This is a genomic window from Streptomyces sp. NPDC058758, from assembly GCF_042746075.1.
Lineage (GTDB): Bacteria > Actinomycetota > Actinomycetes > Streptomycetales > Streptomycetaceae > Streptomyces.
Genome location: NZ_JBHYPS010000038.1, coordinates 1 through 56,328, shown reverse-complemented (window position 1 = coordinate 56,328; position 56,328 = coordinate 1). Strand labels below are relative to the sequence as shown.

The 56,328-nt window shown below is 73.4% G+C and carries 50 protein-coding genes and 1 pseudogene (1 of these 51 only partly in view); 27 read left to right on the top strand and 24 right to left on the bottom strand.

Annotated elements, in window-relative coordinates; translation table 11 throughout:
• Window positions 1–117 carry the beginning of an NAD-dependent epimerase/dehydratase family protein gene (locus ACFW6A_RS31870; protein ID WP_351852983.1) on the bottom strand. It extends 846 nt beyond the left edge of the window, so 117 of the gene's 963 nt are visible here — the first part of the coding sequence; it begins with the start codon at window positions 115–117; its stop codon lies off the left edge, out of view.
• A 98-nt stretch (window positions 118–215) separates the two neighbouring features.
• On the opposite strand from ACFW6A_RS31870, the gene ACFW6A_RS31865 reads away from it, so the two are divergent.
• The 5 genes from ACFW6A_RS31865 to ACFW6A_RS31845 all read left to right on the top strand — a co-directional run bounded on the left by ACFW6A_RS31865 (window position 216) and on the right by ACFW6A_RS31845 (window position 5,170).
• On the top strand, window positions 216–1,124 hold the full coding sequence (locus ACFW6A_RS31865) for a LysR family transcriptional regulator (protein WP_386644738.1): 909 nt from the start codon (window positions 216–218) through the stop codon (window positions 1,122–1,124).
• Between the two features lie 119 nt (window positions 1,125–1,243).
• Window positions 1,244–2,095: a helix-turn-helix domain-containing protein gene (locus ACFW6A_RS31860; protein WP_386644735.1), complete on the top strand. Its 852-nt coding sequence runs from the start codon at window positions 1,244–1,246 to the stop codon at window positions 2,093–2,095.
• Window positions 2,096–2,224: 129 nt separating this feature from the next.
• Window positions 2,225–3,157, top strand: a complete 933-nt coding sequence (locus ACFW6A_RS31855; RefSeq protein WP_386644732.1) for an MBL fold metallo-hydrolase — start codon at window positions 2,225–2,227, stop codon at window positions 3,155–3,157.
• 723 nt (window positions 3,158–3,880) lie between these two features.
• Window positions 3,881–4,435, top strand: a complete 555-nt coding sequence (locus ACFW6A_RS31850; RefSeq protein ID WP_386644729.1) for a tellurite resistance TerB family protein — start codon at window positions 3,881–3,883, stop codon at window positions 4,433–4,435.
• A 228-nt stretch (window positions 4,436–4,663) separates the two neighbouring features.
• Window positions 4,664–5,170 (top strand): hypothetical protein, encoded by a 507-nt coding sequence (locus tag ACFW6A_RS31845; protein WP_351852968.1) that lies wholly within the window; start codon window positions 4,664–4,666, stop codon window positions 5,168–5,170.
• Between the two features lie 105 nt (window positions 5,171–5,275).
• On the opposite strand, the gene ACFW6A_RS31840 is transcribed toward ACFW6A_RS31845, so the two are convergent.
• Complete coding sequence (locus ACFW6A_RS31840) at window positions 5,276–7,363, bottom strand: SpoIIE family protein phosphatase (protein WP_351852966.1); 2,088 nt, start codon at window positions 7,361–7,363, stop codon at window positions 5,276–5,278.
• Window positions 7,364–7,569: 206 nt separating this feature from the next.
• Window positions 7,570–9,333 (bottom strand): hypothetical protein, encoded by a 1,764-nt coding sequence (locus ACFW6A_RS31835; protein ID WP_386644726.1) that lies wholly within the window; start codon window positions 9,331–9,333, stop codon window positions 7,570–7,572.
• A 575-nt stretch (window positions 9,334–9,908) separates the two neighbouring features.
• On the opposite strand from ACFW6A_RS31835, the gene ACFW6A_RS31830 reads away from it, so the two are divergent.
• The 4 genes from ACFW6A_RS31830 to ACFW6A_RS31815 all read left to right on the top strand — a co-directional run bounded on the left by ACFW6A_RS31830 (window position 9,909) and on the right by ACFW6A_RS31815 (window position 12,698).
• Entirely contained in the window at window positions 9,909–10,484 is a 576-nt protein-coding gene (locus tag ACFW6A_RS31830) for a hypothetical protein (RefSeq protein WP_351852961.1), read from the top strand.
• A 300-nt stretch (window positions 10,485–10,784) separates the two neighbouring features.
• Window positions 10,785–11,183: a hypothetical protein gene (locus ACFW6A_RS31825; protein WP_351852958.1), complete on the top strand. Its 399-nt coding sequence runs from the start codon at window positions 10,785–10,787 to the stop codon at window positions 11,181–11,183.
• A gap of 86 nt (window positions 11,184–11,269) precedes the next feature.
• Window positions 11,270–11,821, top strand: coding sequence for a DinB family protein (locus ACFW6A_RS31820; RefSeq protein ID WP_386644723.1), 552 nt, complete (start codon window positions 11,270–11,272; stop codon window positions 11,819–11,821).
• Between the two features lie 373 nt (window positions 11,822–12,194).
• The gene (locus tag ACFW6A_RS31815) at window positions 12,195–12,698 is read left to right on the top strand and encodes a GNAT family N-acetyltransferase (RefSeq protein WP_386644720.1); all 504 of its coding nucleotides are present in this window, start codon (window positions 12,195–12,197) and stop codon (window positions 12,696–12,698) included.
• Window positions 12,699–12,968: 270 nt separating this feature from the next.
• On the opposite strand, the gene ACFW6A_RS31810 is transcribed toward ACFW6A_RS31815, so the two are convergent.
• The 3 genes from ACFW6A_RS31810 to ACFW6A_RS31800 form a co-directional block, all read right to left on the bottom strand.
• Window positions 12,969–14,378: an FAD-dependent oxidoreductase gene (locus ACFW6A_RS31810; RefSeq protein WP_351850086.1), complete on the bottom strand. Its 1,410-nt coding sequence runs from the start codon at window positions 14,376–14,378 to the stop codon at window positions 12,969–12,971.
• A 30-nt stretch (window positions 14,379–14,408) separates the two neighbouring features.
• On the bottom strand, window positions 14,409–15,578 hold the full coding sequence (locus ACFW6A_RS31805; protein ID WP_386644717.1) for a polysaccharide pyruvyl transferase family protein: 1,170 nt from the start codon (window positions 15,576–15,578) through the stop codon (window positions 14,409–14,411).
• A 404-nt stretch (window positions 15,579–15,982) separates the two neighbouring features.
• Complete coding sequence (locus ACFW6A_RS31800; RefSeq protein WP_386644714.1) at window positions 15,983–16,741, bottom strand: bleomycin resistance protein; 759 nt, start codon at window positions 16,739–16,741, stop codon at window positions 15,983–15,985.
• 232 nt (window positions 16,742–16,973) lie between these two features.
• Between ACFW6A_RS31800 and ACFW6A_RS31795 the strand changes: the two genes are divergently transcribed.
• From ACFW6A_RS31795 to ACFW6A_RS31785, 3 genes are read left to right on the top strand one after another with little or no spacing between them, the layout of a single operon-like run.
• Window positions 16,974–17,693, top strand: a complete 720-nt coding sequence (locus ACFW6A_RS31795) for a hypothetical protein (RefSeq protein WP_386644789.1) — start codon at window positions 16,974–16,976, stop codon at window positions 17,691–17,693.
• A gap of 60 nt (window positions 17,694–17,753) precedes the next feature.
• Window positions 17,754–18,086: a metalloregulator ArsR/SmtB family transcription factor gene (locus ACFW6A_RS31790; RefSeq protein WP_351850082.1), complete on the top strand. Its 333-nt coding sequence runs from the start codon at window positions 17,754–17,756 to the stop codon at window positions 18,084–18,086.
• Window positions 18,083–18,808 (top strand): DUF2071 domain-containing protein, encoded by a 726-nt coding sequence (locus ACFW6A_RS31785; protein ID WP_386644710.1) that lies wholly within the window; start codon window positions 18,083–18,085, stop codon window positions 18,806–18,808. The genes ACFW6A_RS31790 and ACFW6A_RS31785 overlap by 4 nt, the downstream gene beginning before the upstream one ends.
• A 105-nt stretch (window positions 18,809–18,913) precedes the next feature.
• Here ACFW6A_RS31785 and ACFW6A_RS31780 read toward each other — a convergent pair whose 3' ends face one another.
• Window positions 18,914–19,537 (bottom strand): hypothetical protein, encoded by a 624-nt coding sequence (locus ACFW6A_RS31780; protein WP_386644707.1) that lies wholly within the window; start codon window positions 19,535–19,537, stop codon window positions 18,914–18,916.
• 222 nt (window positions 19,538–19,759) lie between these two features.
• Between ACFW6A_RS31780 and ACFW6A_RS31775 the strand changes: the two genes are divergently transcribed.
• The 4 genes from ACFW6A_RS31775 to ACFW6A_RS31760 all read left to right on the top strand — a co-directional run bounded on the left by ACFW6A_RS31775 (window position 19,760) and on the right by ACFW6A_RS31760 (window position 22,551).
• Window positions 19,760–20,608, top strand: a complete 849-nt coding sequence (locus ACFW6A_RS31775) for an NAD(P)H-binding protein (RefSeq protein WP_351850079.1) — start codon at window positions 19,760–19,762, stop codon at window positions 20,606–20,608.
• A gap of 49 nt (window positions 20,609–20,657) precedes the next feature.
• Entirely contained in the window at window positions 20,658–21,221 is a 564-nt protein-coding gene (locus tag ACFW6A_RS31770; protein WP_386644704.1) for a hypothetical protein, read from the top strand.
• Between the two features lie 234 nt (window positions 21,222–21,455).
• Window positions 21,456–21,845 (top strand): hypothetical protein, encoded by a 390-nt coding sequence (locus tag ACFW6A_RS31765; protein ID WP_386644701.1) that lies wholly within the window; start codon window positions 21,456–21,458, stop codon window positions 21,843–21,845.
• A gap of 181 nt (window positions 21,846–22,026) precedes the next feature.
• Window positions 22,027–22,551, top strand: a complete 525-nt coding sequence (locus ACFW6A_RS31760; RefSeq protein ID WP_386644698.1) for a DUF1877 domain-containing protein — start codon at window positions 22,027–22,029, stop codon at window positions 22,549–22,551.
• 86 nt (window positions 22,552–22,637) lie between these two features.
• Here ACFW6A_RS31760 and ACFW6A_RS31755 read toward each other — a convergent pair whose 3' ends face one another.
• Window positions 22,638–25,325 carry an ATP-binding protein gene (locus ACFW6A_RS31755; RefSeq protein ID WP_386644695.1) on the bottom strand — a complete coding sequence of 896 codons (2,688 nt, stop codon included), beginning with the start codon at window positions 25,323–25,325 and terminating at the stop codon, window positions 22,638–22,640.
• Between the two features lie 345 nt (window positions 25,326–25,670).
• Between ACFW6A_RS31755 and ACFW6A_RS31750 the strand changes: the two genes are divergently transcribed.
• Window positions 25,671–26,156: a hypothetical protein gene (locus ACFW6A_RS31750; protein ID WP_351850072.1), complete on the top strand. Its 486-nt coding sequence runs from the start codon at window positions 25,671–25,673 to the stop codon at window positions 26,154–26,156.
• A gap of 127 nt (window positions 26,157–26,283) precedes the next feature.
• The gene (locus ACFW6A_RS31745) at window positions 26,284–26,520 is read left to right on the top strand and encodes an ATP-binding protein (RefSeq protein ID WP_386644692.1); all 237 of its coding nucleotides are present in this window, start codon (window positions 26,284–26,286) and stop codon (window positions 26,518–26,520) included.
• 24 nt (window positions 26,521–26,544) lie between these two features.
• On the opposite strand, the gene ACFW6A_RS31740 is transcribed toward ACFW6A_RS31745, so the two are convergent.
• From ACFW6A_RS31740 to ACFW6A_RS31695, 10 genes are read right to left on the bottom strand one after another with little or no spacing between them, the layout of a single operon-like run.
• Window positions 26,545–28,089 (bottom strand): ABC transporter ATP-binding protein, encoded by a 1,545-nt coding sequence (locus ACFW6A_RS31740; RefSeq protein WP_386644689.1) that lies wholly within the window; start codon window positions 28,087–28,089, stop codon window positions 26,545–26,547.
• Complete coding sequence (locus tag ACFW6A_RS31735) at window positions 28,086–28,871, bottom strand: ABC transporter permease (protein ID WP_386644686.1); 786 nt, start codon at window positions 28,869–28,871, stop codon at window positions 28,086–28,088. Before ACFW6A_RS31735 ends, ACFW6A_RS31740 begins: the two co-directional genes overlap by 4 nt.
• Window positions 28,868–29,821 (bottom strand): ABC transporter permease, encoded by a 954-nt coding sequence (locus ACFW6A_RS31730; RefSeq protein WP_386644683.1) that lies wholly within the window; start codon window positions 29,819–29,821, stop codon window positions 28,868–28,870. Before ACFW6A_RS31730 ends, ACFW6A_RS31735 begins: the two co-directional genes overlap by 4 nt.
• Window positions 29,818–31,416, bottom strand: coding sequence for an ABC transporter substrate-binding protein (locus ACFW6A_RS31725; RefSeq protein ID WP_386644680.1), 1,599 nt, complete (start codon window positions 31,414–31,416; stop codon window positions 29,818–29,820). Before ACFW6A_RS31725 ends, ACFW6A_RS31730 begins: the two co-directional genes overlap by 4 nt.
• Window positions 31,417–31,460: 44 nt before the next feature.
• The gene (locus ACFW6A_RS31720) at window positions 31,461–32,285 is read right to left on the bottom strand and encodes a class I SAM-dependent methyltransferase (protein WP_386644677.1); all 825 of its coding nucleotides are present in this window, start codon (window positions 32,283–32,285) and stop codon (window positions 31,461–31,463) included.
• Window positions 32,282–33,541: an MFS transporter gene (locus tag ACFW6A_RS31715; protein WP_386644674.1), complete on the bottom strand. Its 1,260-nt coding sequence runs from the start codon at window positions 33,539–33,541 to the stop codon at window positions 32,282–32,284. The genes ACFW6A_RS31720 and ACFW6A_RS31715 overlap by 4 nt, the downstream gene beginning before the upstream one ends.
• On the bottom strand, window positions 33,538–34,641 hold the full coding sequence (locus ACFW6A_RS31710; RefSeq protein ID WP_386644671.1) for an enolase C-terminal domain-like protein: 1,104 nt from the start codon (window positions 34,639–34,641) through the stop codon (window positions 33,538–33,540). Before ACFW6A_RS31710 ends, ACFW6A_RS31715 begins: the two co-directional genes overlap by 4 nt.
• A complete protein-coding gene (locus tag ACFW6A_RS31705) occupies window positions 34,638–35,729 on the bottom strand; it encodes a pyridoxal-phosphate dependent enzyme (RefSeq protein WP_351850064.1) in 1,092 nt (363 codons plus the stop codon). Before ACFW6A_RS31705 ends, ACFW6A_RS31710 begins: the two co-directional genes overlap by 4 nt.
• Complete coding sequence (locus ACFW6A_RS31700) at window positions 35,726–36,559, bottom strand: Rossmann-like domain-containing protein (protein WP_351850062.1); 834 nt, start codon at window positions 36,557–36,559, stop codon at window positions 35,726–35,728. Before ACFW6A_RS31700 ends, ACFW6A_RS31705 begins: the two co-directional genes overlap by 4 nt.
• The gene (locus ACFW6A_RS31695; protein WP_386644668.1) at window positions 36,556–37,812 is read right to left on the bottom strand and encodes an ATP-grasp domain-containing protein; all 1,257 of its coding nucleotides are present in this window, start codon (window positions 37,810–37,812) and stop codon (window positions 36,556–36,558) included. Before ACFW6A_RS31695 ends, ACFW6A_RS31700 begins: the two co-directional genes overlap by 4 nt.
• A gap of 212 nt (window positions 37,813–38,024) precedes the next feature.
• Here ACFW6A_RS31695 and ACFW6A_RS31690 point away from each other — a divergent pair, with 212 nt between their 5' ends.
• On the top strand, window positions 38,025–38,573 hold the full coding sequence (locus ACFW6A_RS31690) for a GNAT family N-acetyltransferase (protein WP_386644664.1): 549 nt from the start codon (window positions 38,025–38,027) through the stop codon (window positions 38,571–38,573).
• A 172-nt stretch (window positions 38,574–38,745) separates the two neighbouring features.
• On the opposite strand, the gene ACFW6A_RS31685 is transcribed toward ACFW6A_RS31690, so the two are convergent.
• A complete protein-coding gene (locus ACFW6A_RS31685) occupies window positions 38,746–39,210 on the bottom strand; it encodes a hypothetical protein (RefSeq protein WP_386644661.1) in 465 nt (154 codons plus the stop codon).
• 23 nt (window positions 39,211–39,233) lie between these two features.
• Window positions 39,234–39,506, bottom strand: coding sequence for a hypothetical protein (locus tag ACFW6A_RS31680; protein WP_386486713.1), 273 nt, complete (start codon window positions 39,504–39,506; stop codon window positions 39,234–39,236).
• Between the two features lie 20 nt (window positions 39,507–39,526).
• Between ACFW6A_RS31680 and ACFW6A_RS31675 the strand changes: the two genes are divergently transcribed.
• Complete coding sequence (locus ACFW6A_RS31675) at window positions 39,527–40,516, top strand: alpha/beta fold hydrolase (RefSeq protein WP_386644658.1); 990 nt, start codon at window positions 39,527–39,529, stop codon at window positions 40,514–40,516.
• Between the two features lie 96 nt (window positions 40,517–40,612).
• Here ACFW6A_RS31675 and ACFW6A_RS31670 read toward each other — a convergent pair whose 3' ends face one another.
• Both ACFW6A_RS31670 and ACFW6A_RS31665 read right to left on the bottom strand, forming a co-directional pair.
• Window positions 40,613–41,077, bottom strand: a complete 465-nt coding sequence (locus ACFW6A_RS31670) for a hypothetical protein (protein WP_386486707.1) — start codon at window positions 41,075–41,077, stop codon at window positions 40,613–40,615.
• Between the two features lie 235 nt (window positions 41,078–41,312).
• Window positions 41,313–42,299 (bottom strand): alpha/beta hydrolase family protein, encoded by a 987-nt coding sequence (locus tag ACFW6A_RS31665; protein WP_386644655.1) that lies wholly within the window; start codon window positions 42,297–42,299, stop codon window positions 41,313–41,315.
• Between the two features lie 140 nt (window positions 42,300–42,439).
• Between ACFW6A_RS31665 and ACFW6A_RS31660 the strand changes: the two genes are divergently transcribed.
• Complete coding sequence (locus ACFW6A_RS31660; RefSeq protein WP_351850051.1) at window positions 42,440–43,036, top strand: TetR/AcrR family transcriptional regulator; 597 nt, start codon at window positions 42,440–42,442, stop codon at window positions 43,034–43,036.
• A gap of 122 nt (window positions 43,037–43,158) precedes the next feature.
• Window positions 43,159–43,968: a DUF1963 domain-containing protein gene (locus ACFW6A_RS31655; protein WP_386644652.1), complete on the top strand. Its 810-nt coding sequence runs from the start codon at window positions 43,159–43,161 to the stop codon at window positions 43,966–43,968.
• Between the two features lie 169 nt (window positions 43,969–44,137).
• On the opposite strand, the gene ACFW6A_RS31650 is transcribed toward ACFW6A_RS31655, so the two are convergent.
• Window positions 44,138–45,016 carry an alpha/beta fold hydrolase gene (locus ACFW6A_RS31650; protein ID WP_386644649.1) on the bottom strand — a complete coding sequence of 293 codons (879 nt, stop codon included), beginning with the start codon at window positions 45,014–45,016 and terminating at the stop codon, window positions 44,138–44,140.
• A gap of 137 nt (window positions 45,017–45,153) precedes the next feature.
• Here ACFW6A_RS31650 and ACFW6A_RS31645 point away from each other — a divergent pair, with 137 nt between their 5' ends.
• The 3 genes and pseudogenes from ACFW6A_RS31645 to ACFW6A_RS31635 all read left to right on the top strand — a co-directional run bounded on the left by ACFW6A_RS31645 (window position 45,154) and on the right by ACFW6A_RS31635 (window position 48,634).
• Window positions 45,154–47,091: a BTAD domain-containing putative transcriptional regulator gene (locus ACFW6A_RS31645; RefSeq protein ID WP_386644646.1), complete on the top strand. Its 1,938-nt coding sequence runs from the start codon at window positions 45,154–45,156 to the stop codon at window positions 47,089–47,091.
• 129 nt (window positions 47,092–47,220) lie between these two features.
• Window positions 47,221–47,595: pseudogene (locus ACFW6A_RS31640) on the top strand (NUDIX domain-containing protein); the annotation flags it as partial.
• Between the two features lie 592 nt (window positions 47,596–48,187).
• Complete coding sequence (locus ACFW6A_RS31635; protein WP_386485483.1) at window positions 48,188–48,634, top strand: Lrp/AsnC family transcriptional regulator; 447 nt, start codon at window positions 48,188–48,190, stop codon at window positions 48,632–48,634.
• Window positions 48,635–48,776: 142 nt separating this feature from the next.
• Here the strand turns inward: ACFW6A_RS31635 and ACFW6A_RS31630 are convergent, their stop codons facing one another.
• Window positions 48,777–51,509 carry a LuxR C-terminal-related transcriptional regulator gene (locus tag ACFW6A_RS31630; RefSeq protein ID WP_386644644.1) on the bottom strand — a complete coding sequence of 911 codons (2,733 nt, stop codon included), beginning with the start codon at window positions 51,507–51,509 and terminating at the stop codon, window positions 48,777–48,779.
• A gap of 178 nt (window positions 51,510–51,687) precedes the next feature.
• On the opposite strand from ACFW6A_RS31630, the gene ACFW6A_RS31625 reads away from it, so the two are divergent.
• Window positions 51,688–53,862, top strand: a complete 2,175-nt coding sequence (locus ACFW6A_RS31625) for a M4 family metallopeptidase (protein WP_386644641.1) — start codon at window positions 51,688–51,690, stop codon at window positions 53,860–53,862.
• Between the two features lie 173 nt (window positions 53,863–54,035).
• On the top strand, window positions 54,036–55,322 hold the full coding sequence (locus ACFW6A_RS31620) for a phytase (RefSeq protein ID WP_386644638.1): 1,287 nt from the start codon (window positions 54,036–54,038) through the stop codon (window positions 55,320–55,322).
• Window positions 55,323–56,328: the final 1,006 nt, after the last annotated feature.

Sequence of the window (56,328 nt, the reverse complement as noted above, 5' to 3'; positions counted from 1 at the left end):
AGGCGGCGGGGCGGAGCCCCGGTTGAGCACGGTGACCTGATGGTTCGCGGCCTGCAGGCGTTCCACCAGGAGCCTTCCGAAGTACCGGCTTCCGCCGATGACGCAGATCCTTTGCATGCCCCCACCCTGGATCCGTATCGTCGCCAGCAGAAGTGCCCACTTGCTGCATGCGTATGAAGAAAAACTGTTGAAGGAAGACCGTCGAAGGAAGACTGTTGATCGATGTACAGCGGCTCCGCGTCCTGAGGGCGGTGGCGGAGCACGGCAGCTTCAACCGGGCGGCCGCGTTCCTCCGCCTCACCCCCTCGGCCGTCTCCCAGCAGGTGGCCGCCCTGGAGCGCAGCCTCGGCGCCCAGGTCGTCGCGCGCAGCACCCGGGGCGTCACCCTCACCGAGGCGGGCCGGATCATGGTGGGCGCCGCCGAATCCGTCGCCGCGGAGCTCGCACACGCCCGGCAGCAGGTCTCCGCGCTCAGCACCGGCCGCACCCGGCTCACCGTCGCCACCTTCACCAGCGGCGGCAGGCTCCTCCTGCCCGCCGCTCTCGCCCGGCTCACGGCAGCCCATCCCCACACCTCGCTCCACGTCAGGGAGGCCGAACCCGAGGACGCCCTTCCGCTCGTCCGCCAAGGCGCCGTGGACCTCGCCCTCGCCTACCGCTTCGACGGCCCGCTCCCCGTCGGAGCCGCTCCCGGCGGCCGCCTGGAGTGGACCCCGCTCCTGGACGACCCCCTGCGCATCGTCCTGCCGCGGGACCACCGACTCGCCCGCCGCGACGCGCTCGACCTCACCGACCTGGCAGCCGAACCCTGGGTGCTCGGCTGCCTGAAGACCGAGGCGTACCTGCGCCGCTTCGCCGAGCGCGCCGGCTTCACCCCGGACATCCGGGGCACCACCACCGACTACTTCTTCGCCCGCTCCCTCGTGACCGCCGGCATGGGGATCTCCCTCATCCCCTCCATCGCGCTCACCCCCGAGATCCCGGGACTGACCGCCGTCCCGATCAAGCCGCCGGGACCGATCCGGCACATCGGCGCCGCCACCATCGGCGGCCGTGACCGACCGCACGTCACCACGCTCCTTCACACCCTGCGCGAGCAGGCACGACGGCACCACGCGCATTGACCCGCCACCAGCCCGCCGAAGTCGGGGCGCGGGGACCGAGGTTCGAGACGTGCGGCCGGAGGCGTGCGGCGTGCGTCCCGCGGAGCGCTCGTCTGCGGTCGCGGTACTAGGCTGCGGTCATGCCCGTGTCACGCCGCACCGTGCTGCGGACGGACGGCCTGCTGCTGGCCGACGTGAGCTGCGACTGCCCTCCTCGGGGCTGGACCGAGACGCGGCCGGCGCCCGTGTTCGGCTTCGTCCTGGTCCGCCGGGGCATGGTGCACGGCCGTGTCGACGGCCGGGAGCAGGTGCTGGACCCGGCGAGCGTGTACGTGGAACGGCCGGGCAGCGAGCAGCAGTTCAGCCATCCCCACGGCGGCGACGTCTACACCGAGATCGTGCTGGCGGAACCGGTGCTCGCGGGCCTGCTGGGCGGCGATCCGGCCGTGCCCCAGGGGCTGGTCTTCACGACGCCCGACGTCGCCCTCGCCCACCGGGTGCTGCTCGGCCGGGGCCGGGCCGACGGCGACGCCTTCGAACTCGCAGAGCGGGTCACCGCGCTGGCCGCCCTGCTGCTGGGCCGGCTGGCCCCCGACCGCGTCGAGGCGGGCCGCCCCGGGTCCGCCGCCGCCCGGCGCCGGACGGTGGACGAAGCGCGTACCGTCCTCAACGACGACCCGCTGCGCGGCCTGGAGGAGGTGAGCCGGCTGGTGGGGTGCTCGCCGCACCACCTCAGCCGGATCTTCGCGACCGCCACCGGCATGTCCCTGACCCGTTACCGCAACGGCCTGCGGGTGACCCGGGCGCTGGAGCGCCTGGCCGACGGGGAGCGGGACCTGGCGGGCCTCGCGCACGAACTGGGCTTCACCGACCAGGCGCACCTGACCCATGTCGTACGGGACCTGGCCGGGCTCCCGCCGGGACGACTGCGCGCCCTCCTGAACCCCCCGCCCCCGACCGGGGAGCGCGCCGCCCCCTCGGCGGGGAAGTGAAGCGGCCGGCTCACCGACGAGGACCGAGCAAGGATCTACAAGACCGCCCGCCCCCGCTCCCGGCACGCTCGGCACAGCGCCCCGCACGGGGGTCGGGGCGCTTCCCGGACCGGTACGGAAAGGTTGGCGATGATCGGGAACACGACCTGGAACACGACGGAGCCCGCACGGCGCACCCTGCTGCGGGGAACGGCGGCCGGCCTCGCCTCCGGCCTGCTGGGCCCGGCCGGGGCCGCCGCCGCGGCCGCTCCGCACCGCACCGGGGTGGTGGCCCGGCGCGCCGGGAGGTACGAGGTGCTGGCGCTCCTCGACGCCCGGGGCACGTTCCCCGGCACGCGAGAGGACCAGTTCGGCGGTGCCACCGAGGAGGCCTGGCGGCGCGCCGACCGGATCGACCCGCGGGCGGCGGGGCCGGACGGGACCTGGCGGCTGAGCTTCTGGTGCTACGCCGTACGCCGCCCCGGCGGACGCGTCACCCTCGTGGACACCGGAGTGGGACCGGCCGGCAGTCCTGCGTCCGGATGGGCGCCCGTTCCCGGCCGTCTGCCCCGCGTCCTCGCCGACGCGGGCGTCGGGGCGGACGACGTCGACACGGTGGTCCTGACCCACCTGCACGAGGACCACTACGGCTGGGCGGTCGACCCCGACGGCACACCGCTCTTCCCCGACGCCCGGCACGTCGTACAGCGCACGGAGACCGCCTCGCTCACCCCCGCCGACAGCGCGCTGTCGTACGTCGTGACGCCGCTGCGCGCCGCGGGGCTGCTCGACGAGGCCGACGGCCCCGTCCGGCTGGCCGGCGGCGGGCTGCGTGCCCTGCCGACTCCGGGACACACCGCCGGCCACCAGTCCGTCCTGGTCGACGGCGGCCGACGGCGGATCTACATCACCGGCGACGTCCTGGTGCACGCGGTACAGCTCGCCGACCCGTCGGTGGCCTACCGCTTCGAACGCGACGAACCCACCGCCCGGGCCACCCGCACCGCCCTGCTCTCCCGCGCCCGTGCCGAGCACGCACTCCTGGCCACCGCCCACCTCAACGAGCCCTTCACCCGGACCTGATCGGATACACCGGCGCACGAGCGCTGCGCGCGACCACCCAGAGGAAGACCGCGCCGGGGACGAGGCGTTCACCGGACTCCGAGCACCTCGACGCGCGCATGCGCATGCGCATGACGGCCCGGCCCGACCCCGCCGGTCGCCGTCGAGAGGATCGCCAGGCACTCCCCGCGCACGGAGGAACGGTCCCGCGTACCGTTGCGGCACCCAACCCGGCGACTCCCCGGAAGATCCTTGCCCGACGACGGACAACGTCGGAGAAACCGCTGGGCAGCGCTCTCGCCACGACCCGTCCCCGGACGGGCGCGAGGGGCCTCGGTCCTCAGCGCGGGCAACCCGCGACGGGCAGAAGGGAACGCGGGTGGCCCTCCTGCGATGTGCCCGGCCCCTGTCCGGCCGCGGTGGGGCCCACTGCGTCATCAGCGACCACCAGGGGGAAGCCGAGGTCACGGCCTCCCGCATCACCACCGCCCCCGAGGACCTCCTGACGGCGGTCACGCGTCTGATCGCCGGCGAGACCGAATGCCGAGCGCAGTTCGAGGCCGAGCCCACCGCCTTCCGCACTGCTCCACGAGCCGGACGCCCGCTCCGAGCCGGTGTGAGGCGCCACGGGAACCGCCCCGCACGCACCGGCGGAACTTCACCGGGTGCGGAAGGCGTTGGCAGGGTGGTGCGCGACGACGCGTGCCCGACGACGAAGGCACGGCGGAAACCGGGGTGGCACGAGTGGCGATGTGGGATCGGATCAAGGACCAGACGACCAGGGGTCTGCGGCAGGCCCAAGGAGTACGCGGCGGTTCCGGCGCCCACGGACCGTCCGGCGCACGGTCCGGCGGCGGTTCCAGGGCCGAGCTCGTGAGCGCGCTGAAACTGCAGCTCACGTCGCTGAAGACGGAGCTGAAGAGCGGTGCCTTCCGGGACGCCGGCATGGCCATGTGCGCGCTGGTGGCCGTCGCCGACGGACGGGTGGACCCGTCCGAGCGTCAGCACGTCGAATCGCTCATCCTCACCAACGACGTCCTCCAGAACTTCCCCGCCGACCAGCTCCGCCAGCGCTTCAACAAGCACGTCGACCAGCTCTCGGCCGGTTTCGTCCTGGGCAAGGCGACGGTGCTCCAGGAAGTCGCCAAGGTGGCGAAGAAGCCCGCCGAGGCGCGGGCCGTCATCCAGATCGGCATCGTGGTGGCGGGCGCGGACGGCTTCATCGAGCCGGCCGAGAAACAGATCATCCGCGAGGCGTGTGCCGCGCTCGGCCTGTCGGCGGCGGAGTTCGGCATCTGACCCGCTCGCCACGGCACCCGCCGGGCCGTCGCGGCTGTTCACCACGGCCTGTCCTCCGTGAGGGCAGAAGACGAGAGGGCGTTCCGTCCGTTCCGGCGAAAGTCGCCCGGGGCGGGCTGGCGTCGGGTAGAACTGCCGGTCAGGAAGGCTGCTCCCCGTACACGGGGGGTGCCGGAGGCCACCGCCACCGGCCGGTACGCCTCATGGGATGACGAACGGAGTCGGGGAATGGGCGACGCGCACGAAGCAGAGGTGAAGCGGAAGCTGGGCATCTCGAACTGGCGGAACCTGTCCAAGGACAAGGTGCTCCGGTTCGCCGCGGCGATGCCCGAGATGGCCACCGAGGTGCGGCTCAAGCTCGTCGAGCAGTTCCCTGCCTTCAAGGACCTGGCGAAGGCCGATGTCGCAGCGGTGGCAGAAGCCCACAAGTCGACCCTCGCCGCCAACGAGAACAGCCAGAACCACTTCTCCAAGGCCTCGCAGGACCAGCGGGACGCCCTGCGGGCCGACCTCGACCGGGACGACCTCAGCTGGGAACAGCGGGAGGCCCTCCACGACCGCTTGGACCGGAACGTGCGGCAGGCGGCCGAGAAGGACAGCGAGAACAAGCAGTTCCTGGGGGCCGGGATGAAGGTGGTGGCGGCCGCCGGCGCAGCCGCCCTCGGGCTGGGTGTGGTGTTCGTCGGCGGCAAGATCGCCGGAGCGGCCGAGGGCGGGTCCGACGGGTCCCAGTGACCGGAGGTCCGTAGAGGGTCCCGGCCGGGAGGGGAGAGGACGTGCCGGCCGCCGAGGAGCTGCCGAAGGCGGCGTCCGCGTACGGCGACCGGGCCACGTCCGGCGTCACGGCTGGACCTCGGCCAGCAGGACGGCGACGTCGTCGGGGTCGCCGGGGCGGCGCATGGTCTCCACCAGGCGCGAGCAGGCGGAGTCGAGGGGTGACCCGATGGAGCTCCAGGCGTCCAGCAGGGTGGCGAGACGGTCGTCGATGGAGTCGTGACGGGTCTCCACGAGACCGTCGGTGTAGAGCAGGAGCTGGTCACCCGGCTCCAGGAGGACGGTCACGGCTTCGAAGCCGACCCCTCCGACGCCCAGGGGCGCGCCGGAGGGCAGGTGAAGGAGCCGGGGGGAGCGTTCGGCGCGGGTGAGGACGGGCGGGAGGTGCCCGGCGTTGGCGATGCGGCACCGTCCGGTGCGGGGGTCGTACACCGCGTAGAGGCAGGTGGCGATGTAGTGCTCCAGGCCGCGTGTGAGGCGGTCGAGGTGGCGCAGGATCTCGTCGGGCGGCAGGTCGAGGCCGGCGTAGGCACGGGCGGCGGTGCACAGCTGCCCCATGGCGGCGGCGGCGTCGATCCCGTTGCCCATGACGTCACCGATGACCAGGGCGGTCTTGTCGTCGACCAGCGGGATGACGTCGTACCAGTCGCCTCCCACTTCGTTGGCCGCCTGCGCCGGCTGGTAGAGGGAGGCGGTCCTCAGGCCCGGACGCCGCGGCGGGGAGGGAGGCAGCAGGCTCCGCTGAAGGGTCTCGGCGGCCGTGCGCACGTTCTGGTGCCATCGGGCGTTGGCTATGGAGACGGCGGCCCGGCCCGCCAGCTCGCGGGCGAGCAGGACGTCGTCCGTGTCGAACGGTTCCGGGCTGTCCACCCTCAGGAGGTCGAAAGCGCCGAGGACCTCGTCGTCGGCGATCAGGGGAACGGCGAGATAGGAGTGCGCCCCGGCGCGCGAGAGGGCGGAGGCGGCCTGCGGGTCACGGGCGATGCGCCGGAGGTCCCGTTCGTCGCAGTGGGGCACCAGAACCGGCAGCCCGGTGCGCACGCACCGGGTGATCAGGCGGTCCGGCGCGTAGGCGGCGATCTCCCCGACCGGGTCGGCGGCGCCGGTGAGGTCGTGGGGGGACGCGGAGGCCACGGCCAGGGCCCGGAACAGCTCGGGGCCGTTCGTATCGGCCGTCGGCGGGCGGGAGGACATGACGGCGTCCAGGATGTCGACCGCCGCCACGTCGGCGAGGCCGGGCACCGCGACGTCGACGAGCTCCCGCGCGGTCTGCTCCACGCCGAGGGTCGTGCCCACGCGGGCGGAGGCGTCCGCGATGAGGGCCAGCCTTCGCCGGGCCCGTTCCGCCTCCGCGGCCGCCAGGTGCCGCTCGGTGACGTCGACGACCGAGGACGCCACCCCCACCACCCGCCCGCCGGGCCCCTGGACCCGGTAGTAGGAAAGGGACCAGGCACGGTCGTGATCGGGATCGGCCCTCGTGCGGCTGACGACGTACTGGTCGATCAGGGGCGTGCCCGTGGCGAGCACCTGCCGCAGAGCCGTTTCGACCAGCTCCACCCCCTTGTAGGGGTGGATGTCGCGGGGACGGCGGCCGATGTGCTCGGCCGCCGGAACCCCGTTGATCCTCTCCAGGGCTCCGTTGACCAGCCGGTAGCGAAGATCGGTGTCCAGCAGGGCGAATCCCACCGGAGCCTGCGACACCAGTTGCTCCGACAGCGCCAGCCGCTCCTCGACCCGGTGGAGCGTCGTCTGGTCGACCGCGATTCCCAGCGCGTACACGTCGCCGAGGTCGTCCAGCAGCCGCACGTTGCGGAACTCCACCGGCCGCGTCGCTCCGCTCCGGTGCCGCACGGGAAACACCCCGGACCAGCTCTTCCCGGACTCCATCACCCCGGCGAACAGGTCCATCGCCCGCTGCCGGTCCTTCTCCCCGAGCAGCAGCCGCGCCGCGTACTGCCCCAGCGCCTCCTCGGCGGTGTACCCGAACGTGTCGGTCGCCTGCGGACTCCAGAACACGATCCGACCGCCCGTGTCCACCACGACCGCGGCGACGTTCAGGAAGTCCAGCAGACTCCCCGCGGTCTCCCAGCCCGCACCGGCCCCCGCCTCTTCGGTATCGGAGCCCTCGGTGTCAGCCGGTGCATCGTGAGCCATCGGCCTCGCTCCCTCCGCCTGCCGGCCGGCGAGCACGTAGCCGCCGCGGAACACTTCCCTCCATGCTGCGCCCCAAGCGGGGCTCCGAGCATCCCGGCGCCCGCCGCACACCCCTGCCGCCCCGCTTCCCGCGCTCTCGGGCCGCCGCGGAACGCCCGATGCCCGTCCGTGCCCGCGCCACCGGTCGGGGAGGAGGGCCGGACCGGTCAGATCACGGTCGGTTCCGTCGTGGAGCGGGTCCGGGGGGACGGCGGAGAAGAGGGCGGGTCCGCCGGGTGTGCGGGGTGGCCCGGCGCGCCCGGGTGGGCGAGGTGGCGCAGCAGCTTCCGCAGCGCGACGCGGGCCTGGGGGGCGTCCAGGCGGGCGTCGAGACGGGCCAGCGCGCGGCGGGCCCGGTGGCGTGCGCGGCCGGTGCGTCCGGCGTGGTGGTCCGCGAGGGCGTGGGCGTAGTGGGCGAGGGCGGTGGTCCAGGCGTCGTGGCCTCCGGTGGGCTGGGCCAGCGCCCGGCGCGCGGTGCGCACGGCGAGAGCGGGAGCGGTGGTCGCCTGGACGACGGCCAGGGCGGCGAGGCTGGTGGCCGGTCCGGGGCCGCCGGGAGCGCCGGAGGGGATGGTGTCGGCGGCGTGCCGGTAGTACGCGGCGGCCGCGGTCAGGTCGCGCCGTTTCCAGGCGAGCGTTCCGTACGCGTGGGCGATGCGGCCGACGAGAGCGTCGTGACCGGACAGCACGGCCGCGGGCCAGGCGCGCCCCAGGAGCCGCTGGGCCCCGGCGGGGTCCTCGCCTGCGACGAGCCAGCCCGCCAGCCACTGCCCGCGGGCCGCCGGCTCACTGCCCGCGGGCAGCAGGGGAAGCAGCGCGAGCAGCCGGCGGGCACCTTCCCGGCCGCGGTTGTGCGCCGCCCACCAGAACCACAGGTGCAGGAGCGCTTCCACCGCGGTCTCGGCGTGGGCGGGGTCTTCGACGGCCCGGTCGAAGAAGCCGGCCAGGTCGGCGGTCTCGGCGCGGACGAGGACCACCGCCTGCTGCTGCAGCCCGGTGTTCCACAGGATCTCCGCGACCGCGGCCGTGCTCCGGCAGTGCCGGGCGTGCCGCGTTCCGGCCGCGGCCGTTTCTTCCGCCGCCACGAGACGCTCACCGCCGAACGCGCGGGCGGCGCGGGCCATCACATGACGCGGCTCGGACGCCGCCTCGATCCCGTCGTGGGCGCGCAGGACGCCGACGGACGTCAGAACGGCGAGCGCCGGAGGGATCTCGGCGGGGGAGAGGTCGGCGCCTTCGCAGACGAAGACGGCCGCCGACTCGGTGAAGGCGCCCGTGAACACGCTCAGGCGCCGCCACACCTTTCGCACGGGCTCGTCGCACGAGGCGTGCACCGACGCGATCGACGCCCCGCCCGGCCGCAGGCGCCCGACCGCCCGGCCGGGCGCCGGATCCGCCGGCCGGCACCGCCCCCTCTGGAGGCGGACGGCGAGCTCGCCGACGCCGGGGTACGGCGACGGGGCGGCGGCCAACCGCAGCACGTGCTCGCCGGCGAGGCCCAGCGGCTGACGCGCGGTGACCAGGATCCGCAGGTCCGGCCGACCGGCCAGCAGCGACCGCACCAGCCCCGGGCAGTCGCCGAGGACCGGATCGACATCGTCCAGGACCAGCAGCAGCCCGCCGGCCGGCAGAGCCCGTACGACGGCCGCGAGGTCCGGACTCGCGGTGAAACCGTGCGGGCCCGTCACCGCGTTCAGGGCCCGGGCGACCTGCCTTTCCAGCGTCCACGGGCCGACAGAGCCGCGCACGCGGACCATTGCCTGCCACGGACCGCCGGAAGGACGGGCGGCCGCCTCCAGAGCCAGCCGGCTCTTGCCGACCCCGGCGCCGCCCGTCACGGTGACGAGCCGGTGCCCGCTCAGCGCGGCCCTCAGCGTGGCGAGCTCGGCATCACGCCCGATCGGCCCGGAGCGTCCGCGAGGGGGCTCCACGCCACGGGACCTGTCGCTCTGGCCTGCAGCCCGCACGTCTGTCACTCTCCTTCGTCGGATGATCTTGGACGACCTTCACCGTCTGACGCCGTACGCCGTACGCCGGTCCGGACGGGCTCCCTGAGCGGAGATCCGCAGACCCCCGGCGAGTCCGCAGACGCCCCGGCAAATCCGCAGGTCGGCACAGCAAAAACGTCACTGCCCACCAACCTTCCGAACCGGCGCGAGGTAGCGACGCGGCCTCGTACATCACCCGTCCCGGTGAAGCGGCGACCGTCCGGCCGCCGAGGCCGCAACCGGACCGCGCCCCGCAGGCCGCCCCGGCCATGCTCCCGACAGCGCTCCCAACACCGCCCCCGGCAACGCTCCCGACCACGGTCCTCGCCGCTCCAGCGGCAGCCCCGACAGGGTGCTCTCGCCACCAAACGCCCAGGGAGGCCCGTCACCCTTCCGGGCGGCTCACGCCCGCAGGCGAACCGTTTCGCCGCCTGCGGGGGATAACCTCGTCGGCCGGGAGCCGGGACGTGTTCCCGGTAGAACCTTGCCTGCCTGCCAGCCACTCGGGGGAGCTGACCATGTCGACGGTGACGAACGGCCGTGACGACGAAGAGGGCTGTGGATTACCGGCGCGGCCCCGCGCACTCGTCCACACCCGCCAGGAACGCGAACTGGCCGCCGCCACCTGGCTGCTGCTCGCCGCCGCGGACGACCGTACGGCCAGACGGGAATGGGCGGTCTACGGCGTGGCCCTCCTGCGCTGCGGGGTCCTGTTCTCCGCGGTGCGCATGCCGGCGGCCGTCGTTCACCGGGCCGCCGGCACGGAAGACCGCCGGGAGGTCACGGCCTTCCTGAAGGAGGCGCTGGCCGGCGGCCCGGTCTTCTACGACGAGGGCGGACGCCAGTTCTACGCGCTGACGCCGGTGAGCACCGCGCGTATGTGGAACCTTCCGGAAGCGGAGTGCCTGGGACACGACACCCTGCTCGGCGTGCCGGCGACCGACCTGACCGAACGCGACCCGCGCTGCGCGGCGTTCTGGATCGTGCCTATGGAAGGCCCCGCGTCGCTGTGCATGCCCGGAGAGGTGGCCCACCTCGTACTCTCGGCGAGACCCCGCACCAAACAGGGCCCTGGAACAGAGCCGAAGCGGTGACCCGACCTTCCTCCTGGTCACACCTGTGTCCGCCCGTGGTCCTTCCTGCCCCGGGACGACGGGGACGAAGCCCCCGGCGAAGCCGCGGCCTGAGCGCGTGAGCGCATGGAGGAGGGCCGCCGCGCCCTCGGAGGTCCGACAGCACCCGTCCACGTTCAGAAGCACGAGAAACTCCTGGCAGACACGGGTGCTCTCGGTCGAGCCCCGCCCGCCAGGGGTTTCGCCGTGGCGCATCCGGGTGCACGGCGGCCCGGAACAACGCCCTGGCCGAACTTCACTCGTCGCCCCTACGATCCCGACATGACGAATACGGCGGGGCGTGTCGCTCTCGGTGTGGTGGCTTCCAGCGCGTTCTTCTGGGCAGTCGCGGGGGCCGTCGACCTGGGACTGGAACGAACCCGTAAGGGCTACGCCCTTCCTGACGGCGGAGAGTGGTACACCTTCGCCCTGTTCGCCGGATTCATCGTGGCCTACTTCAGCGTGGCCTCCCTCACCGATACGCCCGCCGCCCGGCACGCGGCCCTGGTCCCGGCCGCCGGTGCCTGCTTCGGCGTCGTCTCCTGCCTGCTCATGGGCCAGCAGACCCGGCACTGGGTCGGCGCCGCCGCCCTGGCACTGATCGGGTCCGCCCTGCCCCTCGTCGGCCACCTGCACAACCGCGCACGGCGTGTCCGGCTCGGCGCGGACGCACCCGCCTAAGGGCTGTCCGGCGGTTCTCGAGCGGGCGATTCGTCGCGGTCCACCCGTCGGCTCCGCGTCGGTGTCCTTCGCCAAGGTCTGCGGCCATGACCGAAAGCAAGATCGAAACCTGGCCGGAGCCTCCCCTCGCCGGCACCGAAGTCGCAGCGATCCTCGGCGCCCTCGAACGCCAGCGGGCCACCGTTGCCTGGAAGTGCTCCGGGTTGGACGCCGCCGGTCTGCGTGCCACGCTCGGCACGTCCGCCGTCACCCTGGGCGGCCTCCTCAAGCATCTGGCCCACGTAGAGGACAGCCACTTCGCCCGGTTGTGGCTCGGCTCCCCCGTCGGCGCTCCCTGGGACGGCGTCGACTGGGACGGCACTCCCGACTGGGACTACCGCTCCGCCGCCGAGGACACCCCCGAGCAGTTGCGCGCGCTCTGGCAGGAATCGGTCGCCCGTTCACGTGCCGTCGTCGAGGAGGCGCTCAGTACGGGCGGCCTGGACCAACTCGGCGCCCACACCACCCGCAGCGGCGAACGCCCCAACCTCCGCCGCATTCTGCTCGACCTCGTCGAGGAGTACGCCCGTCACGCCGGTCGCGCCGACCTCATCCGCGAATCCGTCGACGGACTCACGGGCGAGGACCCGCCGAGGTGAACCGAACTGGGGCGTTCGCAGATCTGGCCGTCGTGGCCGTCGTAGCCGGTGGGCCGGCCGCCCGACCGGCCCGCGAGCCGAGGAACGGCACGACGCCGGAGCCGTACGGCGCCTGGCCGGCCGGGAAACACGCCCTCGCCGGCAAAGGACGTCGCCCCCCCCGCCCGAACAGCTCCGCGCCCGACTCCCCGACACGCGTACGGCCACGGTGAGGACGGGAACGTGTCGCCGCACCTCGCCGGCCACGTTCGGGTTCCCGCCGGTGTCCCCGGCGTGGGGGCGCGAGCCCCGCCCGGCACGAGAGCAGGGCCTGGCGGTGCGCGGGGAAAAACTCAGGGGAGCGGACGGTCGCGCGCTGCTACGGTCGGGCCCCATGAGCTGGCTTCCCGACGACTTCGTCCACCCCGTCCTGGTCCCGCTGCCGGGCGGTGGCCATCACCTGCGGCCGATCCGGGAGGCGGACACCCCGCTCGACTATCCGGCCGTGATGGGTTCGCGCGAGCGGCTGTGGACCATCTTCGGCCCGGCCTGGGGCTGGCCCGCGGCCACCATGACCTACGAGGCGGACCGGGCCGACCTGTTGCGGCACGAGAAGGAGATCGCCGCGCACCAGTCCTTCAACTACGCGCTGTTCGACGCGGAGGAGACGGCTCTGCTCGGCTGCGTCTACATCGACCCGCCGGAGAAGGCCGGCGCGGACGGCGAGATCTCCTGGTGGGTGGTGGACGAACTGGTGGGCGGCACGGTCGAGCAGGCGCTCGACGCGCTGGTGCCGCAGTGGATCGCCGCCGACTGGCCGTTCGAGCAGCCGCGCTTCCTCGGCCGCGAGATCTCCTGGTCGGCCTGGCTCGCCCTGCCGGAGCATCCCGGCACGTAAGAACTTCCGGTCCTGAGCGGTGGCGGCCGACCGCGGATTCCCGGTCGGATGATCCTGTCGGGGCCGGAGCGGGAAGACGGGGCCTTCTGAACGGCTCGTGGACGTCGAACCCACAGAGCACCAGACGCGCCCCCTGCGCCGTACCCTTCCGTGCCGATCGCCGGGCCGGGCGGGTCGGGCGGGCCGGGCGGCCGGGGCGCGCCGACGGGCTGGGCGGCCGGCGGGTGGCCGCCCGGGCCGGCCGGTCCTGTCCGCACCCGACGGAACGCCTCAGCGCAAGCTGGCGCCTTGTGCGCGCAGCTCCTGCTGGACGGCTCGGACGGCTACGTCGCGGGGGAGCGTGCCCTGGGCGGAGGCGAGGGCCGCGCAGACGCCGGCGGCCTGGCCGGTGGCCATGGATATGGGCATCACGCGGTACGAGGAGTGGGCCACGTGGTCGCCGGAGATGCACCGGCCGGCGACCAGGACCCGGTCCACGCCCCGGGGCGTGAGGCAGCGCAGCGGGATGTCGTACGACGCTCCGCGCGGCAGCCGCCGCAGCGTGGTGCCGCGACCGCTCGGGTTGTGGATGTCGACCGGGTAGGCGCCCCGGGCGATGGCGTCGTCGAACGTGCGGGCGCCGAGCACGTCCTCGCCCGTGAGCTCGTACGCGCCGGCGATGCGGCGTGTTTCGCGTACTCCGACCTGCACGCCGCTCTGCGCGACGTACGACCGCGCGAAGCCGGGTACGCGGCTGCGCAGGAAGCGGGAGATCTGCTCCATCTGGCGGTGGGCGGCGAACTCGGCACGGGTGAGGTCCCACACGCTGGTCCCCAGGACTTCGGTGACGCGGGTGGAGTTGACCGCGACCTCGCCGTCGTTGGGGGTGGCGAAGAAGAGGATGTCCTCGCGGGGCAGGTCCAGTTCACCGGCGTCGGTGGCGGCGCGGACGAGGTCCCACAGCCCGTGCACCCCTTTCCACTGGTCGGGGTGGGAGCGGGCGTATCCGGCGAACTCCTCCTGGTCGAACCGCACGATCCGGAACATCAGCGTCATGGGTTGTGTCCAGCCGTCCTCGGGGCGGCCGATCTCGTAGGCCGCTCCGGCCGCGGCGGCGAGATCGCCGTCGCCGGTGCAGTCGACGATCACGTCGGCGTCGATGACGACCGGACCCGATTTCGTCTCGAACACCGCGCGGACGCGTTCGGGAAGGGGGACGACGCCCGAGGCGAAGGCGTGCAGCAGGGTGCGCACCTCGTGCTTCTCCAGCAGGTCGTAGAGGACGATCTTGAACAGTTCGGCGTCGAACGGCACCGTGTAGCCGGTCTCGACCGACGGACGGATCGCCGCTCCGGCGCGGACCAGCTGGTCGAGCAGCGTCCACAGGACACCTCCCACGACGGGTTCGCCCTCGCCGTGGTCGGGCGGCAGCAGGCGGGTGGCGTCTCCCGCGACCGCCTGTTTGACCTCGTTGTGGAAGCTCATCAGGGGCATCACGAGGGCGGCGGTGGCGTTGCCGCCGAGGAATCCGTACCTCTCCACGAGGACGACCTCGGCACCCGCGTCGGCGGCTCCGATCGCCGCCCCTATGCCGGCCGGGCCGCCGCCGACCACCAGCACCTGGGTGCTGCCCCCGTGCAGGGCCTGCCGTGCGGGCAGCTCCACGTGCCGGGGGACGCGGGGCGGCATCAGATGGGTCATGGGTCCTCCCGGGGCCGCGACGGCCGGCGGTCAGCCGACAGGAGCGGGGGTCGTCGGCAGGCCGGTCGGCGCCGGCGGTGGGGCGATGGCCTCCAGATAGCTCAGGAAGTGCTCGGCCGTCCGGTCGGCCCGCGTCCGCATGGCCGTCACCCGGGCAGCCGTCTCGGCCCGACGTGCGGAACGCTCGTCCCAGAGCCGGTCCACCTCGGCCAGCAGCAGGCCGACGTTCTCCCTCGCCACCCCGCGCAGGGCGGGCGCGCCGATCTGCTGCGCGAAGTCGAAGACCTTCCCCGCGTACGGCAGGGGCAGCAGGGGAACGCCGGCGAGGGCGGCGAAGATGAGGAAGTGCAGCCGCATCCCGATGGCCAGGTCCAGCCGCTTGACGATGTCGAGGACCTGCTGGGGACGGGAGGCGCCGCGCAGCACCGTGCACGCGCCGGGATCGGCCATGTGGGACGCCACGGCATGCGCGTGGCGGATGTCGTCGCGCTCCATCGGCACGAACACGACGTGGGCGTCCAGCCGGTTTACGAGGAAGTCGCCGACGTGGGCGAGGAGCTGGTGGTAGCCGAGCTCGTCGAGGTCCGAGGCCGCCCGCCCGGGCTCGCGCACGCTCATCCCCACCAGCCGCACCCCGCGCGGCACGGCCTCCGACCTCAGCAGCTCCTCCCCGCCGTCACCGGGCCGCAGCAGCAGGGCGGGGTCGGCGGTCACCGTGATGGGCCGCTCCAGACCCGCGTCCTCCAGGACGAGCTTCGACTCCTCGTCGCGGACCGTCACCGCCGCCGCGTCGGTGAGGGTCGAGCGGACCCAGTCGCAGTCGACCTCGTCGGTGAGCGGCTCGGCGCCCACGCCGTAGGTGAACACGGGTACGCCGTGCCCCTGGGCCGTGCGCACCAGCCTCAGGTACCGGCGGGCCTCCGTGTCGTAGAGGATCCCCCCGCCGCCGAGGAGCAGGACGTCCAGCCGGCGCAGGTGCTCCGACGTACGCTCCCGGCTCACGCCCTCCCAGCCGATCACCTCGACGTCCGGGCGGACGCCGCGGCTGTACTCCGGATCGCGGGAGAACACCACGATGCGGGCGTCCGGCCGCGCTCCCTGCACCCGGTCCAGCACGGCGGTGAGAATGGCCTCGTCGCCCACGTTCTTGCCGCCGTACGACCCCAGCACCCCTACGGTCACGCCCTTGCTGTCGCCCATGGTCACCTCTCGCGTACTCCGGCGAGCGCGGCTACTGCCTCCTACCAGTTCACCCCATGACGGGATTCACGCATCTCGGGACCGGGCGCACCGGCGTACGGACACCTGCACGGCACGACACGGCACGCAAGCGGAGGCCCGTGTCAAACGGGGCCCGGCCGAAACGGCGCCCGACGAAGCACGCGCCGGGCCCCCGGGGGCCGGCGAGCCAGGCCTGGACGGCGTCCGCGGCACGGCTTCAGGCGGCGAGGGCGGCCCCGGGGTGACGGACGTCGTCCCCGCTCGTACCGCCCGGCCCTCGCCTCCCACGCCCCGGTACCGGCAGACACCGCCCCATATCTGCCCGGACCGGCCGTACCGGTCCGGCGCCGCCCTTCGGGCTGCCTCCGCCCGCGCCGCCGATCTCACCTCACCTCGCCCCGGCCCGCCCCACCGTCGTGGCCACGCGGTACGGCAAGCTCGCGGTCCAGCAGCTGCGTGAGGCGCTCGAGGTCGTCGCGTGCGGACTCCTGTTCCTCCGCGGTGAGGCGGACCGCCGCGGCCGCGGCGAGCGCGGACGAGGCGGCCTCTTCCTCGCCGAGGCGATCGGCGAGGTCCGCACGCAGCACGAGCAGACGCAGCAGCTGCACGGGCGTGGGCCGCTCGTCCCGCGGGCGCAGGGCCCGGTCGATGATCCTCGCGGCGCCCGCCGGGTCTTCCTTGGAGTCCGCGAGGAGGGCTGCGTGGTGCAGGGCCCGGGCGAAGGGCTCCTCGGGGGCGGGCCGGTGATGCTGGTCGTCGCCCATCGGCTGCCCGACGCGGATGCAGTTGCCGCCCGGATCGCTCATGAGGAACTGCCGCACGCCGTGCGACGTGTCCTTCAGCGGCCCGATGCGCGGCAGCCCGCGGTTCGGCACCCTCCCGTACGCCGCCTTCAGGCTGGCCCGGAAGCTCGCGTGGAGCCCGTCGACGTCATCGGTCTGGACGAGGCACGTACTGAACGACTCGGTCGGTTCATACCGCTTCATCCCGAAGAAGTGGAGCTGTATGCCGCCGCGCTGGACGACCGCGTACGGATTGGGGCTTCTCTGTTCGAAGGTCACCTCGAACCCGAGGGCTGTGTAGAAGTCGAGGACGGGCCGGAGGGTCCGGCACGGCAGGATCGGAACGGTCTTCTCACCCATGCCCCCACTCTAGTCAAAGTTGAATAGTAAGGCAGAGGGTGTGCCGGTGATCCGCTCGAAGCTCCTCGCGCGTTCGCGGCCCCGTCGTCCGCCGGGACGCGACGGCTTCAATCGCCGAGGCGCTCACGAGAGCTTCATGGCAAGATCCGCTTCCGCGACAAGCCGGGGCGGCCGGGGCGCCTGGCCGCCATGTCCCTCACCTCATGCCGGAGGCGGCGCAGTGACCGAGCCCATGACCTACGAGGCGTTTGTCGACCTCGCCGTCGCCGATCCGGCTGTTGTCGGCCTCGTCCTCAAGGGATCCCGGGCGCACGAGGGCATGGCCACCGAGCACTCCGACCACGATCTTTACGTGGTGCTCGCGGACGGCGCGAGGACGGACCTCGTCCACTTCGCCGGGCACCGCAGCCCGGAACTCGACCTCGTCGTCCTCTCCCTGGAGGAGTTCCGCGCCGTCGGCATGCCCGGTTTCGAAAGGTATGCGCTTTCGCGCTCGCGGATCGTACTGGACCGGCTCGACGGGGCCATCGCGCAGATCCTGGCCGCCAAGGCGACACTGGACGCAGAACAGGCGTTCCGGGACGCGGCCGAGTGGCTGGACGCCTACGCCAACTCCCTCTACCGCTCGGTCAAGAACGCCCGTGACGGACATGCCCTCGCGGCCCGGCTCGACGCCGCCGACAGCGTCGGCTTCTTGCTGGAGCTGCTCTTCGCCCTGGACCGCCGCCCCCGCCCTTACAACAAGTACCTGGAGTGGGAGCTCGCCCGCTTCCCGCTGCCCGGCTGGGACACGTGGCAGCTGCTGGACGCCGTGGGTCGCATCTCGGCGACGGGCGACGCATCCGCGCAGCGCCGTCTCTTCGCTCGCGTCGAGACGGCGGCCCGACGGGCCGGACACGGCGCGGTGCTGGACGCGTGGGGCGGAGATCTCCACCTGATGCGCCCGGAGTAGGGGAAGAGCGGCCCTCGCTCCCCCTTGTTAGATACTTAGCTAAGGTGCTAAATATCGAGCATGACAGAAGCTCAGGATGAGGCGGGAGCCTTTCGCGCCCTCGCCGATCCGACGAGGCGACAGATCCTCGAAGACCTCAGAGGCGGCGAGCTCGCGGCCGGCGAGATCGCGGCCAGGTTCGCGATCAGCGCGCCCTCCATCTCGCGACACCTCGGCGTGCTCAAGGGAGCCGGACTGGTCACCGAGCGGCGGGAGGGCAACCGGATCCTCTACGCGCTGGCCCAGGACCGCCTGGCCATCAGCATCGGCCGGTTCCTCAGCGCCGTCTGCCCCGAGCAGATCGTGCTCCGCCACACCACCTGGCGCCCCGGGGCGCAGAACGAGGGATCATGAGGCAGCCGCGACTGTCCAGCGTCATCGAACGACGGCTCCTGGTGAACTACCGAGTCGCCCCGGACGCCGCGGCACGCCTGCTCCCCAGGCCGCTGCGTCCGCAGCTCGTGCACGGCCACGCGGTCGCGGGCATCTGCCTGCTGCGCCTGGGAAGCGTCCGGCCTGCCTGGGCGCCCAAGGCGTTCGGCCTGCGGAGCGAGAACGCGGCACATCGAATCGCCGTCGAGTGGGACGGACCGGACGGCGTCGAGACCGGCGTCTACATCCCGCGGCGCGACACCGCCTCGCGGATCAACGCCTGGGCCGGAGGCCGCCTCTTCCCCGGCGAACACGGCCGGGCCGACTTCGACGTGCACGAGACCCCCGGCCAGGTGCACGTCGCGCTGGCGACCTGGGACGGCGACGCCCGAGTGGACGTCACCATCGAGCCGTCCGACGAGCTGCGGGACAGCGAACTCTTCGCTGATCTCGCCGAGGCTTCCCGTTTCTTCCAGCGCGGGACAAAGGGGTTCTCGGCCACCGGCTCCGGCCGTCACCTGGACGGCATGGAACTGCGGACCGACGCCTGGCGCGTGGAGGCCGGCCGGATCCGCTCCGCCGCGTCGTCCTTCTTCGACGACCCCGACTGCTTCCCGCCGGGAAGCGCGACCCTGGACTGCGCTCTGCTCATGCGCGACGTCCCCGTCAGCTGGCGGCCGCTCCCGGCCATGGCTTCCGAGTAGGCGCGTCCGACTCGCCGACCGAAGCGCTCTCGGCGGGCCGTTCTCCCCCTGAACAACCGCCGTTCGGCAGCCTGCGGACGGCCCGGCCGACCGGGAATCGCCCCCTCAGTATCCCCAGCCGGCGTAGACGGTGACGTTCTCGCCGGTCTCCCTGGCTCCGACGCACACGTCCCGCCAGTCGAGCAGCCAGCCGCTGGAGCGGCACTTCTCCCGCTGGAGGCCCAGTGCGCGGATGATCTCCGGCCGGGACAGGCCGTCCTCGCTGATGACCGTCGCGGCGCGCCAGCAGCCGCCGGAACCGCAGCCGATGCCCTCCTCGACCACGGTGATGCCCGGCGGAAACGCGGGGAGGGCCTTGGACGACGGGGCGTCCGAGCCTTCGCCGAGCATCAGCGCGTACAGGAGACCGGCCACGAGGGTGAGGGCGAACTGCGTCCCCAGAAAGCCGATCGCCCCCTTGCGGAGGGAGACCCACTGCGGGGGAGGGGGGCCGCCGTGCCGTCCTTCCAGCCCCGCGCCGCAGGCGATGAGCAAGGGCGCGAGAACCGTGAACACGAGATGGGCGTCGGGCCCGGGGGCGTCGATCCAGCCCTGCTGCACGCCGATCAGCAGACCGGCACCGGCGAGCAGCGCGCCGCCGATGAGGAACCCGACGGGTCGGGTGCGGGCCATCGCCATCCAGACGACGGCGGGCGCGACGGCGAAGAACATCCCCAGGACGGTCAGCATGTACGAAGGACGTGCGATCCCGAGCGCCCGGTTCCGCGTGACCCGGACCCACCTCAAGACCACCCGGCGCTCCCTGACGAAACGTTCGACCCGGGCCGGGTCCGTCGACCGGGCAGTGCTCCCTCTGCGCCGCGGCCGCAGCCGGACGCCCTCTTGACCTGAAGTTTGGTCGAGGTTCTAGCGTGGCGCCTGCTTGACCGACCGACGACGGGAGACATCCTCGTGATCCTCGTGACCGGAGCCACCGGAAACATAGGCAGCGCCCTGCTGAAGGAGTTGCACGCGCGCGGTGCCGGACCGCTGAGGGGGCTCACCCGCGACGCGGATCGGGCCGCCTTCCCCGAAGGAACCGAGGCCGTGGAGGGCGACTTGGCGGAGCCCGCGTCGCTGAAACCCGCGCTGACAGGGGTGCGCTCGCTGTTCCTCGTGTCGCGTCTGGGCGCGGACGCCGGCATCCTCGAAGCCGCCCGGAAGGCGGGCGTGGAGCACGTGGTGCTGGTGTCGTCCATCACCGTCCAGACCCACCCGCACCTGGGCCCCGCCGGCGAGAACCTGGCGGTGGAGGAGCTGCTCAAGGAGAGCGGCATGGCGTGGACGATCCTGCGCCCGACGCAGTTCGCGTCGAACGCCCTGATGTGGGCCGCCTCCATCCGCGGCGGCGAGACCGTCCGCGCGCCCTACGCCGAGACCGCGCTGCCGACCATCCACCCCGCGGACGTCGCCTCGGTGGCGCGCGTGGCGCTGACCGAGCCCGGCCACCACGGACGCACGTACGCCCTGACCGGCCCGGAGCCGGTGACCGCCCGACAGCAGGTCGAGGCCATCGCGGCGGTACTGGGCCGCGAGGTTCCCTTCGCCGAGATCAGCCGCCGGCAGGCCCGCGCGCAGATGGTCGCGGTCTTCGGGCCCGAGGCCGCGGACGCCGTACTCGACGTCACCGGCGGAGACGTGAACCCCGAGTTGCTGAGGGTCCGCGACACGGTTTCCAGGGTCACCGGAGCACCGGCCCGCCCGTTCCGCCGCTGGGCCGCGGAGAACGCCGACGCCTTCCGTCGAACCGCCGGGGCCTGACGGCGAGGACGTCTACCCGGGCGCCGCCGCGGCGCTGATCCCGTTCTTCGTGGCCGAACGGGACCGCACCTACGAGGTCGCCTCCGGCGTCGTGCTCGCCGCGTCCCTGCTGCCGTCGGTGGCGCAGCCGTTGCTCGGGCTCATCCCCGACCGCGGCGGTCACAGCACGAGGGGCCGGTTCTCCCTCGGCGACAACATCGGCTTCGCGCTCGCCGGCACCGCCCTGTGCGTGCCCGCCCTGCGGATGCTCGCCCGGCCCCGTACCGGCACGGCCAGAACTCAGGTGCCTCCCGGTACGGACGACGTGGCTCCGTTCAGAGCCCCTGGGGGTGAGGCATACGCTGCCCTCATGGCCGATGCGAAGACCACCACGACCGACTGCGACCGGCTGGTCGAGCTCGTGGTGCCACCTGCCGCGCCCGTGGACGCGCACGGCGACTGGACCGCCGCGGAGACGGCGATCGGCACTCGACTTCCCGGCGACTACAAACGGCTCGTCGAGACCTACGGGTGGGGGGGAGTTCTGCGATCTCCTCTCCCTCCGGACACCGTTCGGCACGAGCGAGCACAACGGCCTCGCGTGGCGGAGCGCACACCTCACGGGATCCCCTGAACGAGACCCCGGCCGCTCCCCCCCCATCCGCCGCACCCGGCCCCTGGCGGGCTGCTCGTCTGGGGCACCACCGCGAATGCCGACCGACTGTGCTGGCTCACCGGCGGGTCCCCCGACGACTGGCCCGTCGTGGTGTGGGGCAACGAAGGCCGGTACGAGACCTACCCCCTCAGTACGCCGGCATTCATCGAAGGCTGGGCCGCCGGACGTGTCGGCTCCCGTCTGCTCAGCGACATGGAACCGGGCCTGGTCCCATGGTTCAACGCCTTCCGTCCCCGCCTCCACCGCTGCCTGCACCTGTCCGCGAGCCCCACTGCCCACCCCGAGCGCCTGCGGCGACTGCGCGAGGCACTGGCTCCCACCACGGACCGGGGTTCATGGCGCTCCACGTCCGACGAGACGGGACAGGACCACTTCGCGACCGTCGACACCGACTGGCTGCTCACCTACGACGCGTCCCGCCCCCACCAGATACGGATCGACTTCCCGCCCGAAGACAGCGAACAGGTCCGGCAGCGCCTCCTCACCGCTGCGCAGCTCATGGGATGCGAGGTCCTCCGGATCACCACCGCGTCCGGACGACCCCTGCCCACGTGGGACACCGCCACGGACGAGGACGAATAGCCCGGCACAGCGGACGGCGGTCAACGGACGGCGATTCCGACCGCGAGAACGGCACCGGCCAACTGGACCGGTCGCCAGGTGCCCATGAACGGGCCGAGCCATCGTCCGAGCAAGCGGCCCGGGAACCCCACGAGAAGACCACGCGGGGAAAACCGATGGACACCGTCGGGACACTGTCGCCATGGCCATCACGCAACAACTCGCCCGAATCCCGGCGGAGTACCTCGCTTCCTGCCGCCGGTCCGCCGCCACGTCGCCGGAGGGAGACCCGCTCTGGGACCCGCCGCCCGCGGACGTCCTCGACCTGGACTGGGCGCCGTTCCTGATCGAACGGGTCGGCGAGCTGGGAGGCCTCGGCGACGTCCACCGGAAGGCTCTCCGGCAGGCTCTCGACGGCGACACCGCCATCGAGCTCGCCTTCCTCCACACGCGTCCGCACACCATCGCCCCCTTCGGGCCGGCCCCCACGGCCCTCTCCGCGGTGCAGGTGGATCGCGTTGCGCAGCTGCTCGGGGAGATCGACTTTCCGGCCCTCCTGGCCGCTCTGCCGACGGACGAAGCGGAGGCCGCCGCCCTGCTCGGCAACGGCGCGGACGAGATCGTCGGGGGCCCGGGGGCGTACGCGCTGCGGCACTTCGACGCCCTGCGCGAGTTCTACCGGGGCGCGTCCCGACGGCGGCTCCTCGTCGTGCTCTGGTGGGACTGACGCCGACCGCCACCCCGTCGGCCCGCACCGGCGGCCGGGGAACCACGCGCACTTCCGCCGGGCCCCGTCGGGCATCGCCGGAGCCGTCAATCGAGCAGCCCTTGGTCCTGGAGCCGGGCCTGCAGGGAGTAGTGCAGCGCCGGGTCGCCGTTGGCCAGGGTGATCTGGAGCACCTGCCGTGCCCTGCGCCTCGCTTGCGAGCGTCGCCCGGCTTTCTCCAGGGCCAGCGCGGAGACGAGTACGGCGGAAGCCTGGAGGCTTCGGTCGCCGGCGGCCACGGCCGCCCGGTCGCCGGTGGACGCGGCCGTCAGCGATTCCTCGACACGATCCAGTGCCACAAGGCAGTGCGACAACACGGTCCAGGCCCGGCTCGCGGCCGCCGGATCCTCCTGCGCGTCGAACAGCGCGGCGGCCTCTCCGGCGGCGTCCGCCGCCGCCAGGTGATCGCCCAACGCGCTGCGAGCCGCGGACACGTTGAGGAGCGTGCGCGCCAGGTCCTTCCCGCGGCTCGTGTTCCGCAACTCGCGGAGGGCGTCCTCGTAAAGGGACACGGCCTCGGCGTAATGGCCCGCGGCGTGGTGCAGTTCAGCGAAACAGACCATGGCCGAGGCCAGTCGCTCGTTCTCCCCCAGGTGCCGCCACACCCGGAGGGAAAGCCGCGCCGCCGTGGAGAGATCCTCGAGCAGGCCTTGCGGACGGGGTTCGTGGGCCGGCAGGCCCCGGGCGACGTCCATCGCCGTCGTCGCGAGGAGCCGGCCGGCTCCTCGCCATGCCGCGTTCCCGGCCTCGGCCGCACGCAGGAACGCCTCCAGGGCGGAATCGAGAGCGGCCAGAGCCCCGGCCCTCCGGTCCCCGGCGTTCTGGTGGCGCGCCTCCTCGATGTGCGTGAGGGTCTCCAGACGGGCGTCTCCGTGCGACCGCGACAGGCGCAGGGCCGTCCGGGTCGCCTCGGCGGGCACGGTTTCGCCGAGGTTCGTCCCGGTCGCGGCACGCACGATCACGTGGAGCAGCGGAACGGCCAGGAGCTGTTCCCGGCCTTCCAGCAGGGACACGGCCCGCTGGGCGGCGCGGAGCAGTTCGGCGATCTTCGCGTGGACCCGCGTACGCGTCCTGACCGATCGCTCGAACAGCGGCTCGGGGGCGAAGTCCGCGAGGCAGGCCAGGGCGGGGTCCGCGGTGTGCTCCAGACGGGCACCCAGTGCCCAGGCACGACCGGCCACGGCCCACAGGAGGTTGTCGGAGCCGGGGGCGCCCGCGGCCACGGAGGCGAGCCGGCGGGACGTCTCGATGAGTTCGGCCGTCTGACCGCGGTGGCGGTGGAGGCGCACCAGCGCCTCCAGTATCCGCAGGGCGGCGTCGACGTCGTCGAACGTGACTCCCAGGGAGACCGCGGCCCGGAGGTTGAGGTTCTCCCGGTCGAACCAGGCGAGGACGTCCTGCACCTGAGAACCGTGGGACACCGGGTTCCCTGCCCTGCGCGCCGTACGCAGGGCCTCCCCGGCCGCCGACGCCTTGGCCGCATAGTGGTTGAGCAGCCGCTCTGAGGGCAGCCGCTGGTCGTCCCCGTGACTGCGCGAGAGTTCGATGGCGTAGTCGCGGATCAGATCGTGCTGGCGCCACGCCCCACCGCCGACGTGCTCGATCATGTGGGCCCGGGCCAGCTCGTGAAGATCGGGACGGGCCTCGTGGAGGGGCTTGCCCAGGAGCTGTACCGCGGTCTCCATGCCGAAATGAGGGCCCGGATGGACCGGAAGGAGCCGGAAGAGGCGAGCCGGTCCGCTCCCCAGACGCTGGTACGACAGGTTGAACGCCGCACGCACGGCCCGCTCCCCGTCGTCCAGGACGTCCAGCTTGCTGCCGGCCCGCGCGAGATCGCCGGCCAGCTCCGCCGGCGTCAGGCCGGGCGCACCGGCCAGCAGGGCGGTCACGATGTGAAGGGCCAGCGGCAGGTGGCCGCAGAGGTCGCACAGCCGCCGCAGACCGCCCTGGTCCTCGTGGACGCGGGGATCCCAAGCGGCCACCTGCGCCAGCTGCCGCCTGACCAGCGCCGCGGAGTCATCGCCTGCCAGCGTTCGCAGGGCCAGGGTGCGCGAGCCCCGCAGGGTCAGGGTGTGCCGCGAGGTGATCACCGTCCGGTGCCTGCGGGAGCGCGGCAACAGATCGGCCACCTGGTGGCTCGTCGACGCGTTGTCCAGAACGAGGAGACAGCTGCGCCCCTGCGCGGCCAGGTCGTTGAGCAGCCGGTGGTACCGCACGGCCTGGTGCTGCGGAGCGACGGCGCCCGCGGCGTCCTTGTCGAGCGCGTGGAGCAGCGGGCCGTACACCTGAGAGGGGCCCAGCCTGCGCTCGGGATCGAGGGCGTAGCCGTTGAGGTCGACGAAGACGGCTCCGCCGGGAAACCAGCCCCGGGCCACCCCCTCGGCGGCGGCCACGCGGGCGAGCGCGGTCTTCCCGATCCCCGCGAGCCCGGCCACGGCCGACACCACCACGGTGCCCTCCGCTTCACGTCCGGGATCGAGGGCGCCGAGAACGGAGCCGAGTTCGGCGTCCCGTCCGACGAAGACCTCGGCGACCCCCTCCGTTCTCGGCAGGACCTCTTCCACCAGCACGACCGCTTCCGGCGCGGACACATGGTGGTGGATCTCCGTGACCCGCAGGTCGCCGCCCGCTTGGACGACGCGGCCGCCCGAGGCCGCCTCCGCGGTCTGCCGGACCGTCGTGCGATCCCACCCGGCACCGTCACCCGAGGCCATCGACGCCGTGCCCGGAACCATCCTGCGCCCCCCTTGTCCCCCGGACACCCGCCGGCAACGGAACTCCCGTTCCTCGAACGAGTGACCTGCCCAGCATGCTTCATCCCGGGCAGCCCGAGGCCACGAAAGGAAAATCGACCCCCTTCACGAGAAAACCCCGGAGGGAGGCGCAGCCGAACCTCGGCCACCTCGCCGACCCCACACCGAACCGCCCCGCACCCACCTGCTCCCCACCCACCTGCTCTTACCCCCACGGAGAGGAACCCGCGCCCCACGCCCGCCCGGTGACCACCTCGGGCGGGCGTATCGGCCCGGGTCGATGAAACACGGATGCGAGCCCGTGGTGCCGAGGGTTACAACGAGGGGATGACCGTCTTCCTCTGTGCCAAGTGCGGCACCGCGATCACACCGGGCCTGGCGGAACTCGCCGCCGTTCCCGACTTCTCCGTCGGCGAGCGGGACCGGGACGAGAAGACGCGTCGGGCGCCCTCCACCGTTCCGCGCGGCTGCTACGCGATCGATCCGGCACCCTGGGGACCTCCCTACGTCGTCCAGGACGACCAGAGGAACCCGAAGCCCGCTCAGCCGCGGGGGCCCCGGATCCGCGGTGAAGAAGGCTTCGTCATGTCAGCCGGCACCCGGCGGACAGTGCTGGTGCACCCCGCCGACGCCGCCGCCCTCGAGGCGTTGCCCAACGGGGAGAACAACACCGGGTGCTGCGGGCCGGCGGGCGATGAAGGGCTCAACCGTGCCTGTCCCTGCGGCGCTCGGGTCGCGACCCTCGCGGCCGACTGCCTGGGGCCCTACGAACTGCACCTGGACCCCGTCCGCACCTACGCGTTCTCCCCGTAGGCCTCCGACTCGCACGCGGAGAACGCCCCCCCGTTCCGTCGGGCGGCGGATCAAGGCCGCCGGGTTCCCCTGGAACGAGTCGCGGTGGGCCTTCGCTCTCGACGCCGACCCCAGCACCGTCCCCGCGGTGGTCGGCACCCTCGCCGGCATGCTCGTGAACGAGCCGGTCGAGGCCGCCCACGAGAAGCAGCCGAACAAGCCCATCGCCCGCTGGGATCGCGTCGGCCTGCTCTGTACCGACGAACTGGGCTCCATGGAACTCGGCCGCCGTGGCGCCGAGTTCCTCTTCCAGGTGTTTGCCGGGCGCGAGGAGAAGAGCGGCGTCGCCCTCGCCTCGAACGAGTCGTCCGGCTGCTGGACCTGAACCTCCGCCGGCGCGTCCTCCGTCTCAGACGCGCGTTCGCGCGGGCGGTCGGGCGGCGGTCTCCAGCAGGCGGACGCTGAGGGGGTGCCGCGGGGCTGCGAGGAGCCGCTGGGCGGGGCCTTCCTCGACGACGCCGCCGGCCTCCAGGACGGCGATACGGGTGGCCAGCGCGGCCGTGGTCAGGTCGTGGGTGATCAGCACGAGGCACAGGTCGTCCCGGTCGCGCACGAGTCCGGCGAGCGTGTCGAGGATTCCCTGCCGGGTGACGGGATCGAGGCCGGAGGTGATCTCGTCGCAGACCAGTACGCGGGGCCGGGCCAGCAGGGCGCGGGCCAGCGCGGCGCGCTGGAGCTCCCCGCCCGACAGCCGGCCGGGGCGGCGGCGGACCAGGTCTTCGTCCAGGCCGAGGCCGGCGAGGGTGGTGAGCGCCTCGGCCAGGGCGTCCGCCTCCGCCGTCTCGCGCAGCCGCACCGCCGTCCGGGCCACCTGGACGAGAACCGGGCGGTACTCGTCGAACGCGGCCCGGGCGTCCTGGAAGACGTACTGGACGGCGGCGAGTTCGTCACGGGTCCGGTCCCGCAGGCTGCGGGGGAGCGGGACTCCGGCGAGGAGGACCTCACCGTCGTGATCGCGGTGCAGGCCGGCGATGCTGCGCCCCAGGGTGGTCTTCCCGCTGCCCGAACGGCCGACGACCGCCAGGCACTCCCCGGCGCGCAGGACGAGTTCGGGAGTGCGAAGGACGACGGTTCGGCCGTGGCGTGCGGTGAGGGGGCCGACCCGGAGGAGTTCGCCGCCTCCGGGAGCCGGCTCGATGCGGGTGGCCGTGGTCTCGGACGCCAGGAGCCGGGACGTCCAGGGGTGCCGGGGCGCACGCCACAGGCGCTCTGCGGGAGCGGACTCCACCACCCGCCCGTCGCGCATGACCAGGACCTCGTCGGCGAGCGCGCGCACGACGTCCAGGTCGTGACTGAGCAGGACGACGGCGATGCCCTGCCGGGACACGGCGGCGAGCTGTTCGACGACGCGCCGCTTCGTCAGGGCGTCCTGGCCCGTGGTCGGCTCATCGGCCACGATCACCCTGGCGCCCAGCAACAGCGCCTGCGCGAGGACGACGCGCTGTTGCTGGCCGCCCGACAACTGGTGGGGATAGCGCCCCAGCATCGTCTCTGCGTCGGACACCTGGGCCAGCGACAGGGCCTCCAGGACGCGCTCGCCGACGGCGGCCCGGCGCTGTCGCCGCGGCAGGTGCCGTACCCGCGTGCGGGCGACGTCCCGCAGCAGGGCGCCGACGCGGCGCGCGGGATTGAGGACCGCGCCCGGGTGCTGGGGGACGTATCCGACCGGCTCGGCGGGCACGCGGACGTCTCCGGTGACGCGTGCGCCCGCCGGGTACTCGCCGAGCAGCGCGAGGCCCGTGGTGGTCTTTCCGCTGCCGGAAGCGCCGACGAGGGCGGTGACCGTGCCGGGGAGCAGCCGGAGGTTCACACCGTCGACGATCGCCCGGCCGCCGACGCGCACACGCAGGTTCTCGATCTCGGCGACCGCGTTCACGGCGTTCACGGCGTTCACGTCTGTTTCCCCTTCTCCAGTCGGGCGTCGACGAGCAGGTTGGTTCCCATGGTCAGGGCGACGATGAGCAGGGCGGGGACGACCACGGCCCAGGGCTGGACGAACAGCCCGGTGCGGTTGCGGTCCACCATCACCGCCCAGTCGGCCGCGTCGGGCTCGACCCCGACGCCGAGGAAGGCCGCAGTGGCGACGAGATACAGCACGCCGGTCAGCCTGACGCCCGCATCGGCGGCGAGCGTGCGCGTGAGGGACCGGCCGACATAGCCGACGGCCGTGCGCCACCAGGTCTCGCCCTGCATGCGCAGCGCTTCGACCGCCGGCCGCGACGCGGCTTCGGCCGCCGCCGCCCTCACGATCCGGGCGGCGTCGGGGATGTTGACGAGGGCCACCAGGAGACCGAGGCCGGCGGCCCCCGGGGTGAAGACGGCGGCGACGAGCAGGATCATCAGCAAGGAGGGCACGGCGAGCAGTACGTCCAGCGGCCGCATCAACAGCTCTTCCAGCCACGTGCGACGGGTGAGCGCCCCGACGAGACCCACGGGGAGCGCCACCAGATAGGCGAGGGCCGTCGCCCCGAGCGCCACGAGCACCACCGAACGCCCGCCGAGCAGGATCTGCCGCCCGACGTCCCGGCCGACGAAGTCGGTGCCCAGCCAGTGCCCGCCGCCCAGCGTGAACGAGGCCGTGCGTGCGCCGGGTTCTCCCGCGAACAGCGGACCCACGAGAGCCAGCGCGAGGGGAATCCCGACGAGCACCGCGCCGAGGACGGAACGGGACCTCATGCGGCCACCTCCGACCGGGGGGCGAAGCGGCGTGCGACCAGATCGGCGCCGAGGTTGAGGACGACGGTGGTGACGCCGAAGACGACGGCAAGGCCCTGGACGACGGGAACGTCGCGTTCGGCGACGGCGTTCATCAGCACCGTGCCGAGGCCGGGGATCACGTACAGCGCCTCCACGACGATGACACCGCACAGCAGCCAGTCGACGGTGCGGGCCAGTTGCTGGCCGGCCGGGGCGAGGGCGTTGGGCAGGGCGTGTCCGTACCGGACGCGGCGCCCCGGGACGCCGTAGCGGCGGGCGTGGGCCACGTACGGGGAGGCGAGCGCGTCGATCATGCCGGCGCGCACGAGCCGGGCGAGGGAGCACACCGGCCGGGACAGCAGGACGAGCACGGGCAGCACCAGCGCGGCGGGGTGGGCGAGGAGGTCGGAGCCGTGGCCGACGGCGGTCGGCGGGAGCCAGCCCAGGCGCAGGGCGAAGACCGTGACGAGCAGCATGCCGAAGGCGAACTCGGGCACGGCGTACGCGCCGAGCATCACCGAACTGACCAGCCGGTCGACGATCCGTCCTTCGTGGCGGGCGGCGAGGACCCCCAGCCCGACGCCGAGCGGGACGAGGAGCGCGACGGTCAGGACCGCGAGCAGCAGCGTGGGCCCGAACCCGTCGGTGATGTACGTGGTGACCGGCCGCCCGGAGGCCAGGGAGGTCCCGAAGTCGCCGTGCGACAGCCCGGCGGCCCAGTCCGCCAGGCGTTCGTGCGCGGGCCGGTCGAGGTCCATCGCCTCGCGGAGGGCGGCGATGCGCTGCGGGTCGGGCTGGTCGCCGGCGAGGGCGACGGCGGCGTCGCCCGGCAGTGCCTCGGTGAGGGCGAAGACGAGCAGCACGACCGCCGCCGTCTGCGCCGCACCGAGCAGGAGCCGCCGGACGATCCAGGACCGCAGTCCGCTCACGCGAGCCACACCTTGTCGAAGCGGGCCCAGTCGAGGGAGTTGGCGGGCGCCTTCTCCTCGACGCCCCTGACGTTCTTCGCCGTGCCGAGGATCCAGTCGGCGAAGCCCCAGATCAGGAAGCCGCCTTCGGCGTGCAGACGGCGCTGCATGCGCTCGTAGATCGCGGCCCGCTCGGCGGGGTCCCGGGTGGACTGCGCCTGCTGGTACAGGGCGTCGAAGTCCTTGTGCCGCCACCGGGTGGCGTTGGTGGTGGAACCGGTCAGCAGGCGCTGGGAGAGGTGGGACTCGATGGGCATGGCGCCCGAGCGGTAGGAGGCGAAGGTGCCGGAGTCGAGGATGTCCTTCCAGTAGCTGTCCTTGCTGCCGGTCCTGATGGTGACCGCGACGCCGGCTTCGGCCGCCTGGTCGCGGAAGATGGCGGCCGCCTCGGTGAAGCCGGCGGCGACGGGCGAGGTGTCGAGGGTGACCTCGAGGTTCTCGGCGCCGGCCTGCTCGAGCAGGGCCTTGGCCCGGTCGAGGTCCTGCTTCCGCTGGGGCAGCCCGGCGGCGTAGTACTCGTACCCCTTGCCGAACAGGTCGTTGCCTATCTCGCCCGCGCCGGACAGGGCGCCGTCGACCAGCTCCTGGCGGTCGGCGATCAGGAAGAAGGCCTCCCGCACCCGCTTGTCGTCGAACGGCGGGCGGTCGGTCTTCATGACGAAGCCCTGCATGGCGCTGTTGCGGAGCCGGATGATCTGGACCTGTCCCGTGCCCTCGTGGGCGCGGGCGGTGGTGGGGTTGAGCTCGTGGGCGTATTCGACCTGTCCGCCGAGCAGGGCGTGGATGCGGGCGGACTCCTCGTTGGCGACGATGAACTCCAGCTCGTCCAGGTACGGGGCGCCGTCCCAGTAGTCCTCGTTGCGCCTGAGGACGGCGGACTTGCCGGGCGCGAAGGAGACGAAGCGGAACGGGCCGCTGCCGACCGGATCGCCGTCGAAGTCCTGCTCGCCCTCGGGCACGATGTACGCGCCGAACGCGGCGAGCACGTTGGGGAACTCGGCGGTCGGGCGCTTGAGGACGAACTCGACGGTCCGTTCGTCCAGGGCACGGCTGGCCGCGAGGTCGACGGGTTCCAGGGACGCCTTGGCGCGGAACGCCTTCTTCGGATCGGTGATGCGCCGGTAGCTGTACAGGACGTCCTCGGCGGTGACCGGCCTGCCGTCGTGGAAGACGGCCTCGCGCAGCGTGACCTTCCAGCGGTCCAGGCCGGCGCCGGGCTCCCACCCCGCGGCCAGACGCGGCCGGGCGGACAGGTCGGGGCCGTAGTCGGCGAGCTTGTCGAACAGGGCCTTGGCGCGGGCGGCGTCCGCGAAGAGGTTGGCGAGGTGCGGGTCGAGGGTCTCGCTCGCGCCGCCGCCGGCGAACGCCGCGCGCAGGCGCCCGCCGCGGCGGGGCTCGCCGCCGGCCTCGGCGGCGTCGGCGGCGGGCCCGGAGCCGGGCCCGGAGCAGCCTGCCAGGGCGAGGGCGCCGAGACCGGCGGCGCCTCCGGCGACGGCGAGAAAGCCCCGGCGGCGCAGACCGGGGGAGCGGGGGTCGGACACGGGGACGACGTTCATGACGGTGTTCCTTGCTGCTGGGCGAGCGGATGGACCAGGGAAGTTCAGGGGCGGGGAGCGGGGGCGAGGCGGGCGACCAGGTGAAGCCGGTCGCCGTCGGCCGTCGTGCGGGGCGGGTCGCCCTCCCGCCACGGCGGTTCGGTACGCGGGCCGGGCCCGTCGTGCAGGGCGAGCACCTCGAAGCCGTGGGCGGCCAGGACGTGACGCAGCTCCTGGGGGAAGAACAGGCGCCACGCCGAGCGCTGCTCGACCGGCGGGGAACCGTCGTCGGCGGTCCACACGCGCGTGCGGCGCAGCAGTTGGGCGGCCCTGTCCACGGACAGGGTGGTGGTGGAGCGGTACGCGGTGCCCTGCCAGGTGAAACCGTTCACGGACGGGGCATCCAGGAGTCGCGTACGGCCCAGGAAGAACGCGCCGTTGCGCATCTCCGCGACGAGCAGACCGCCGGGCTCCAAGGACCTGCGGCAGGAGGACAGGAAGCCGTCGAGCTGGGCGTTGGTGTGGCAGTACAGCAGGGCGCTGTCCAGGCACACCACCGCGTCGAAGGCCCCCGCACCGAGGTCGAAGCCGTGCAGGTCGGCCCGGACGTAGGCGGGTCCGGGATGCCGGTCGCGGGCGTAGGACAGCATCGCGTCGGACACGTCGGCGCCGGTGACCGCGCGGCCGGCGCGGTGCAGGTGCGCGGCGTCCCGGCCGGTGCCGCAGCCGATGTCCAGGACGCGGGGGCCCGGCGGACCGTACCGGCGCAGGCAGTCCTCGGCCCAGCGCCCGGCGAGCCGTTCGGGATCGGGGAAACGCGCCTCGTACAGGGCGGGATTGTCGGTGAGCAGGTTCGCGGTGGTGACGGTCACGGATGGGGTGCTCCTCATGCGGTCGCCGGGGCGGCGGCGGGGGGGACGGGCAGGGCCCGGCGGTGGTGCAGCCGGGCGACGGCGGCGGCGGAGGCGAGTCCGGAGGCCAGGCAGCACGCCCACGGCAGCCACGGCGCGCCCGCGCGCTCGCCGGCGTCCATGGCCCAGCCGACGACCGCGTTGCCGACGGCGGCGGCGATGCCGGAGACGAGGTAGAACAGGCCGAAGCGGGTGCCGGTGAGTTCGGCCCGGCCGAAGCCGGGGACCAGTTCCATGACGAACGGCTGGGCGATCATCAGGCCCAGGTGGAGCATCAGGACACCGGCCAGGACCGGCAGTGCGCGCAGCACCGCGTCCGTGAGGCCGCCGGGGGCCGTGCCGTACCCCGACACGGCCATCGGCGGTGCGAAGGACAGTCCCATCAGGGCGAGGCCGACGCCGATCCAGCGCGCTCCGCTGCCCCGCTCCTTCAGCGCCCGGGTGATCCGCATCTGGAGCACGAGGCTGGTGAGGGTGCCGACGAGGAAGACCAGGCCGGCGGCGCCCTTCCAGCCGGTGGCCTGTCGGGCGCCCTCGGGCAGCAGCAGGTACAGCTGGTTCTCCATGGTGAACATGCCGACCATGGCCAGGGCGAACGCGAGGAAGCCGCGGTTGCCGACCACCTCGCGCCAGTCGGCGAGGACGCTGTTCCCGGTCGGCGCGACCCGGCGGGCCGGGAGCACCGCGGCCTGCGCGACGGTGAGCACCGCGAAGATCCCGGCCGCGGTGAGCGCGGCGGCACGGAAGTCGACGAGGAGCAGGGCACTGCCGAGCAGCGGTCCGATCAGGGCGCCGGCGGTCGCGAAGACGTGGAACAGGGCGAACGCCTCCGCCCTGCGCCCTGCCGCCTCCAGGGCCAGGTAGGCCCGCACGGCGGGGTTGAAGAGCGCCCCGGCCAGGCCGCTGAGCACGGACGCGCCGAGCAGCACGGGCAGCCCGTCGCCGAGCGCGAACAGCCCGAAGCCGACGGTGCGCAGGGCGCACCCGGCGATGATGACGCCGCGTGCTCCGAGCCGGTCGGACGCCGTTCCGCCGATGAGGAACAGTCCCTGCTGGCTGAGGTTGCGCACGCCGAGGACGATGCCGACGACGGCCGCCGACATTCCCAGGTCCTCGGTCAGGTGCAGGGCGAGGTACGGGACCAGCAGGTAGAAGCCGGTGTTGACGCCGAGCTGGTTGACCAGCAGGAGCCGGACGGCCATGGGGAAGCCGCGTATCTCGTGCCAGGTCCTCACGCCCGGGCCTCCTCGGCACCGCGCTCGACGACGCCCAGCCCCGGGTTCGGGCTCGCCCGTACGGTGCCGTCGGCGCCGCCGATGCCCGTCCAGGGGTCGTCGGCGAGCAGCAGGTGGCCGTCGAGGTCGACCCAGCGGGCGCGGTTGGCGAGATGGACGGCCGGCGCGATCCCCAGGGTGCTGGCGGTCAGGCAGCCGAGCATCAGCCCTGTGCCGGTGCCCTCGATCAGTTCGGCGATGCGCAGGGCGGCGCCGACGCCGCCGCACTTGGCCAGTTTGACGTTGATCCCCTGGACGCGCCCGGCGAGCCGGCGGGCGTCCTCGAGGCCGACCGCGTCCTCGTCGGCGATCACCGGCAGCGGCGAGCGCTCCGCGAGCTTCGCCAGTGCCTCGGGATCACCGGGGACCAGGGGCTGCTCGACGGCCTCGACACCCAGCTCCGCGAAGAGCGGCAGCAGCCGCCGCGCCTCCCGCACGCTCCACGCCCCGTTGGGGTCGAGAAGCAGCCTCGCCCGCGGGGCGGCGGCACGGACGGCCCGTACACGGGCCAGGTCGTGGGCCGGATCGGGGGCGCCGGCCTTGAGCTTGAGGACCGAGAACCCGTCGCGTACGAGGCGCACCGCCTGGGCCTCGGCCCGCCCCGGCGAGGTGATGCCGATGGTGCGGGCGGTCGCGGCGCGGGGCGGTGCGCCCCGGGCACCCAGGAGCCGGTGGACCGGGGCGCCCGCGAGCTTGCCCGCGAGGTCGAGCAGCGCGGACTCCACGGCCGCGGTCACGGCCGGCGGGGCGGCGGCCTCTCCGGGACCGGTCTCTCCGGCGCCGGCTTCTCCGGGACCGGCCTCTCCTGCACCGGCCCACAGGGCTTCCAGCGCGGACTCGGGACCGGGGAAGCGGGCCAGCCACCGGGCTTTGGCGTGCAGCAGCCGTTCCAGGGTCCGGGCGTCGAGCCCGTAGTACACGCTGGTGACGGCTTCTCCGTGACCCTGCTGCCCTTCGTGCTCGACGGTCAGCCACACGGCCTCGCGGGCGGTCATCGTGGAGCGGGAGATGCGCAGCGGCTCGGTGAGTTCGAGGCGCACGGTGCGCTGTCGGGCCTTCACGGGTTCTCTTCGGGGGTCGGGGCGAGCGGATCGGTGACGGTGCGGCACCGGGCCCAGCCGGTGGCCTCCACGGCCGTGGGGTGCGGGATCTCCACGGGGCGGGTGGCGGCGGTGGTCGGGTCGAGTCCGTGGGCGGCGACGAAACCGTCGTCGAACACGCTGCCGAGATAGCGGTGCGGGCCGTCGGGAAACACCCCGGCGACCACGGCACCGGGCTGGACGCGGGCGGCCCAGGCGGCGACGAGGGCCACGGCCCCCGTGCTCCAGCCGCCGCTGACGAAGGCGGACCGGGCCAGCCGGCGGCACGCGTCGACCGCCTCGGCGGGGCCGACCCAGTGGACCTCGTCGAAGGCGTCGTAGGCGATGTTGCGGGGGTGGATGCTGCTGCCGAGGCCGCGCATGAGCCGGGGTCTGGCGGGCTGGCCGAAGATGGTGGAACCGGTGGCGTCCACGCCGATGAGCCGCAGTTCGGGCCACCGGCGCCGCAGTGGCCCGATGATCCCGGCGCTGTGACCCCCGGTTCCCACGCTGCACACCAGCACGTCGAGGTGGTCCAGCTGGGAGGCCAGCTCGGCCGCCAGGGACGCGTAGCCCGCCGAGTTGTCCGGGTTGTTGTACTGATCGGGCCAGTACGCGTCCGGAAGCAGCGCCAGCAGTTCACGCAGCCGGGCGAGTCGGGCGGCCTGCCAGCCGCCCTCGGCCGCCGGACGCTCGACGAGCTCCAGGCGAGCACCGTACGCCCGCAGCAGCTGCCGCATCGAGGGCTCCAGCTCGACGTCACCGACCAGCACGACCGGGTGCCCCAGGGCCTGCCCGGCGAAGGCCAGCCCGATGCCGAGCGTGCCCGAGGTCGACTCCACCACGGGGGCGCCCGGCAGCAGCTCGCCGCGCTCCTCGGCCCCCAGCAGCATGGAGACGGCGGCGCGCGCCTTCATCCCGCCGACGCCGTGCCCTTCGAGCTTGGCCCAGAAGCCCGGTTGCGGACACGGCAGGTCGACGCTGACGCGGGCGAGGGGCGTGCGGCCGAGCAGACCGAGGAGCTCCCGGTTCCCCGCGGTACGCGCCGGGCCGAGGACGGCCGTGGTCACAGGGCACCTCCGTAGCGGTGGACCGTTCCCGGCCCGCCGTCCAGCCAGAAGAAGGGGTACGGCTCCGCGCACACCGCCTGGACGCCGGAGCCGATCAGGCGCGGCAGGACCGCGCTGCCGCTCTGCGCGAACATCACCAGAGGGACGCCGCGTTCCCGCGCGTGCCGGCGCAGCGGCTCGAAGCTGCCGTTGCCGAGGGTCATGCCGGAGGCGAGGACGGCGTCGCAGCGGTCCAGTTCCGCCAGGGCGTCGGTGCGCACCGGCTCGCCCCACTCGGTCGTGCCGCCCTTGAGGTCGCACGCCACGTAGGCGAGACCGCGCGCCCGCAGGGCCTCCAGCAGGGAGTTGACCACGCCGACGACGAGGACGGTCGCCCCCGGCGCGACGTCGAACAGCTCCACCACCGCCTCGGCCCTGGCCCGGGACTTCTCCAGCGAGGTGCCGGCCGGCAGCGGACAGGGCCGCGCCCCGTTGGCCGGGCCGTGCGGCAGGACGTGCATGAGGTACGCGTCGAGGGCGGCGACCCGGACGGGCAGCAGCTCGTGCCCCAGGAGGGAGGCGACGTCGGCGCCGACGCAGTCCTCGACGGCGTCGTCGGACAGCTCGCCCGGTTCGACCGCGCAGGACCCCACGGCCTCGGCGAGACGCAGGCTCAGCACCTCGTTGCGGTAGCCGGAGCCGCGCCCTTCGTGGCGCACCGCCTGCCGGGTGGTGAAGGCCACCGAGATCCGCCGGGTGCGCGGGTCGGGGCCGAAGCCGCCGGCCAGGACGCGGCCGACGAGGTCGTCGTACGACGAGGCGGTGACGCGTGCGTCGGTGAGGGTGCTCATCGGGCCGCCACCCGGGGGCGCAGCTGCGCGAGCAGGGCTTCGACGCGTCCGCGGGCTCCCGGCCCCTGCGCGTCGCCCACCATGACGTGCCCGAGGTACTCGTTGTTGCTGCCGGCGGCCTTGACGGCCTTGCGGGGCTCGGCCAGCTGGAGTTCCAGGACGCCGTCCGCGGCGCGCACGGCGTCGGCGCCGTCGACGGCCTCCAGCACCCCGTCCTCGTCCGGCACCAGGAAACCGATCGCGGCGCTGGCCAGCCCGGTGGCGCGGCGGGTGAGGTCCGGTTCGCGGCCCAGGGCGACGTCCACGCAGGCGCCGGCGAGGTCGACGCCGGTCACGTGGCGCACGAGTTCGGTGATGCGGTTGCCCGCGGGCCGGGGGTTGACCTCGACGACGCGCGGCCCGCCGGACGTCAGTTTGATCTCGGTGTGGGCGACGACGCTGTCGAGTCCCAGTGCCTTGAGCGCCCGCCGGGCGGTCTCCTCGGCGGCCTCGACGTCCGCCGCGTCCAGGGCGGCGGGGAACATGTGGCCGGTCTCGACGAACGCGGGGGCCCCGCCGACGCTCTTGTCGGTGACGCCGACGACGTGCGCGGCCCCGCCGTACGACACGGTCTCGACGCTCACCTCGGGGCCGTCCAGGAGCTCTTCGAGCAGCACCACCGGCTCGCGGCGCTGGCCGCGGGCGTTGACGGGGAAGCCGGCGACCGCGCGGTAGGCGTGGGCCAGCTCCGTCTCGTCGTCGACGCGTCGGACGAACATCCCGGCGCACAGGTCCACGGGCTTGAGCACCAGCGGATAGCCGAGGTCACGGGCCGAGGCGGTGACTCCGGCCCAGTCCGCGCACACGGCGAACCGCGGCCCCGGCAGGCCGGCCTCGGCCAGGATCCGGCGGGTGGCGTCCTTGCGGCAGGCGTTCGCGACCGCCTCGGAGGTGGGGCCGGGCAGCCCGAGGCCCTCCGCGATGCGCGCGACCGCCCGAAGGTAGTAGTCGCAGGAGGTGATCACCCCGTCGAAGCGCAGGACCTCGTGGGCCCGCTCGACGAAGGACAGCAGCGCGTCGGTGTCGTTGGTCTCCGTCGTCAGCACGTGACGGGCCGCCAGAAGGGGGTGCGCGGTGCCCTCCGGAGCCGAGCGCAGGTAGTGATGCAGGTCACGAGTCAGGAAGGTGAACTCGTGACCGGCCTCGCGCAGGGCCCGTGGCAGCAGTCTGCTCATGGACCCGACCCAGCTCTCGACCACCAGTAGATGTGCCACAACATCCCTTTCTCGCAGTTCGGTTGAGGTGCGGCCAGCCGCGGACACGACCCGACGCGGGGCGCGGCAGCTTGACCGAGAGGCACGGTATCGATAATCGTTTTCATTGTCACCTAGAGGGGTGTCCCTTCTCTCCATCCGAGACGCCCCCGCCACGCCGCGCCCCGCCGGGCCCGAGCGGCCCGCACCCTCACGCATCCCAGGAGGCTTCGATGAACCGCCCCCCGCACCCGCCCTACGCCGTGCGCCCCGCCGGCCCGGCCGACGTGGAAGGCGCACGCCAGGTCATGCTCGACACCTTCTACAGGGACTTCGGCTACGGCTACGTGCCCGCGTGGCACCGCGATGTCGTCGAGATCGAGCGCACCTACCTGGACGACCCCCGCCACCTGCTGCTGGTCGCCGTCCACGGCGACCGGGTGGTGGGCACCACCGCGGTCCACTCGACGGGACCGGCCCACCCGCCGCACCCGCTCTGGCTCGCCGAGCGCTACCCCTCGGGCACCACCGCCCAGCTCGCCCGGGTCTACGTGCGCCCGGAGCACCGGCGCCACGGCCTGGCCCGCACCCTCGTGAACCGGGCGTGCGCCTTCGTCGCGGAGACGCCCGGGTACGACAGCGTCTACCTGCACACCAACGTCGACATCGAGGGCGCGGAGGCGTTCTGGCGGAGCATGGCCAAGGAGGTCTTCGACGCCCGCCCGACCGGAGAACACGGCCCCGGCGTCGGCACCGTGCACTTCGAGATCCCGCTGCCCTGACGCGACCACCGCACGCGAACCGGCCTCATCGACCCACTCGACGCCCTGCGGGCCGGACGGCGCCCGCCGCAACCACGGCACGACAGGCACCTTCGCCGGCGCTCAGCCGGTCGGGCGGCGTGGTTCCGTCACCGGGCCGACGCGCGTTGTCCGCGCCGTGAGGGCCGTCGGTTCAGTGCTGGAGAGGGCAGTTGTCCGTTGTCAGGTGCAGGTGCCGAAGGGTTTCCAGTTCGGTGGTGTGGAAGGCGTACAGCTGCCACTTCTGGAGGTATCCGTCCTCACCGTGCGTTCGTCGTACCTTCTCGGCAGCCATCAGGACCGCGTGTGCCAGGCAGGTGCGAGGGCGGGTGGACGTCCACACGAGGGTGCCCTCCCCGTCGGGTGCGTCGAAGCTCGTCAACATGTCCGGGAAGTGACGGACCGTGATGTTCACGTCGCTGCTGCGGCGCCGAAGAATCCACCGTGCCTCTACCGGTTCGAGGTCGAACGAGAACCGCTGGACGCCATCGGGGCCGTAGAGACCCGTCACGCCTTTCAGCAAGTCGGCGAGCGCGTTGGTGCAGTAGCCGACGTTCTCCCGGTGCTTCGTCGAGCCGTCCCAGATCCTGCACGTCGCCCAGCCGCTACCGCTCAGCACCCAGCTGAAGTGCAAGGATCTCGTCACTGAATCCCCCTGATCGTCGCGGACAACGCTACAGCGGTGCCGATGACGTGGGACGGCCGGGTACGCCGCTCGTCCGCGCCCGCCCAGTCGCCCCATGCGGCCTCCCTCGCGGCCGGCGAGCCTTCCGCGTCGTCGACCACCGTCTCGCGCTTCTTGCCCGCCCGCCTGCCGCGCCGCTCCGCCCTTTCGCCCCGCGAGGTTGCCGGAATGGCAAGGTCGATCGCGCCGGACGGGTGCCGCGCCGCATGATCGATGGGCAGCCGCGTCACCGTGAACCGAGGAGGAGCCCATGCAGCCCGAGCCGACCACCGAGCTCCGTCATCGCACCGTCGAGGCCCCGGCCGGACGCCTCCACCTGGTCGAGCAGGGGACCGGCCCCGTGGTCCTGCTCGTGCACGGCTTCCCCGAGTCCTGGTACTCCTGGCGCCACCAGCTCCCGGCCCTCGCCGCGGCCGGCTACCGGGCGGTGGCGATCGACGTACGCGGCTACGGCCGTTCCTCCAGGCCGGAGGCGACCGAGGCCTACCGGATGCTCGACCTGGTGGAGGACAACGTCGCCGTCGTGCGCGCGCTCGGCGAGGAGAGCGCGGTCGTCGTCGGCCACGACTGGGGCTCCAGCATCGCCGCCACCTCCGCCCTGCTCCATCCCGGGGTCTTCCGCGCCGTCGGCCTGTTGAGCGTCCCCTACGCGCCGCCCGGCGGCCCCCGCCCCACCGACGTCTTCGGCCGGATCGGCGGCCCCGAGGAGGAGTTCTACGTCTCCTACTTCCAGGAGCCCGGCCGGGCCGAGGCGGAGATCGAGCCCGACGTCAGGGGCTGGCTCGCGGGCTTCTACGCGGCCTTGTCCGCCGACACCATGCCGGCCGGGGGCGAGCCCGATCCGCACTTCGTCACCCGCGGCGGCGGCCGGCTGCGCGACCGCTTCCCCACGGGGGTCCTCCCGGCCTGGCTGAGCGAGGACGACCTCGACGTCTACGCCGGGGAGTTCGAGCGCACGGGCCTGACCGGCGCGCTCAACCGCTACCGCAACGTGGACCGCGACTGGGAAGACCTCGCCCCCCACCGCGGCGCCCCGCTCGAGCAGCCGTCCCTGTTCGCCGGCGGCACCCTGGACGCCTCCACCACCTGGATGTCCGACGCCCTCGACGCCTACCCCACCACCCTCCCCGGCCTGTCGGCCTCCCACCTCCTGGAGGGCTGCGGCCACTGGATCCAGCAGGAGCGCCCCGACGAGGTCAACCGTCTGCTGACCGACTGGCTCGCCACCCTCCGGGGCTGAACCGGACGCCCCCGCAGCAGCGGTCCGCGCACCGGCTCCGGCACGACTTCCGTGAAGCCGAAGCCCCGACAGCGGTTCCGGGCGTCACCGCTGCGCTCACTGGGGGGCGAGGGTGCCCTGCTCCGTCTCGTAGAAGGAGAGCCCCCGGCGAATGTCCTCGCGGGTGTACCGCATCGGGGGGAAGCCCTCGACGCTCATCTCGTAGTTCTCCGCCGCGCCGGGCACCTTGAAGGAGAAGGAGAAGTTGCACGTCTTGAGCATGGAGCCATCGGCATGGCCTGCGCCGAGTTTCTGGGTGCCCAGCGTCTTGCCCTCGCTGTCGGTCACGCGGACTTCCGCGCCGGCTTTGACCTTGGAACCCGCCGGGGGCGCGCACGGCTTGCCGACGTCGGGGCCCTTGCCGTCGGTGGACAGGAGTACGGTGATCGCCCCGCTGATGGCGAGACGGGCGACGGACGGCGTGGCGGTGGGCGCCGCTTCCTGCGGGTCTTCCGCCGTGCCGGAACACCCGACGAGACCGATCATGCCCAGTACCAGGCCACAGGCCCACCACGTTCTCATGCTTCCACCCCTTGTGACCTGCGGCGAACCATTCCACGCAGGTGGCGTCACCCTACACGGCCACGATCGGCGTGGTTCCGCGGACGTGGTGCCGGAACCCGAGTGCGGGCAGCGGTCGTTCACCGGTTTGAGCGGGGTGCGTGGTCGGCTGCGAGCGGAGGTGGCCGACCACCCCCTCAGGCCCCGGACGCCGGGGCACCGGGGCACCTCGGACCCTGCCGTGAGGGCGGCGGGCCTACTTGGATTCGACTCGTCCCACCGGGTCCGGACCGGTCCTCAGCGCCTCGCATTCGTTCGGCCACGCAGGGGTGCCGGGGTGAAGCCGGGTGCTGAGGTAGGCCGCGGTGAGCCGGCCGAGGGCGGCGACCCGTCGGGGGTTCTCGTCCGTGGTCTCGGCGGCGTCGTAGCCGGCGATCCCCCCGAGGCCGTGCTCCGCGTCGAACAGGGTGAGCAGGGCCTTGGGGCCGGGAGCGAGGGTGTAGGGGTCGGCGTGCCAGTCGGGCCCCATGTCCGTGAAGTGCCGGGAATCGTCCTTGTCGCCGACGACGACCAGCGCGGGTGCGGTCATGGTGGAGAAGTCGACGGCCCCGATGATCGGCCACTGCTCGGCCATGGGCCCGTTGAGGACTTCGCCTCCCCTGCCGGGCGCGGCGAGCAGGACGCCTGCCTTGATCCGGGGCTCGGCGAGGTGCACCACGCTGCCGGTGTCGGGGTCGTCGAGTCCGGCGCCCAGCAGGAGGGCGGCGGTGAAGCCGCCGAGCGAGTGCCCGGCGACGGCGACCTTGCCGGGGTCGATCCGTCCCGCGAGCTGGGGCACGGTGCGCTCTATCACGTCGAGCTGATCGAGGATGCGGGTCATGTCCTCGGCGCGGGAGCGCCAGAAGTCGGGCGCGCCGGGTGCGTCGGCGACCAGGTGGCTCAGGGTCCGGGAGGTGAGGTGGGTGGGCTGGACGACGACGAATCCGTGTGAGGCCCAGAAATGGGCGAGCGGCGCGTAGCCGTTGAGCGAGGACAGGTTGTTCGAGGGGCCGTGACCGTGGGAGAGGAGGATGACGGGGAGGCCGGTCCCGCTCGCGGGTGCGGAGACGCGCACCTGGAGGTCCACGGGACGTCCGGGGGCGGAGAGGACCACGGGGCTGAAGGACAGGACCGGTACGGGCGGGCCCAAGGCGTCGGTGGTGGCGGATGTGCTCACGGTGCGGGTTTCCTTTCGGCGGCACATGCTTCCGCCGGTCGGCTGCGACCGGCGACGGGCATGGCGGTCAGGAGCGGCCCGTTTCGGCTAACCTGAAACGGAGCAGCGCTCCATTTAGTATTCGGAGCGGCGCTCCGTTTTGTGAATCAGTGCGGGAGGAACACGCGATGGCCACCGAGAGCCCGGCAGGGGACTCGCCGTCCCGAGGCAAGCGCGCCGACGCCCGGCGGAACCGCCAGGCGGTGCTCGACGCCGCCGCCGAGGTCTTCGTCACCTCCGGCATCGACGCGCCGATCCGCCGGATCGCGGCACGGGCGGACGTCGGGATGGCCACGATCTACCGCCACTTCCCGACCCGGGCGGACCTCGTCACGGCCGTCTACCACCACCAGATCGAGGCATGCGCCGAGGCCGGCCCGAACCTGCTGGCCAGTGCCGGCTCCCCCCTCGAAGCGCTGCGCCGGTGGATCGACCTCTTCGTCGACTTCCTGGTCACCAAGCACGGGCTCGCCGACGCCCTGCAGTCCGACGACGACCGCTTCGCCGCCCTGCACGCCTCCTTCCTCGACCGCCTGCTGCCCGTCTGCGCCCAACTGCTCGACGCCGCGGCCGAAGCCGGCGAGATCAGGCCCGGCACGCAGCCGTACGAGCTGATGCGCGGCATCGGCAACCTCTGCATCGGCCGCGACGACGACCCCCGCTACGACCCCCGACGCCTGATCGCCCTCCTCCTCCAGGGACTCCAGCGACCTCCGGCGCCCTGACGCCGACCGCGCATCCAGCCCCTGCCGACCTCGCGCTGCGCAGTCGCCGGCACCAACGGGCTTGCGCACCAGGCGGGTTCGGTGCCGCCGTCGCCCGCCCGTGATCCCGTTAGGGTGGCCCGGTGACCGACGCGAGCATGGACAGAGCCAACCGCTTCCGGGCCGAGGCGGCATCCCAGGGGCTGCCGCCGGAGGAGGTGGAGGAATGGATACGCGCCGCCCGCCCTGCGGCGTACCTGGCGGAGGGCGGTGACGGTCCCCTCGCCGCCCGGATCGGCGGCGACCCCGTGCTGCCGCACGGCGTGCCCACGCCCTCCGAGCCCTTCGTGGCCTCCGTCGACCTCGCCGCCCTCCCGCCGGGCGCCACCGGCCTCCCGCTCCCCGCCGACGGCCACCTGCTCCTCTTCGCCGGCACCGATATGCGCGGCATCGGAGGACAGGCACCCGACGCGGTGCTGTACGTCCCCGCCGGAACCCCGACAACCCCGAGCCCCCTCGAGGACGGCCGGCGCGAGCCGTACCGGCCGCGCGAGCTCCGCACGGTCTGGCACCAGCCGGGCGCGCAGATGCCGGAGAGCTTCGCCCTCGACAGATGGGGCGGCTTCCCCGAGGACGAGCAGTTCGAACTCGGCGACGCCTGGGCGCACGGGGGCGGCCACCGCCCCGCCTGGACCCTGCAGATCGGCGGCCACCCGGTCTCCCCCCAGAACGACCCGGTCCACTACGCCCGTGGCCCCGCGGATGCCGCCCCCTCCGCACAGGGCGGCACGGCCCACGAAGAGGGCGCCGACGACTGGGTTCTCCTGGCCAGCTGGAGATGTGGCGAAGACGTCACCGAACTGGACTCCGGCGTGGCCCACTGGGTCATCCGCCACCTCGACGCGGCGGCCCGGCGCTTCGACCGGGTCCACCGCTACGTCGAAATGGCCTGACCGCGTGAAGGGGGAGAGGCGGCCGGCTCCACGACGCTCATCGGCTGCCCTCCCGCCAAGCCCAGCCGACCCGCGCCGTCACCGCGGCGATCGTCCTGCCGTCGTTCTGCGAGGAGGACCGAGGGAGAGGGGGAGGCGAGGGGAGGGGAGGGGAGGGGGGAGGGGAGGCTCAGCGGAGCAGCAGGTCGCGGATCACCTCGGTGATCTCGTCGGGCGCCTCCTCGGCCATGAAGTGCCCCGCGCCGGTCAGCCGGTGGTCCAGGTCCGGCGCCCACGCGCGCCAGACCGATGCGGCGTCGTAGCCCAGTCGCGCGCCCCAGTCCTGCTGGACGACCGTCACGGGCATGGCCAGCTGGGAGCCCGCGTCCTGGTCCGCCTGGTCGTGTGCGACGTCGATGCCCGCCGAGGCCCGGTAGTCCGCGACGATCGACGGCACGGCCGCGGAGGCGGCCCGCAGGTACGCGGACCGGACCGGTTCCGGCAGGGCCGCCCCATCACCGGCCCAGGCGTCGAGGAAGGAACCGAAGAAGACGTCCGCGCTGTTGGCGATCAACGTCTCCGGCAGGCCCGGCGGCTGCGCCATGAGGAACAGGTGGTAGCCGACCGCCGCCGGGACGCCCTGCAGGACGTTCCACATGTCCAGCGTCGGCACGACGTCGAGGACGCCCAGGTGCGTGAGGGTCTCGGGATGGTCCAGCCCTGCCCGGAAGGCGACCAGAGCGCCCCGGTCGTGGCCGACCAGGGCGAAGCGCTCGTGGCCGAGGGCCGCCGCCAGGGCGACGACGTCGGCGGCCATGGCGCGCTTGGAGTACACCTCGGGGCCGGTGGCCGCCGGCTTGTCACTGGCGCCGTAGCCGCGCAGGTCGGGGCAGATCACCGTGTGCTCGCCGGCGAGCCGCTCGGCGACGTGCCGCCACATCAGGTGGGTCTGGGGGAAGCCGTGCAGCAGCACGACCGGGCTGCCGTGGCCGCCGACGGCCGCAGCCAGCTCCACGCCGTCGGCGCCCGGCAGACGGACGTGGTCGAAACCGGGGAGGGTGAGCGTCATGAAGGGTCCGTTCCTGGGGACGGGGGACCGGCGAAAGCCTGGGTCCTGGGACTGACGGAACCAGCGTGGGCGACGGCGATCAGCAGCCGATCAGCACGCTTCGACTCCGCGGACCCGCGCCGCGCAAGATGGAGTGCATGCGAATCGACGTACTCGGTGCCGTGCGCGCCCTCCACGACGACGGGACGCCGGTCGACCTGGGCGGACCCCGCCACCGCGAGGTACTCGCCCGGCTCGTCGCCGCCGGGGGACGGATGGTCCCCACCGACACCCTCGTGGAGGACCTGTGGACCGATCCTCCGGTACGGGCCGTGGGCGCGCTGCGTACGTTCGTCGCCGCGCTGCGCCGCGCCCTCGAACCCGGCCGGACGCCCCGCACCCCGCCGCGCGTCCTCGTCACGGAAGGACCCGGCTACGCTCTGCGCCTGCCGCGTGACGCCGTGGACGTCCACCGGTTCGAGGACGCCCTGGCCCGCGCCCGGCGCACACCCGAGGGACGCGCCGACCTCGACACGGCCCTCGCGGCCTGGCGCGGCCCCGCCTACGCCGACGTGCCCGGCTCCGTGTGGGCCCAGCGCGAACGGGCCCGCCTGGAGGAGCTGAGGCTGGAGGCGACGGAACTGCGCGCCCTCCTCCTGCTCGACTCCGGCTCAGGAGCCGAGCTGGTCGCCGAACTGGGCGCCCATGTCGCCGAGCACCCCTGGCGCGAACCGGCCTGGGGGCTGCTGGCCCGCGCCCTGCACCGGGCGGGCCGCCAAGCGGACGCGCTGGCCACCCTCCGCCGCGCCCGCACCATGCTCTCGGACCAGCTCGGGCTCGACCCCGGCGCCGAGCTGCGGCACCTGGAGACGGAGATCCTCCGCGGAGCCGCGACCCTCCAGCCCCCGCCTTCCCTGTGGGCCGCGGGCGTACGACCCGGCCCGCGCACCACCGTCGAGCTGGCCCGCACCCTGGCCCTGGCGGGCGGTGGCGGCCTCGTCCACTCACGGCGCGACCGCCTCGTCGCCGTCCGGGCGGCGGAGCGCACCGGAGACACCGCCCTGACCGCCCGCGTCATCGGCGCCTACGACGTGCCCGCCCTGTGGACCCGGGCCGACGACCCCGAACAGTCCCGCGCCGTCGTCGCGGCGGCCGTACGCACCCTCACCGCGCTCGGCGCCGACGGCCCCGCCGCACTGCGCGCCCGCCTGCTGGCCACCGTCGCGGTCGAGAGCCGCAGCGCCGACCTGCCCGCGACCGAACGAAGGCGCGCCGGGCGGGCGGCGCGCGAGGCCGAGGCGCTGGCCCGGGAGCTGGACGATCCGGCCCTGCTGCTCTTCGCCCTCAACGGCAGGTTCCTCCAGTCCTTCACGCGGCCCGGGCTCGCGGCGGCGCGGGACGCGATCGGCGCCGAGATCCTCGACTTGGCCACCCGCCACGAGCTGCCGGACTTCGCCGTGCTCGGCCGCCTCGTCCGCCTGCAATCCGCCTCCGCCCTCGGTGACCTCGGCACCGCGACCGCACACGCCGAGGCCGCCGATCAGCTCGCCGTCAGCACCGAGGCCTCCCTCGTCCCCGTACTCACCGGCTGGTTCCGGGCCCGGGTCACGGCCGCCCGCAGCACCGAACCGGACGGCCCCACGGCCGCCGCGGCCGCGGCGCACTACCGCACCGCCGAGAACGCCCTCGCCGGGACAGGGGGCATGCCCGGGCTGCACCGGGGCCTGTTCGCCCTCGCCCTCCTGGGACTACGTCTCCTGCACGACCGCCCGGCGCCCACCGATCCCGCCCTCGACTGGGGGCCGTACCGCCCCTGGACGCGCCCCTTGGTCCTGCTCGCCCGCAACCGCGACGAAGAGGCCCGTGCCGCCCTGGCCGTCACGCCCGAACCGCCCCTCGACCACATGCAGGAGGCGCTCTGGTGCCTGACCGCCCACGCCGCCGCCCGCCTGGACGAGCGCCCGGCCGCCGCCCGCGCGGCAACGGCCCTGCGCCCCGCCCGCACCGAACACGCGGGCGGGGCGAGCGGGATGCTGACCCTGGGACCGGTGGAGCGGTACCTGGCGGAAGCAGAGGCATGCGCCGACAAGAACTGACCGGCACCGTCCGCGGGACGCTCCGTAACCCGGGACTCGGAACCACCTCGTCCCCGACAGCCCCCGTCTGAGGTGGCACGGCGTCTGAGGCGGCACGGCGATGTCAGCCGGGCTTCGTATCGTGATCCGATGACTCGAAACGAGATCGGGCCGCGGACCCTCGAAGCGGCCATGGCGGACGCGAGTTCGGCGGTCGTCGAGCTCGACGACGCGTCCCGGTGGCTGGCCGCCGCCGGGCCGGAGCTGCGGGGCCCGCTCGCGGCCGAGGTCTGGGTGTTCGACGAGACCTTGTCCCGGGTCGTGATGGTGAGGCATCGGTGGCGTGGCCTGGTCCCGCCCGGTGGGCGGGTGGAACCGGGCGAGACTCCCCGGGAGGCCGCGGGGCGCGAGCTGCTCGAAGAGACCTGCCTTCGGGCGGAACTGCTGCGGGAGCCCGCCCTGGCGACCGTCCGTTCCTATCGGCCCGGTGCCCCGGTGACGTTCGGGCTGTCGTACGCCGCGGTCGTCGATGCCGAAGTGCCGCTCGTCCCGGAGGACGGACAGCCGGTGACATGGGTGAGCCTGGCGGGGGAGTGGGACAGCTGGTTCCCGGCGACCCGGCCCGGATGCGCCGGCATGCGGCGTGGGTCGCGTCGCGGCCCCTCCGACCCCACGGACCGTGACCGGACCACAGAACGTGCGCCCGACCTCCGGCGCATCACGGCTTGGGCCAACGGGCCAACGGGCCAACGGGTCAACGGGCGAACGGGCGAACGGGCGAACGGGCGAACGGGCGGACGCAAGCGGCTCGCAGCCCGACCGCGCCGGTGTACCCGGTCCGGTACCCGGCCGGCCCCAGGATGTGGGGCCGGCCGCGGGGTGCCGGGGATACCCGCGCACCTGTCACCTGGTCGGAGTCCGCACCGTAGGGGTTGGCCGGTGCGGGCCTCCTGCCGGGGATCACCCGGACACCACGACGATGGCAGGACGGCGGTCCCCAGGCGACAGGCCGGGCATCATCACGCACATGTCGAGCGTGGTTCACTCGATCCGCAAGGAGCAGGGGAGCTTTCGGCGCGCGACTCGTGCGTGGCGCGCATGATTCGGGGAGTGGACCGTGGACGCGATCGACCACCACATACTGGACATCCTCCGCAAGGACGGGCGGGCGCCCGTGTCGGAGATCGCACGTGCCGTGGGACTCTCGGCGGCCCCGTGCGCCCGCCGCATGGAGCGCATGGAGAAGGCGGGGGTGATCCGCGGCTACACCGCGGTCATCGAGGACGGCCGGGCGGGCATGCTTCAGGCGTTCATCGAGATCCGCCTGCTCGGCGCGACCGACAGCGACGAGATCCAGGGCATCTCCGAGAGCATCCCGGAGATCGAGGAGAGCCACAGCATCGCCGGCACCTCCGACGCCCTGCTCAGGCTCCGGGTCCGGGACGTGAGCCACCTTCAGCAGGTGATCAACGCCGTGCGCCGGACCGGCAAGGTGGAGGGCACCAAGACCTTCATCATCATGAACACCTGGACCCGCGCGACCGACCGGGCCGCCACCCCGTGACCCCCGACCTCCACTTCCGCCCCCGACACGTGCGGTCATGGATCGGGGGGCAGGGCTTCTGACGACCCGTGGTGCAGGCCGGACGCCGTCGCCTGCCGGGTATACGACGGAACCCGGTGGCTCCTGGAGCCGCACGGGCGGGTCACTCACGTGCGGGAGTGACGGCGTGCGCGAGCTGGAAGCGTGAGTGGAGGCCCAGTTTCCGGTAGACGCGGGTGAGGGTCGCTTCGACCGTCTTGACGCTGATGGTGAGGGCGGTGGCGATGTCGCGGTTGCTCGCTCCGGCGGCGGCGAGTTCGGCGCAGCGCTGTTCGGCGGAGGTGAGGCGGGGGCGGGGGCTGTCGTCCGTGGGGGCGGCTTCCAGCCGGCCCAGGGTGTGCGCGGCGGTTTCGGCCCAGGGGAGCGCCTGGTGGGCGGTGAAGAGATCGGCGGCGCTCTGCGCGGCGGCGCGGGCGCTGGCGCGCCGGCGCCCGCGCCGTTCGGTGTGACTGAGGGCCAGGAGGGTCCGGCCCCGTTCGAGGGGAAGGTGGCGGAGGCGGTCGGCCGCTTCGGTGAGGCGCCGGGCCGCGGTGTCGTAGTCGCCGCGGGCGGCGTCCAGGAGCGCCTGGGTGCGTTCGAGCGGAGGGAGGACCGCGTCCCTGCCGAGGTCGGTCGCGGTGCGGCGGGCGTCGTCCAGCAGGCTCTGCGCCTGGTCGAGGCGGCCGAGGGCGACGAGGGTCTCGGCGAGTTCGGGGTGCCAGCGCAGGACGGAGGGGTCGCGGACCTGCTGGAGCCGCTCCAGGTCCCGTACCTCCTCCAGGGCTGTCAGGGCTTCCTTGGGGCGGCCGGTGGCCAGGAGGAGGTGGCCGAGCGCGAAGAGGTTGCGGGAGAGGAAGACCTTGTTGTCCTCCTGCCGGGCGGTGTCGACTCCGCGGCGCGCGTGGACGAGGGCGAGGTCGGTACGGCGGGCGGTGCCCTCGACGAGGGCGGAGGTGTAGCACGCCGGCGCGGGTGACAGGGAGGTCCCGTCGGTCAGCGCCTGGGCGCGGTGGGCGTGGTCGAGCGCCCTGGCGCACCGCCCGGCGCGGAGTTCGGCCTCGGCGAGGCTGCGCAGGATGTCCACGGTCGCCTCGGCGTCACCCGTCCGCTCGGCTTCGACGAGCAGGGGAAGCAGCGCGGTACGGGCCTCCTCGGGGCGGTCGTCGAAGAGGGCGTGCCGGGCGGCGAGGTGCTGGGGCGTGCCGTTGACCGGGACGGAGGCGGCGCGCGGCAGGGACAGGGCGCGGCCGAGCGTGGTCTCGGTGGCGGGGTCGCCGAGGACGCGCTGGAGGCGGGCCTGCATCGTGAGGGCCATGACGGTGGTGGTGGTGTCGCCGGCGGTCTCGGCGAGGGCGGTGGCCCGGCCGGCCAGGTCGCACCCCCGTTGGGGATCGCCCTCGTTGACGTTGGCCCAGATGGACTGGCGGATGAGGAGCCGGGCCGTGAGGTCGGGGCGTCCGGCCGCGGCGCGGAGCGCGTCGGCGAACAGTTCGTCCGCGCTCCGCAGGTGCTGACCGCTCGCGTCGATCAGGGCGACGAGGGCGTCGACGCGCTGGTCGGGGGTGGTGTCGTGGCCCAGGACGAGGCGGGCGGCGGCCCGGGCGCGGGGGAGGTCGCCGTAGTGGGCGGCGTCGTGTACGGCGGTCAGGGCCCGTTCGGTGAGCAGGTCGCCGTCGTCGTGAGGAGTGCGCCGGGCGGCGAGGAGGGAGAGCTCTGCCGCGAGCGCGTGGTCGCCGCGCTGCCGGGCGCGTACGGCGGCCCCGGCGGCGCGGCGGGCCGACCGCGGGTCGTCGGCGTCGGCCGCCAGCACGGTGTGCCGGTCGCGGCGGACGCTGTCGTGGCTGGCCTCGGCCAGGCGGCCGTGCAGGTCCCTGCGCGCGTGGCCCGGCAGGCGGGCCACGAGTTCGGCGCCGATCGCGGAGGCGGTGAACCGCACCGTCCCGTCGGGCTGTCCGGTGTCGAGCAGCCCCGCCGCCTCGGCCTGGGCGAGGAGGGCTTCGGCTGCCGGGCCGGCGAGGCGGCCGAGCAGTTCGAGGTCGGGCCGGTCGTCGAGTGCGGCGAACGTCAGCAGTTCCCGCACCCGGTCCGGTACCTCGTCCAGCCACTCTCCCACCAGCCGGCTGGCCGTCGGCGGCAGGGCCGGCTCGCCTTCACCCTCCCGGTCCGGGAGCGGGCGCGAGGCGTCGGCCAGCGCCAGGGCCAGGGCGGGGTTCCCGCCGCTGCGGGCGTGGATGCGCGTGACCTCGCGGGGGGCGAGTCGGTACGGGGACAGCAGCGCCGCGACCTGAGGAGCCGTCAGGGGCGGGATGCGCACCGCGCACGTGTCCTCCCCGCACCAGTGGCCCGCGGGCCCCGGGCGCCAGGTGCGCTCCGCCGCGATGACGGGAAGGTCCGGGGCCAGGCGCAGCGCCCAGCCCAGGACGGCCGCGCTGGCCGCGTCCAGCCACTGGGCATTGTCCACCACCAGCGTCATCGGTGGGGCCTCCCGCAGCAGAGCGGCGGTCTGCCGGCGCAGCCGCAGGGCCCGGCCGGCGTCGTCCGGAGAACCCGACTCGCCGGCGGCCTCGTCGAGCGCCGCCGTCAGCTCCCGCGCGGCGGGCAGTGCCGGCAGGGCCAGCGCGAGTTCGAGCAGCCCGGCACAGGCGATGCGGGCGTCCTGCGGTCGCGGGGCCAGCCGCACGACGGGCAGGCCCAGCCGTCGCCCCAGGGCCCCGGCCGCGGTGGTCTTGCCGCTTCCGGGCGGCCCGAACAGGACCACCCGGCGGGTGCCGTGCACGTCTTCCGGCACCACCGGCACCACCGGCACCACCGGGCCGGCCTCGTGGAACGCGTTCATCCACATCGCAGAGTCGGGCATCGGGCCATGGTGCGCCCGCCGGGCCTCCCCGTCCAGATCAAGGGGTTGCCCCGATGTCGGCCGGGCCCTGCGTCCCTAGCCTCATGGCCACAGCCGGGCCAACCGCTGCCGAACGCCCCCCGCACCTCAGATGACGTTCCGCGGCACATCCCCGACAAGGCCCGGCGGAAGGATTGCGATGAACCGCAAGAACGCCCTGGCGGCCGGTGTCGCGGCAGCCCTCGCCCTGGGCTCCGTGACCATGCTGGCCACCCAGTCCACCGCGGCCCCCCGGCCCACCGCGGCCGACGGCAGCTCCGTCGCCCAACCCGGCGCGGGGTTCAAGGCGATGACGGCCGACGCGCGCGGCGAGGCGATACGCACGGCCGGCCGGAACGCGGCCGCGACCGCCCGCGAGCTCGGCCTGGGCCCCGACGAGCGCCTGGTGGCCAAGGACGTCCTGATCGACGCCGACGGCGCCCGGCACGTGCGCTACGACCGCACCTACAGAGGCCTGCCGGTGATCGGCGGAGACCTGGTGGTGCACCTCGCCGAGGACGGCACGATCACCGGCTCGGACCTGGCCCACCAGGGCGCGATCCGGATCGCCGGAACCACGCCGAAGCTGACGGCGGCCGACGCCTCCGCCAAGGCCGTGAAGCACGCCAAGCACGTGAAGAAGGCGAAGACCGGCAGCAAGGACAGCAGCACCCTGGTGGTGTACGCGGTCGGCAAGATCCCCGTCCTCGCCTACCGCTCGACCGTCACCGGCGAGGGCGAGACCGGCCCCACCTCGCGACAGGCGGTGATCGTCGACGCGACCAGCGGCGCGGCGCTGGACCAGTACGAGCTGCACCAGAGCGTCACGGGCACCGGCAACGGCGTCACCGTCGGCCAGGTCTCCATCGAGACCACCCAGACCAGCAGCGGCTACACCCTCACCGACGCCGCGCACGGCGGCACGATCATCTACGACTCGTACAACAGCTCGCAGTCGAACCCGAAGCAGAATGCCCGGGCCTTCTCCAAGACCACCAACTCCTGGGGCAACGGCACCAGCTCCAGCCGCGAGAGCGCCGCCGTGGACGCCTCCTACGGCCTGGCCAAGACCTGGGACTACTACAAGGACTCCTTCAACCGCTCCGGCATCCGCAACAACGGCAGCGGCGCCCCCGCCTACGTCCACGTGGACACCGGCCTGTTGAACGCCTTCTACGACGACGACTGCTTCTGCATGTTCTTCGGCGACGGCTCCTCGCAGAACAGCAACACCCCGGTCACCGCGCTGGACGTGGCCGGGCACGAGATGAGCCACGGCGTCACCTCCGCCACCGCCAACCTCACCTACTCCGGCGAGTCCGGCGGCCTCAACGAGGCCACCAGCGACATCTTCGGCACCATGGTCGAGTTCTACGCCAACAACACCGGCGACCCGGGCGACTACTACATCGGCGAGAAGCTCAACATGTCCGGCGGCTACATGCGCCGGATGGACAACCCCGCCGCCGACGGCAACTCGCTGTCCTGCTGGACCTCCAGCGCCGGCTCGGTGGACGTCCACTACTCCTCCGGCATCGGCAACCACTTCTTCTACCTCGCCGCCGAAGGCACCGGCACGAAGACCATCGGCGGACGCTCGCACACCGGCACCACCTGCAACAACGACACCTTCAGCGGCATCGGCAAGGACAAGGCCGCCGCGGTCTGGTACCGGGCCCTGTCCACCTACATGACCTCCACCACCAACTACGCCGGCGCCCGCACCGCCACCCTGCAGGCCGCCGCCGACCTGTACGGCGCCAACTCCCAGGAGCGCTACCTCGTCTCCAAGGCGTGGGCGGCCGTCAGCGTCGGCACCGCCCTGCCCGACCCCGGCACCGGCACCCCCACCCCCTCTCCGACCACCCCGACGCCCTCTCCGACCACGCCCCCCAGCGGCAACGCACTGGCCAACGGCAGCTTCGAGCAGGGCACCAGCGGCTGGACCCAGAGCGACAACATCATCACCAACTCGTCCCTGCAGGCCGCGCGTGACGGCTCCTGGTACGCCTGGATGATGGGCTACGGCGCCGACGCCGTCGAATCCCTCTCCCAGTCGAACGTAGCGGTGCCCTCCACCGGCACCCCGAAGCTCACCTTCTGGCTGAAGGTCTCCACCCAGGAGTCCGGCTCCACCGCCTACGACACCCTCAAGGTCAACGTCAACGGCACCACGCTGGCCACCTACTCCAACGCCGACGCGAGCTCCGGATACGTCCAGAAGACCGTCGACCTGTCCGCCTACAAGGGCCAGACGGTGAAGCTGGAGTTCGCCGGCACCGAAGACACCTACCTGTCGACCATCTTCCTGGTCGACCAGATCGCCATCGGCTGACCGGTCCCGCTCACCACCAGCGCTCCCGCGGCCGGAGCCCCTTCCGGGGCGCTCCGGCCGCAGGGGGCCTTCGTGACCTGTTCAACCACCGTCCACTTTTCAGTCGCGAGCATGACAAGTGTGGCCATGAAGGTCTTCCTGTCGGGGCAAACCCCCTCATACAAGGAAGAAACATGATGATACGTCTGGCATCCCGTACCTCCGCGCTCGCTCTCTGCACGGCACTGGCGACCTCCTTCGCCCTCCCGGCGCAGGCGTCCGGGATCGACAGCGTCCGGCCGAAGGCCGAGACCACGCCGCTGTTCGACGACGAGGCCGGCGGCAACGCCAACGCGGACGACCCGGCGATCTGGCGCAACACCGCCGCCCCGGGACGCAGCCTGGTGATCGCCACCGCCAAGCAGGGAGGCCTGCGGGTCTACGACCTGGACGCGCGCCAGGTCCAGTCCGTCCCCGCCCCCGCCGGCCCGAGCGCCGACGACAAGCCCGGCCGCTTCAACAACGTCGACCTGGTGCAGGGCCTGCGCCTGAACGGCGTCCGCACGGACGTCGCCGTGGTCAGCGACCGCGGCAACGACCGACTGCGGATCTACCGCATCGACCGCGACAAGCCCGGCGGCCCGCTCACCGACGTCACCGACCCGGGCGCGCGCCCCGTCTTCTCCGCCGACCAGGACGAGATCAACGAACAGCAGACCGCGTACGGCCTGGCCACCTGGACCGACCGCACCACCGGCCGCTCCTACGCCCTGGTCAGCCAGCGCAACCGCACCCGGATCGCCCTGCTGGAACTGCTCCCCACCGCAGCCGGCACCGTCGACTACCGCCAGGTCCGCACCCTGGACCTGCCCTCCTCCTTCCGCCTGCCCCACGGCGCCACCTGGACGCCCTGCGCCGAGCCGGGCGAACTGCCGCAGGTCGAGGGCATGGTCGTCGACCCCGCGGACGGCACCCTGTACGCCGGACAGGAGGACGTCGGCATCTGGCGCATCGACGCGGGCCTGACCGGCACGCCGACCCTGATCGACAAGGTCCGCGAGTACGGCGTCCCGGGCACCTACGACGAGCAGACCGAGGAGTGCACGCCCGGCGCCGACCCCGGCTTCGGCGGCACGCACCTGACGGCCGACGTCGAGGGCCTGACCCTGGTCACCGAGCCGGACGGCGACGGCTACCTGCTCGCCTCCAGCCAGGGCGACGACACCTTCGTCGCCTACGACCGTGAGCGCGACGAGGACAACGAGTACGAGGACGCCTTCCGCATCGCCGCGGCCTCCACCACCCTCGACGGCTCCGAGGTCTGCGACGGCGCCGCCGCCCTCAACGCCCCGCTCGGCACCCGCTACCCCCGCGGCCTCCTCGTCGTCCAGGACGGCCAGGAGACCCCCGGCGACGGCGACCGCGAGGCCACCGGCTTCAAGTTCGTCGACCTCGGCGAGGTCGTCGACACCCTCGACTGACGAACGACCACCCCGGGCGCACGGTACCCCCACCGTGCGCCCACCCCGCCGTCCCGCCCCGAAGAGCCGGCCCGGCCGCCCGCGAACCGAGGGCGGTCGCGGCATGTCCCCGAGACGGTGGCGAAGCACGAAGGAGACGGTCGTGCGGCCGGCCTCGCTGGAGTTCACGCGACGGTTCCCCTGGTCGAAGCGCAGCGGGTGCCCCGGCGCGCTCGTCACCCACCCGCCCGGAGGGGACACGGCCCAGGAGCGCCCTGACCACTGGCGGCTCGCCTGGGCCGGGGCCGAGACAGGTCTCGGGCTCGTGGGGTCTGCGCTGGCGTTCGGTCTGGCGGCCGAGCGACTGCTTCGGGGCGGCCGCAACCGGACTCGCATCGTCAGCACGCTGATGACGGCAGGGGAAAGAGGGATCTGGCTCTGGCGTGGCGGAGCCTGGCAGGGCGCTGAGCGCCGGGCGGTCGAGCGGCCGGCGTTCCTGCTTCCCGTGCGTACCCCGCTTCTCGTGCGTACGGAGGGGCCCCTCGGGGCGTTGTGGTCAGTGGGCGGGGGGAGAGAGCCGGCCACGGTGGTCGCTCACCACCGAACTCACCTTGCCTGAGATCGCTCACCACGGTGCTCACCATGGGCGTTCCCAGGACCCCTGGGTCTATTTTGCCTGTTTCGATAAAAGTTTTTCGGGCGTGGGCTGATGTCGGGTAGAACTGCTGGTCAGGAAGGCTGCTCCCCGTGCCCGCGGGATGAGCCTGGGGCGGTCTGGCTTCGTTCGCATGAAGTAGCAGCGATTGATCAGCGCTTTGGGCAGCGGTCAGCGATCTTGAATGCTGCGGATGTTCACCGGAGATGGTTCTGGTTCACTTTCCGTGGTGCGGTTTCGTCGAGCACTCGGTTGGGGCTGGGGGCCTGGACGACTAAGACCGTGTCCTATGTGGTGAGGCGGATGAGCCGCTTGTAGCAGCAGAGGGCGGCGGCGAGTCCGAGAAAGGCCAGGTAGTTGCGGGGATGGCGT

What these genes read in the sequence shown, in the direction of transcription:
- ACFW6A_RS31700 (WP_351850062.1), bottom strand. Translation starts at nt 36,559, where the DNA reads ATGAGCACCCTCACCGACGCACGCGTCACCGCCTCGTCGTACGACGAC.
- ACFW6A_RS31765 (WP_386644701.1), top strand. Translation starts at nt 21,456, where the DNA reads ATGGAACCGGGCCTGGTCCCATGGTTCAACGCCTTCCGTCCCCGCCTC.
- ACFW6A_RS31785 (WP_386644710.1), top strand. Translation starts at nt 18,083, where the DNA reads ATGAGGCAGCCGCGACTGTCCAGCGTCATCGAACGACGGCTCCTGGTG.
- ACFW6A_RS31675 (WP_386644658.1), top strand. Translation starts at nt 39,527, where the DNA reads ATGCAGCCCGAGCCGACCACCGAGCTCCGTCATCGCACCGTCGAGGCC.
- ACFW6A_RS31690 (WP_386644664.1), top strand. Translation starts at nt 38,025, where the DNA reads ATGAACCGCCCCCCGCACCCGCCCTACGCCGTGCGCCCCGCCGGCCCG.
- ACFW6A_RS31720 (WP_386644677.1), bottom strand. Translation starts at nt 32,285, where the DNA reads ATGAGGAGCACCCCATCCGTGACCGTCACCACCGCGAACCTGCTCACC.
- ACFW6A_RS31795 (WP_386644789.1), top strand. Translation starts at nt 16,974, where the DNA reads ATGACCTACGAGGCGTTTGTCGACCTCGCCGTCGCCGATCCGGCTGTT.
- ACFW6A_RS31810 (WP_351850086.1), bottom strand. Translation starts at nt 14,378, where the DNA reads ATGACCCATCTGATGCCGCCCCGCGTCCCCCGGCACGTGGAGCTGCCC.
- ACFW6A_RS31750 (WP_351850072.1), top strand. Translation starts at nt 25,671, where the DNA reads ATGACCGTCTTCCTCTGTGCCAAGTGCGGCACCGCGATCACACCGGGC.
- ACFW6A_RS31805 (WP_386644717.1), bottom strand. Translation starts at nt 15,578, where the DNA reads ATGGGCGACAGCAAGGGCGTGACCGTAGGGGTGCTGGGGTCGTACGGC.
- ACFW6A_RS31625 (WP_386644641.1), top strand. Translation starts at nt 51,688, where the DNA reads ATGAACCGCAAGAACGCCCTGGCGGCCGGTGTCGCGGCAGCCCTCGCC.
- ACFW6A_RS31725 (WP_386644680.1), bottom strand. Translation starts at nt 31,416, where the DNA reads ATGAACGTCGTCCCCGTGTCCGACCCCCGCTCCCCCGGTCTGCGCCGC.
- ACFW6A_RS31670 (WP_386486707.1), bottom strand. Translation starts at nt 41,077, where the DNA reads ATGAGAACGTGGTGGGCCTGTGGCCTGGTACTGGGCATGATCGGTCTC.
- ACFW6A_RS31630 (WP_386644644.1), bottom strand. Translation starts at nt 51,509, where the DNA reads ATGCCCGACTCTGCGATGTGGATGAACGCGTTCCACGAGGCCGGCCCG.
- ACFW6A_RS31790 (WP_351850082.1), top strand. Translation starts at nt 17,754, where the DNA reads ATGACAGAAGCTCAGGATGAGGCGGGAGCCTTTCGCGCCCTCGCCGAT.
- ACFW6A_RS31645 (WP_386644646.1), top strand. Translation starts at nt 45,154, where the DNA reads ATGCGAATCGACGTACTCGGTGCCGTGCGCGCCCTCCACGACGACGGG.
- ACFW6A_RS31860 (WP_386644735.1), top strand. Translation starts at nt 1,244, where the DNA reads ATGCCCGTGTCACGCCGCACCGTGCTGCGGACGGACGGCCTGCTGCTG.
- ACFW6A_RS31650 (WP_386644649.1), bottom strand. Translation starts at nt 45,016, where the DNA reads ATGACGCTCACCCTCCCCGGTTTCGACCACGTCCGTCTGCCGGGCGCC.
- ACFW6A_RS31845 (WP_351852968.1), top strand. Translation starts at nt 4,664, where the DNA reads ATGGGCGACGCGCACGAAGCAGAGGTGAAGCGGAAGCTGGGCATCTCG.
- ACFW6A_RS31820 (WP_386644723.1), top strand. Translation starts at nt 11,270, where the DNA reads ATGACCGAAAGCAAGATCGAAACCTGGCCGGAGCCTCCCCTCGCCGGC.
- ACFW6A_RS31620 (WP_386644638.1), top strand. Translation starts at nt 54,036, where the DNA reads ATGATGATACGTCTGGCATCCCGTACCTCCGCGCTCGCTCTCTGCACG.
- ACFW6A_RS31840 (WP_351852966.1), bottom strand. Translation starts at nt 7,363, where the DNA reads ATGGCTCACGATGCACCGGCTGACACCGAGGGCTCCGATACCGAAGAG.
- ACFW6A_RS31825 (WP_351852958.1), top strand. Translation starts at nt 10,785, where the DNA reads ATGACGAATACGGCGGGGCGTGTCGCTCTCGGTGTGGTGGCTTCCAGC.
- ACFW6A_RS31780 (WP_386644707.1), bottom strand. Translation starts at nt 19,537, where the DNA reads ATGCTGACCGTCCTGGGGATGTTCTTCGCCGTCGCGCCCGCCGTCGTC.
- ACFW6A_RS31815 (WP_386644720.1), top strand. Translation starts at nt 12,195, where the DNA reads ATGAGCTGGCTTCCCGACGACTTCGTCCACCCCGTCCTGGTCCCGCTG.
- ACFW6A_RS31760 (WP_386644698.1), top strand. Translation starts at nt 22,027, where the DNA reads ATGGCCATCACGCAACAACTCGCCCGAATCCCGGCGGAGTACCTCGCT.
- ACFW6A_RS31660 (WP_351850051.1), top strand. Translation starts at nt 42,440, where the DNA reads ATGGCCACCGAGAGCCCGGCAGGGGACTCGCCGTCCCGAGGCAAGCGC.
- ACFW6A_RS31665 (WP_386644655.1), bottom strand. Translation starts at nt 42,299, where the DNA reads ATGTGCCGCCGAAAGGAAACCCGCACCGTGAGCACATCCGCCACCACC.
- ACFW6A_RS31755 (WP_386644695.1), bottom strand. Translation starts at nt 25,325, where the DNA reads ATGGTTCCGGGCACGGCGTCGATGGCCTCGGGTGACGGTGCCGGGTGG.
- ACFW6A_RS31830 (WP_351852961.1), top strand. Translation starts at nt 9,909, where the DNA reads ATGTCGACGGTGACGAACGGCCGTGACGACGAAGAGGGCTGTGGATTA.
- ACFW6A_RS31855 (WP_386644732.1), top strand. Translation starts at nt 2,225, where the DNA reads ATGATCGGGAACACGACCTGGAACACGACGGAGCCCGCACGGCGCACC.
- ACFW6A_RS31735 (WP_386644686.1), bottom strand. Translation starts at nt 28,871, where the DNA reads ATGAGGTCCCGTTCCGTCCTCGGCGCGGTGCTCGTCGGGATTCCCCTC.
- ACFW6A_RS31800 (WP_386644714.1), bottom strand. Translation starts at nt 16,741, where the DNA reads ATGGGTGAGAAGACCGTTCCGATCCTGCCGTGCCGGACCCTCCGGCCC.